The organism is Streptomyces ipomoeae 91-03 (assembly GCF_000317595.1).
GTDB lineage: Bacteria > Actinomycetota > Actinomycetes > Streptomycetales > Streptomycetaceae > Streptomyces > Streptomyces ipomoeae.
Map to the genome: position 1 here is coordinate 1 of NZ_AEJC01000360.1, position 45,653 is coordinate 45,653.

The window sequence follows — 45,653 nt, forward strand, 5'->3', positions numbered from 1 at the left end:
CCCCGCCCGGAGCCCGGATACGCAGGTGAAGGGCACTCCGAAATCTTGGTATTGTTGTCCCTGTCGCCACGGGGAACACCCCGGCAAGGCGACAGACACCTAGTCCGGGTGGCGGAATGGCAGACGCGCTAGCTTGAGGTGCTAGTGCCCTTTATCGGGCGTGGGGGTTCAAGTCCCCCCTCGGACACATAGTCACCGCACTGATCGGTTTCCGGTCGGTGCGGTTTTTTGTTTCCCCCTGATCCCTTGCGGCCCATCGGTTCGAGGACTTACGGTCGCTCCTCGGTAAACGTTTTCTGCCTCTCGCCCCCGCTGCCCCTCACCCCCGCCCCCCGCTGCCCATCCCTCCGCCCCTGTCTCTCGCCGTTTCGCCGCTCCAGGAGTCCACCACCCATGTCCACGTCCCCCCTCCGCTGGGGAACCGAGGCGCTGTCCCTGCTCATCTCCACAGACCCCACAGGACCGGCCCGGCTGCTGGCGGCAGGCGAGGCGGCCTCGCTGCCCGACCCCGCACGCGACCCCGACGTGTACGCGCGCCTCGCGCGCCGGGCCCTGCCGCTGGTCGAGGTGCAGACCACGGGTGGTGGTCGGCTGGGTACGTCCGGCAAGCGGCATGTGGACGGCGCCGCCGCCCGGGCACTGCGGTACGCCGGGCATGAGCAGGACATCGACGGCGGGGGAGCGCGGACTCTGCGAGTGCACATGGCCGACGAGGCGGGAGGGCTGCGCGTCACCGCCCACTACACCCTGCGCGGCGATGTGCCCGTCCTGCGCGCCGAGGCCGTGGTCGAGAACACCGGCGACGAACCCGTCACCCTCGAATACGTCTCGTCCTTCGCCCTGTCCAACCTCGCCCGGCGACTCCCCGACGGTGAACGCTGGGAGGACGGGCTGTCGCTGTGGCTGGCGGCCAACCCCTGGAGCGGGGAGTTCCGGTGGGCGCGGGCCACGCTGGGCGAACGGGGGCTGTACGACGTCGGGATGGTGGCGTTCGGGCAGACCGGGTCGAAGAACCGGATCGCCGTGACCAGCACCGGCTCCTGGTCCTCCTCGGAGTATCTGCCGATGGGATGCCTGGAGGAGGCCGTGACCGGCCGCGCCCTGCTGTGGCAGATCGAGCACAACGGCTCCTGGCACGCCGAACTCGGCGACCGTTTCGACGACGTGTACCTCGCCCTGTCCGGGCCGACCGACCGCGAACACCAGTGGCGCTGCCGCCTCGCACCCGGCGAGTCGTTCCGAACCGTCCCGGTAGCGATCGCCCTGGTCCCCGACGGTGGCTTCGAGAGCGCCCTCGCGGCCCTCACCGACCACCGCCGCGCCACGCGCCGCCCGCACCCCGACCACGACCGACTGCCCATCGTCTTCAACGACTTCATGAACAGTCTGATGGGCGAACCCAGCACGAAGGCACTGCTGCCCCTGGTCGACGCCGCGGCCACGGCGGGTGCCGAGGTCTTCTGTATCGACGCCGGCTGGTACGACGCCGAGCCACCCGGCACCGTGGGCCCCGGTGGGGTGCCCGGCTGGTGGGACGCGGTCGGTGAGTGGGAGGAGTCGGCGCCCCGCTTCCCCGGCGGACTCGGCGAGGTACTGGACCGGATCCGGGCGGCCGGGATGGTGCCGGGGCTGTGGCTGGAGCCGGAAGTCGTCGGCGTGCGCAGTCCGATCGCCGCCGCACTCCCCGACGAGGCGTTCTTCCGGCGGGACGGCGTACGGGTGGTGGAGTGGGGACGCCACCAGCTCGATCTGCGCCACCCGGCCGCCCGCGCCCACCTCGACGCGGTCGTGGACCGCCTGGTGGACGACTACGGCGTCGGCTATCTCAAGCTCGACTACAACATCGACATCGGCGCCGGGACGGACGGCGTGGCGGGGGAGAGCGCCGGCGACGGTCTGCTCGGGCACAACCGGGCCTACCTCGGCTGGCTCGACGGCGTCCTCGACCGCCACCCCACCCTGGTCCTGGAGAGCTGCGCGGCCGGCGGCAGCCGTACCGACCACGCCGTCCTGTCCCGGCTGCCCATCCACTCCGTCACCGACCAGCAGGACTTCCGCCTCCTCCCCGCCATCGCCGCCGCCGCGCCCACCGCCGTCACCCCGGAACAGGGCGCGATCTGGGCATACCCGCTCCCCGAACACACCGACGCCGAGCTCGGCATGGTGCTGGTGTCGGCGATGCTCGGCCGCGTCCACCTCAGCGGACGGCCGGATCTGCTGACGGAAGCCCAACTGGGCGTCGTACGGCGGGCCTTGGACACGTACAAGGGCTATCGGCAGCTGCTGCCGGGGGCGCGTGCGCGCTGGCCGTTGGGGTTGCCGGGCTGGCGTGACGGTCGGCTCGCGCTCGCGTTGACGGCGGCTGACGGCACGACGCTGCTGGCGGTGTGGCGACGGGACGGGGCGCCGGACGGGGTGAGCGTGCCGCTGCCGTGGGTCGGTGGCGGGCAGCGGCCCCGGGTGTTGTTCGAGTCGGGAGGCCGTACGACGCTGGACTGGGACGAGGGCGGGAGAGTCCTGCGGGTGGGGCTGCCGGAGGAGCGGTCGGCCGCGCTGATCTCGGTTGATCCACCTCGGTGAAAATACGGTGCCCCGTCCCCGTCGGATTCCCTAGACTCGCCGCACATCGCGCGCCGCACGAGCTTGCGGCGCGCCTTGGTGACGAGTGATCAGAGTCCATGAGCGAGGGGAGCCCGGCCGTGTGTGACCGCACCGCTGTCGTCGCTCCCCGTTCCCGCTACGAGGTGATCCTCGTGTCTCCGTCGGTCCGGTGCCCGCTGCGCGGCCGGTACCGGATGCCCGTGACGCACGTCTGAAGTCGACCGCCGACGAGCGGTGACCCGCCACAGAGTCCGTCCGGGAATCGCGCTGCCCTGAACTGCCCTGAGACAGAGCACTTGAAAGGCCATGGGCCATGCGCAACGACCTCATCGACACCGGCACCCTGACCGCCGTCCGCAACCTGGGCATCCTCGCCCATGTCGACGCCGGGAAGACCACCGTCACCGAGCGGATCCTGTATGTCACCGGGACCACGCACAAGCGCGGCGAGGTGCACGACGGCACGACCGTCACCGACTTCGACCCGCAGGAGCGCGATCGCGGGATCACGATCTTCGCGGCGGCGGTGAGCTGCGCCTGGGACGGGCATCGGATCAACCTGATCGACACGCCCGGCCATGTCGACTTCGCCGACGAGGTGGAGCGCTCGCTGAGGGTGCTCGACGGGGCGATCGCGGTGTTCGACGGGGTCGCCGGGGTCGAGCCGCAGAGCGAGTCGGTGTGGCGGCAGGCCGACCGGTACGGCGTGCCGAGGATCGCCTTCGTCAACAAGCTGGACCGCGCCGGCGCCGACCTCGACTCGGCGGTCGAGTCCATCCGGGAGCGGCTGCACCCGGCCCCGCTGGTCGTGCAGTTGCCGATCGGTACGGAGGACGGGTTCACCGGCGTGGTGGACCTGCTCCGCATGCGGGCGCTGGTCTGGGCCGACGGCGGTGACGCGGTGGTGGAGGGCCCCGTGCCGGACGCCCTTCGCGAGGAGGCGCAACGACGTCGACGGCGGCTGGAGGAAGCGGTCGCCGAACTCCATCCCGTGGCGCTGGACGAGTTCTGCGCGGAGTCCACGCTCTCCGCGGACACCCTGGCCTCGGCGCTGTGCGACCTCACCCGCACGGGTGACGGTGTGGTCGTGCTGTGCGGCTCGGCCTACCGCAACCGCGGTATCGAACCGCTGCTCGACGCGGCCGTGGCCTATCTGCCCTCGCCGCTCGACGTACCGGCCGTACGCGGTACGCACGACGGTACGGAGCAGGAGCGGGCCGCCGATCCCGAGGCGCCGGTCGCGGCACTGGCGTTCAAGGTGAGCGCGACGGCCACGGGACGACTGACCTATCTGCGGCTGTACTCGGGAACGATCCGGAAGGGGGACACCGTGCTGGACGCGGGCACGCGCCGCACCGAGCGGATCGGCCGGATCCTCAGGGTCCAGGCCGACCGGCACGCCGAGCTGGACCGGGCGGTGGCCGGGGACATCGTCGCCGTGATCGGGCTCAAGGCCGCCCGCGCGGGGACGACCCTGTGCGCACCGGCGGCCCCGTTGCTCCTCGAACCGCCGACCGTCGCCGACCCTGTCGTGTCGGTCGCGGTCGAGGCCCGCAGGAGCACCGACACCGACCGGCTGGTGTCGGCGCTGGCGCGGCTCGTCGAGGAGGACCCCTCGCTGGTCGTGCGGACCGACCCCGAGACCGGGCAGACGGTCCTGTCCGGCATGGGGGAGCTGCATCTGGAGGTGGCCGTGGAGAAGATCCGGCAGAGCCAGGGTCTGGAAGTCGCCGTCGGCCGGCCTCGGGTGGCGTATCGCGAGACGGTCGTCCGAGGGGTGTCCGGTCTGGTCTTCCGGCATGTCAAACAGGATGGCGGGGCGGGGCAGTTCGCCCATGTCATGCTCGATGTGGAGCCTCTTGAGGCGGATGCCGCGGGTGGCGCCGGTACGGGTTTCGCCTTCCGTTCGACCGTCGTCGGCGGGCGAGTGCCGCAGGAGTACGTCCGTGCGGTCGAGGCCGGTTGTCGTGACGCCCTCGCCGAGGGGCCGCTCGGCGGGCACCCGGTGACCGGGGTGAGCGTCACCCTGACCGACGGCGCCACCCACTCCAAGGACTCCTCGGAGATGGCGTTCCGCACGGCCGGGCGGCTGGGGCTGCGCGAGGCGATGCGGGGCTGCGTGATGGCGCTGCTGGAACCGGTCGCCGATGTGACCGTGACCGTGCCCGCGGATGCCGTGGGTGGGGTGCTCGGTGATCTCGCGGCGCGGCGGGGGCGGGTCTCGGACTCGGTCGCGCGGGCGGGGTCGGTGGTGATCACCGCCACCGTGCCGCTGGCGGAGCTGTTCGGGTATGCGACGCGGTTGCGTAGTCGTACGCAGGGGCGGGGTACGTTCACGGCCCGGCCTGCGGGGTATGCGGTGGCGCCGGCCGCGGTGACGAGTGACCGCTGAGTTGTGCGGCGGCCCCTGCCTGACCGGTGGGGGCCGTCCTCGTCGTTGCCGGAGGACCTCCGCAGGGTCTTGCGCCCCCGCCCGCGGGGTTGTCCGCGCCCACGCGGCGGAGCCGCACATCGATACAGCCCCGCGCCCCTTTCGGGGCGCGGGGTCTGCTGGTCCTCTCTGTCAGGCCCAGGGAGTCACCGCGGTGAAGGAGCTGTCGGATCGGAAGGTGTCTGTGTCCTGGTAGGGGTCCACGCGGAGTTCGTAGTTGTAGTGGCGGAGGTAGCGGCCCGGGTAGTTGTACGACTCCAGGCGGACGGAGCCGGAGGTCGTGCCCGGACGGGCGCAGTACGTGGCGTCCTTGTCGAACACGGTCGTGCCGTCGTCCGTGTCGAAGCGGGCCCGGAAGTTCCAGTGCCGCAGATAGCGGCCGGCGGAGTCACGGAAGGAGTAGCAGTTGGCGTCCGCGAGGCCGGGCACGATCGTGAAGGTCGCGCTCTGCTTGACGGCGGTGGTGCTGGAGGAGGTCACCGGGTCGATGTAGCCGAGGTTGTCGGAGCGGACGACGGCGTAGCGGCTCGGGTAGTTGACGGACTGGAGGGAACGGGTGGTGTTGGTCGGGAGCGTGACACCGCCGGACACCGTCTCCTTCAGCACGGTCAGGTGGCGTACGAAGCCGGTGAGGCCCGGGAGTTCGGTCGGGGTCGACCAGGTGGCGAAGTTGTCGTAGCTGTCGCTGAACCAGTACTTCCCGGCCGAATAGCCGTCGTAGAAGATGCGCCAGCCGCCGTTGTCGAGCGGTATGAGCGCCGGGCCCTCGACGTAGGAGCCGAAGCCCGCCCAGTTGCCGGTCTTCCGGAAGGTGTACGGGCCGGTGAGGCTGGAGGCGGTGGCGTACTCGATGTACTTCGTCGTCTCGTTCTTCGTGAACGCGTGGTACGTGGAGCCGATCTTGACGATGAAGGTGTCGATGTAGTTCGGGCCGATGCCGGAGAGCACGGTGGGCGTGGACCAGGCGGTGAGGGAGGAGTTCGTCGCCGTCAGCTTGTACGGCTTGAAGATCCACTCGCCGTCGGCCGCGATGGACGCCGACAGGATGATGTTGACGCTGCCGTCGGTGTCGACGAACCACTCCGGCGCCCAGGCGCGCTGCAGACCGCTGATCGGGACTGTGTAGTCGTACAGGAAGGTCCAGTTGAGGCGGTCGGTGGAGCGGGCGAAGCCGATGGTGGTGGACAGCGCCGACCAGGTGCGGGTGGTGTACGTCAGGTAGTAGTAGCCGTCCGTGTGCTTGAAGATGCTGGGGTCACGGATCAGGCCGGAGGGCGGGGTGTACGCCGGGCCCTTCCGCAGGGTGAACCCGGTCGCGTCCGGCGAGTCGTAGACGTACATGTTCGACTCGCTGCTGTTGGTGAACGCGGTCATCGTGTACCGCGTCGCCTGCCCCGCCGGCGGATGGGCGGCTCCGGCCGGGCCGGCGAGGGCGGTGGTGAGGCCCAGCAGGGCGGCCACCGAGGTGAGGAGGGCGAGGACCGCCCTGAGGGTTCTGTTCAACGCTCGTCCCATTTCTGCGTGAACTGCCCTGAGGCGTGGGGTGTTGGTCGGGTGTTGTTCGAAATTTCGTCTCTTGTGCGGAACTTCGGTCAGAAGATAAGAGGGAGGCATGTGCGCGTCAATGGATTGCGCCAGGCTTTCTGCGAGAAGAGATTCCGCTTTGAGTCGGCCATGACTTCGCTGTGCCTGCGCTCCGACCTCCTGTACGACTCCGGCGTTGCCTCCCACCTCACGTTTCCCCTGGTCACGCCTTGTTTCCCGGCCGCTTGCCCGGAGGGCAACAGGAAACCCGTCGACCCCCGTGAGCAGCAGGGCAACTCTGGAGTCGTCAGCACGCAGCAAGACCACGACCAAGCGTGAGGCTAGGGGGATTGGCCCATGAGACGTGCGTTCATGTCTCTGTGCGCGGTGGTGGCGGCCACCGCGGCCGTCACCACCGGATGCGCCGGCGGTGACGGTGGCGACGGTGGGGGCCGGGCACAGGGGGATTCGCGACCGCGGCCGAAGGCGCTGACCTGGCAGCAGGAACTGCGCGTCAGCGACGCCCAGCAGCGCCTGACGTCGCAGTGCATGAAGCGTCACGGCTTCACCTACTGGGAGGACCGCAGCCTGACTCTCGAGGAGAGCCGTCCGGTGCGCTACGTCCAGGACGACGTGGAGTGGGCCCGTAAGTACGGGTACGGCGGCCGGATCGACGCGAAGAACCAGAAGGTCCGTGAGAGCAACCCCATCGGCACCTACCGTCAGAGCCTCACCCCGTCCCGGCGCGCCGCCTTCGACGTCGCGCTCGACGGCGGCGACGACGCCAGCATGCTCACCGCGCCGCTGCCGGGCGGCGGCGAGATCCGCAAACGCCTCGGCGGCTGCACGGAGGAGGCGGAACAGAAGCTCTACGGCGACCCGGCGGAGTGGTTCCGCACGAGCAAGGTCGTCGCGGGCCTCAACTCCCTCTACGGCGAAGACCTGATGAAGGACCGGCAGCTCACCACGGCGCTACGGGCGTGGTCCCGGTGCATGAAGAAGGCCGGACAGCCCTACAAGGACCCCCAGGCGGCGCGCGACGCCGTCCGGGTCAACACCAGTCGGCTGGGCGAGGCCCGTGCCGACGAGGCGTTCGCCGCCGAGCGGAAGACCGCCGTGGCGGACGCGACCTGCGCCCGCGACACGTCCCTGCGGGCCGTGGTGTCGGCCCGGGAGACGTACTACCAGGACCGCCTGCCCGACCGGTACGGCAAGGACCTCGACACCTACCGACAACTCGGTCAGCAGGCCTATGACCGGGCGGTGCGCATCGTTCCGGAGCGCGACTGACCACGTCGTTCCCGGACGCGCATCGCTCACCGGTGGGGGCACACCGGGCCACCGCCCGGTGCGTCACCACCGGCGCACCACCACCCACGCATCACCAACGAAACGAGGGGAAAGACCATGCGCAAGTTCACTGTCACGGCGGCGCTTCTCGGGCTCACCGCCCTGGGCGTCGTCGTACCCGCCGCGACCTCGCAGGCGGCCGACAGCGCCGTCACCGGCCCCGTCTGTGACAGCAAGTGGGGTCCGCGCAACGGCAACATGTACGCCTGGGACGCCCAGGACTGCCAGGGCGACCCCATTCTCGTCACCGCGGGAGGCAGCAACAACTGGGGTGGCGCCAGCAACAGGGCCTCGTCCGTCATGAACCGCGGCTACACCGGCAACCTGGCGATCGTCAAGTTCTACTACTTCACGGAACGCCAGGGGGGCCACACCTGCCTCTACCCGGGCGAGCTGTACGCCGACAACCTGACCGACAACCGGTTCACCACCGGCCAGGTGGTGGACAACAACATCATGTCGCACGAATGGGTGAACGGCGGCTGCGGAGCCACCCTTACCTGACCCGCCAGGCCGGCACGGGCGGCCCGGGACTGACCACCCCGGGCCGTCCGGTCCGTCCGAGGGCACGTCAACACCGACGCAAGGGGGGAACACACGATGCGCAAGTTCACTGTCACGGCGGCGCTTCTCGGGCTCACCGCCCTGGGTGTCGTCGTACCCGCCGCCACCTCCCAGGCGGCCGAAAGCGTCGTCGCCGGTCCTGGCTGTGACAGCAAGTGGGGTCCGCGCGACGGCAAGGTCTACGCCTGGGATCTGCCGCACTGCCAGGGCACGCCTCTGCCCGTCCCGGGCAGCGGCACCTGGGGGCCCGACGCCAACGACAGGGCCTCGTCCGTGATGAACCGCGGCTACACCGGTGCCTTCGGCGTCGCCCAGTTCTTCGAGCACGCCAACCAGGTCGACGGCCACGCCTGCCTCCTGCCGGGCGAGTTGTACGTCGATGACCTGGCGTACAGCCGGTTCAGCAGCGGTGCCCCGGCCGACAACAACATCAGTTCGCACCGGTGGGCCAACAGCGGATCCTGCGCGGTCATCCTGACCTGATCCCACCGACACGAACATCCGGAACCGCATCGGCCCGCGGTTCCGGACGTTCGTGTTTTCGCCACTCCGAGTGAAAGGTTGGCTGCCCTTACCGTCCCGCCAGTAACCTTTGGCATCCGCCGTCTCACGGCCCGCACTGCCTTGGGGGACACCTTGGGGGACCCGCAGCTCGGAGATGAAGCAGACCGCCGGAACGAACGGAACCGGAACGCGCTGACCACGCACTCCTTCCCCGCCCAACTGCGAAGACTGCGGCAGGAACGCGGCCTCTCGCTCACCGACCTGGCACGGCAGACCCACTACAGCAAGGGCTACCTCAGCAAGATCGAGACCGGCACGAAGCGGGCGACCGTCGACGTCGCCCGGCTCTGCGACCAAGTACTGTGCGCCGATGGCGAGTTGCTGCGGTTGGTCGAGCAGGCACAGGCGCCCGACACGGACAACGCCTCGGAGGTCGACGCCTCCGAACAGCAGTCCGACGAGGCGTGTCCCTACCGGGGGCTGTCGGCGTTCACCCCGCAGGACGCGGAGTGGTTCTTCGGCCGGGAGCGGGCGACGGCCGCACTGGTCGAGCGGCTCTTCGAACGGGTCGGCGGTGGACCGCTCCTGCTGGTCGCCCCCTCCGGCGCGGGCAAGTCGTCCCTGCTCAACGCCGGTCTCGTACCCGCCCTGCGGCGCGGTGACTTCCCGATGCCGGGAGCCGACAGATGGCCGATCGTCGTGCTCACCCCGACCTCCCGACCGCTGGACGAACTGCTGGAGCGCACCGCCAAGGCCGTCGGCGGGGACCTCGGCGTCGGCGTGGAGGAGGTGCGGGAGAGGCCCTACGCGCTCCTCGACGCCGTACGCGCGATGGCGGACGAACCACCGACGGCACCCGGGGACCGAGTGCCCCCGCCCCCTCGACCGGTGCTGATCGTCGACCAGTTCGAGGAGCTGTTCACTCTCTGCTCCGACGAGGCCGAGCGGCGCGCCTTCGTCCGCGTGCTCAGCACCCTCGCGACCTCACCGGCGGCGGACGGCGCGCACGATCCGGCCATCGTGGTGCTCGGCGTACGCGCCGACTTCACCGGCAACTGTCTGGACCTGCCCGAACTGGCGCAGGCCTTCACCGACGGTGTGTTCGTCCTGCCGCCGATGTCCGTGGCGGAGCTGCGGGAATCGATCACATGTCCGGCGGAACGTGCCGGGATCACCCTCGAACCCGGCCTCGTCCCCCTGCTGTTGCGCGACGCCGGACTGCGCGACGAGCCCGGCGCGCCCCAGCAGGGCATCGCCATCGGCGCCGACGAGACACCCTCCGGCGCCCTCCCCCTGGTCTCCCACGCACTGCTCGCCACCTGGCAGCGGCGTGCGGAGTCCGCGCTGACCGTCGACGGGTACGAGCGGGCCGGTGGTATCCAGGGGGCGGTCGCGCGTACCGCGGAGAACGTGTTCGCGCGGCTGTACCCGGCCGAGCAGAAGACGATCCGCCGCATCCTGTCCCGGCTGGTGCTGGTCGTGGACGGGGCGGGGGCCACCCGGCGCCGGATGAGCAGGGCCGCCCTGATGGCCGAGCTCACCGACGCGGACGGGGCCGCCGCCGCGCTCGACGCCTTCGTACGCGCCCGGCTCATCACCCTGGACAGCGACACCGTCGAGATCACCCACGAGGCCCTGCTGCACGCCTGGCCCCGGCTGCGCGACTGGATCCACGCCGACCGCGCCGGACTGCTGCTCCACCAGCAACTGGTCGTCGCGGCCGGCGAATGGGAGCGCGAGAACCGTGACCCGTCCGCCCTCTACCGGGGCACCCGGCTGGACACCGTACGGACCTGGGCCGACGAGTCGGACGGCTGGAGCCGGCTCGGACCCGGCGAGGAAGCCTTCCTGAGGGCGAGTCTGGCCGAGGAGGACGCCCGCCGGAGGCAGGCCACACGGCAGGTCAGACTCCGGCAGTCCATGCTCGCCACGCTCGCCGTCCTGCTGGGCCTCGCCGTGACCGCCGGCGGCCTCGCCTACCAGCAGCGCGAGGGCGCCCTCGACCAGGAGCGGGTCGCCCGCTCCCAGGCACTCGCCGTACAGTCCGCCTCACTCGCCGGTGGCCAGCCGGAGGCGTCGATGCTGCTCGCGGAGGAGGCCTACCGGGCCGGAGCCACCGTCGAGGCACGCGGCGCCCTGCTCAGCACCCAGTCCCAGCCGTTCTCCGCCCGGCTCGGCGGCCACCGCGGACCCGTCAACTCGGTGGCGTTCGCACCGGACGACCGTACGCTCGCCGTGGCCAGCTCCGACGGCACGGTGACCCTGTGGAGCACGGCCGACGGCCACCGCAGGCTCGCCACGCTCACCGTCCCCGGACGCGTCCGCTCGGTCGCCTTCAGCCCCGACGGCCGTACCGTCGCGGCGACGTCGACGAACGCGCCCGTGAGCCTGTGGGGCGCCGCCGACCATCGCAGGAAGGCCGTGCTCGACGCCAGTACGAAGGGCGCCCGCGCGGTCTCCTTCGACCCGCGCGGGCGCGCACTCGCCGTCGCGACCGCCGACGGAACCGTCCAGCTGTGGGACATCGCGCCCGAGCCCCGCGTCATCGCCTCCCTCCCCGGCCACGAAGGGACCCTCAACGCGCTGGACTACGCCCCCGACGGCCGGACACTGGTGTCGGCGGGTGACGACCGGACCGTGCGGCTCTGGGACACCGACCGCGCCCGGCCGCTCGACGTGCTCAAGGGGCACACCGACAGCGTGCTGGGTGTGGCGTTCTCCCCGGACGGACGCCAAGTGGCCTCCGCGGGCGTCGACCGCACCGTACGGCTGTGGGACGCGCGAACCGGCCGGGAGACCGCGACGTTCACGGGCAGCAGCGACGACATCAACGCCGTCGCCTACACACCCGACGGCAACACGGTCGTCGGCGCGGTCGGCGACGGCACGACCCGACTGTGGGACATCCGCAGCGAACGGCAGACCGCCGTGCTCGCCGGACACACCGACTACGTCCTCGGCGTGGCCCTGACCTCCGACGGCACCCTGCTCGCCACGGCCGGCTTCGACCAGTCCGTCGTCCTGTGGGACCTCGGCGGCCCGGTGCTGACGCCCCGTCCGTTCACCGAGGTCTGGCAGACCGAGTACAGCCCCGACGGAAAACTGCTGGCCACAGCCGACGCCGATCACACGGTACGGCTGTGGGGCGTGGCCGACCACAGGCTCCTCGGCACGTTGAGGGGCCACACCGAGACCGTCTTCTCGGTGGCTTTCTCGCCCGACGGCCGCACCCTCGCCTCGGCGAGCTCCGACGGCACGATCCGCCTCTGGGACGTGGCGAAACGCGCCCCACTGACCGAACTGACCGGCCACACCGGCGAGGTCTTCTCCGTCGCCTTCTCCCCGGACGGACGCACCCTCGCCTCGGCGGGCGCCGACCGCACCGTCCGGCTGTGGGACGTGACGAAGCGCCGTGAGCTGGCGAAGCTGACCGGCCACGAGGACTACGCCAACGATGTCGCCTTCAGCCCGGACGGCCGTACCCTGGCGAGCGCCGGCGACGATCTGACCGTACGACTCTGGGACGTCGCCTCGCACCGACCGCTCACCACACTCACCGGCCACACCGGCGCGGTGCGCGGCGTGGCCTTCAGCCCCGACGGCCGCACCCTCGCCAGCAGCGGCAACGACGGCACCGTACGCCTGTGGAACGTACGCGAACGCCGCTTGGAGACCTCCCTCACCGGCCACACCGGTTCCGCCCGGGGCATCGCGTTCTCACCCGACGGCCGTACGCTCGCCAGCAGCGGCAACGACCGTACGGTGCGCCTGTGGGACGTCGCCGGGCGGCGGCCGTGGGCGACGCTCACGGGCCACACCAACGCCGTCTGGGGCGTGGCCTTCGCCCCCGACGGGCGCACGGTGGCCAGCAGCAGCACCGACGGCACCGTACGGCTGTGGGATCTCGACCCCGGGTCCCGCCTGGCGCGGATCTGCCGACTGCGCGCGGAGATGGGCCCCGACGAGCGCGAGTCGCTGCTGCCCGGGGTGGCGCTGTCGCCGGGGACGGCCTGTGACCGTGGCTGAGGCGGACGGCCGGGCGAAGGAAGCCGAGGAATCAAGTGAGGGCGGCCGACGATCGGGTGAGGGCGGCCGGCCATCGGGCGATGCCCAACCGCCCTGTTCGGAGGGGGTTTCCCAGGTGTTTCCCTGTTGCCCGTCGGGATGGGGCGACCCCGGGATCTCGACGGGAGGGGCGCACGGCCAGCAGGCTGCTCCCTGACCACTTGAGCGAACGTGCGCTTCATCCACGTCAACAGGAAACGGGGGTTTCGGCATGGTGCGCCGGACCGGTCTCATCCGCACACTGATCGCACTATTGGCCTTCCTCTTCTGGGCACCGGTGTCCACGGCCGCCGCGGTGTCGGCGGCACCTGCCGCGGCTGCCGCCGGCGAGTGCGGCGTCCTCGCGCCGGGCGCCTCGTCGGCCGCCGAGCGGGCGATCGCCGCCGCCTGCGCCGAGGTCGCGGCCGGCACCTGGTACACATGGGGCGGCGGCCACGGCGCCCAACCCGGCGCCACCTACGGGCAGGTGGACCCCAGCGACCCGGAGGACAGCAAGCACGACCCCGAGCGGCGGGGCTTCGACTGCTCCGGCCTGGTCCGCCACGCCTACGCCCAGGCCACCGGCTCGGACATCCTCAACGGCGTCGCCAGCCAGCAGTACTACACGCACCGCGCCGCCGAGCGCTTCACCGCCGCCCAGGGCCTCGCCCCGCTCCTCCCCGGCGACCTGCTGGCGTGGGGCACCTCGAGGGACCTGCACCACATCGCCATCTACCTCGGCGCCGGCAAGATGGTCGAGGCCAAGGAGTCCGGCACCAAGCTCATGGTCAGCGACGTGCGCCTGAACGGCACCTACTTCGGCGCCGTCCGCGTCAACACCGGACAGGTCACCGGCAACATCCACCAGACCTGGGGCACCGACGTCTGGACCAAGGCCGAGCCCCGCCTCGCGGCCGCCCGCGTCTACGCCTTCCCCGGTTCCACGACCATCCGCGTCGAATGCCAGAAGCACGCCGAGTGGGTGTCGTCCGACGGCTACGAGAACGACGTCTGGTCCTACCTGCCGGACTACAAGGCCTGGGTCACCAACATCTACATCAAGGGTCCCGCCTGGCTCGAAGGGGTACCTGACTGCAACAAGCCCAAGCCCTGACACCAGGGCCATGACGGCTCGCGCCGGTGCCCCCTTGGGGGAGGGGCACCGGCGCGAGTGCGTACACAGCAAGACGTTCGTGAACGACGACGCCTAGGCGGCGGCCTCCTTGCGCACCTCATCCAGGCGCACCGGTCGGCGCTCCGCCACCGACAGGGTGCAGGCCTCGGCGATCCAGCCGGCCTCGATCGCGTCGGCGACCGTGCAGGGGGACGTGCGGGTGCCCGCCACCACCTCGGTGAAGGCGGTGAGTTCGGCGCGGTAGGCCGGGGCGAAGCGGTCCATGAAGAAGTTGTGCGGGGGGCCCGGGGGGAAGGTGACGCCCGGTTCCGCGGAGCGGAGGGGGAGCTGGGCGTCGAGGCCGGCGGCGATGCTGTCCTTCATGCCGTGCACCTCGAGGCGGACGTCGTAACCGCGCGCGTTGTGGCGGGTGTTGGAGATGACGCCGATGGTGCCGTCGTCGAAGGTGAGCAGGGAGGACGCCGTGTCGACGTCACCGGCCTCCTTGATGTACTCCGCGCCCTTGTTGCCGCCCGTCGCGTACACCTCGACGACCTCCCGGCCCGTCACCCAGCGCACGATGTCGAAGTCGTGCACCGCGCAGTCCCGGAAGATGCCGCCCGACACCGCCACGTAGGCCGCCGGCGGCGGGGCGGGGTCCAGCGTCGTCGACCGTACGGTGTGCAGCGCGCCCAGCTCGCCGCTCAGGACCGCCTCCCGGGCGGCCACACAGCCCGCGTCGAAGCGGCGGTTGTAGCCGATCTGGACCTCGATACCGCTCTCCCGCACGGCACGCAGTACGGAAAGGCTCTCCTCCACCGTCTTGGCCACCGGCTTCTCGCAGAACACCGGGATACCCGCCTCGACCGCGGCGAGGATCAGCCCCGGGTGCGCGTCCGTCGCCGCCGTGATCACCACACCGTCGATCCCGGACGCGAACACCGCCTCGGGGGAGTCGGCCACCGTGGCCCCGAACTTCTCGGCGGCGGAGGTCGCGGCGGCGGCCACCGGGTCGGAGACCACCAGCTCCTCCACGACGTCGAGCCCGGCGAGAGTTCCGGCGTGGAAGGCGCCGATGCGGCCCAGCCCCAGGATGCCCATGCGCATGGCCAATGTCCCTTTCAGATGTGCAGTGAGATCTCAGATGTGCAATGAGATAAATGAGATGGATGAAAGCAGGTCAGGGCGAGCCGGTCAGTCGGACGCGCCGGGGACGTTCTGGTCCCAGTCGATGACCGAGCCGGTCACCACGCCGCTGCGGTCGGACAGCAGGAACACCACGAAGTCGGCGATCTCGTCGACCTGGCCGAGCTTGCCCATCGGCAGGCGCTCGGCCGCCCTCTCCCGCCAGTCGTCGCCCGCCCCGTGGAACTCCCGCTGGATCGCGTCCTCGCCCTCGGTCTCCGTCCAGCCGATGTTGAGGTCGTTGATCCGGATCCGGTCCCAGCGGTGGGCGTGGGCGGCGTTGCGGGTGAGGCCCGCCAGACCGGCCTTCGCGGTGGAGTACGGCGCGAGGCGCGGCGGGCCGCCGTGCGCGCAGTTGGAGCCGATGTTGACGATCGTGCCGGGCGCCTTCCGGGCCACCAGGTGTGCGACGACCGCCTGCATCGCGAAGAAGGGCGCGCGCAGGTTGATCGCGATGTGCGCGTCGAACAGTTCCGGCGAGGTGTCGAGGAGCGAGCCCCGGGAGGTCAGGCCTGCCGCGTTGACCAGGCTGTCGATACGGCCCAGGCTCGCGATCACCTGCTCCACGCTGCCGCGCACCTGCGCCGGGTCCGCCAGGTCCGCCCGTATGAACGTGGCGCCCGTGTCCGCCGCCAGCTTCTCGCCGAGCTCGGTACGACGGCCCGTGAACGCGACGGTCGCGCCCTCGCGCAGGGCCGCGCGGACGATGCCCGCGCCCAGTCCCTGACTGCCGCCGTTGACGAGGACGACCTTGTCCTCCAGGAGTGCCATGTGGGGGAATTCCTTTCGATCAGTTGCCGCGCACGCCTCGATCGGCCACTGCGCCTCGATCAACTACTGGTCTCGATCAACTACTGGGCATCGCTCGGCCGAGAAGCGTCGTTCAGCCACAGGCATCGTTCGGTCGCGGAGCCTCGTTCAGCCGCGGCGTCGCTCCGCGCCCGCCCGCAGTTCCTCGCGCAGCCGCTCCGGGCTCCAGTCCTCGGACACGGCCCGCCACATCAGGTCCGCCTGCGACGGCGGGGCCAGCCCGTCGACCGGCGGGTCCCGGTCCAGGTCGGTGGGGAAGGGGTAGCCCTCGGCGGTGGCGGCCACCACGCGGCGCAGCCAGTCCTCGGCGGCGCCCTCGGCCCGGCGGGCGAGGAGGACCGGGAAGACGGCGTTGACCATGGCCTCGCGGTCCACGGTCTCCATGGCGCGGCCGAAGGCGGAGGAGATCTGGAGCAGGTTCGCCATGCGCCTGATGTCGGCCGAGCGGTTGTGACCGGCGGCGTGGAAGAGCGCCGGATTGAAGAAGACCGCGTCGCCCTTCTCCAGGGGCAGCTGGACGTGGTGCTCGGCGAAGTACTCCACGAACCGCGGCAGACGCCAGGCCAGATAGCCGGGCTCGTACTTCTGGGAGTGGGGCAGATACAGGGTCGGGCCGGACTCGACGGGCATGTCGCAGTGGGCCACCGCGCCCTGCAGGGTCAGTACGGGGGAGAGACGGTGGACGTGCGCCGGGTACGCGGCGGCCCGCTCCTGACCGAGGAAGCCGAGGTGGTAGTCGCGGTGCACGCTCTGCGCCGCGCCACCGGGGTTGACCACGTTGATCTGGGAGGTCACCTGGTAGCCGGGGCCGAGCCAGGCCTCGCAGACCAGCGCCAGCATGTCGTTGGCGTAGTAGTCGGCGAACGCCTCCGGGGCGCGTACGGCCGCCTTCTCCAGCGCGTTCCACACGCGGTCGTTGGCGCCGGGCTTCGCGAAGTGGTCGCCGCGGGCCGTGCCGGACGCGCGCTCCTCCTCGATGAGCGCCTCGAACACGGCCGTGGCCGTGTCCACGACACCCGTATCGGTGAAGGCCCGCTTGAGGACGACGATCCCGGGGCCGTCGAGCAGGGCGTGGACGAACTCCGCCCGCATCTCCCGGCGGTCCGGCGCGGCGCGCAGCCGCTCGCTGTCGTAGACGAGGACGTTCTGTACGACGCCTTCCGCGTACGGGTGGTCACGTGGGTCGGTGGTGCGCTCGACCAGGGCGCGGAACTCGTCGAGGTCGCAGTCCCCCTCGGACAGCCAGGTCCTTGAGCCCGCAGCGGTGAGGGCCATGTCGGATCCTTTCGCAGGCCTTGTCGGTCGGCCTTTCGTAGCGTCTGCGTCTCTGCCAGTCTTGGGGCGCGGACCCCCTCATACAACCCGCAGAGGCCCCTCAAAAACCCATCAATCACCTCCGGGAAGCGCAGCCATGGGACACCCCTACACGATCCGTGAGATCGCCCGTCAGGCCGGGCTGAGCCAGGCGACGGTCGACCGGGTGCTCAACGGCCGGGGCGGGGTGCGCGAGAGCACCGCCCGTGAGGTGCACCAGGCGGTCAAGGACCTGGACCGGCAGCGCACACAGGTGCGGATCGGCGGCCGTACGTTCATGGTCGACATCGTGATGCAGTCGCCGGACCGGTTCTCGACGGCGGTCCGGGAGGCGTTGGAGGCCGAACTGCCGTCCCTGCACCCGGCGGTCGTCCGGTCCCGCTTCCACTTCCGGGAGACCGGGTCGGCCTCGGAGATGGTGCGGGTGCTCGACCGGATCGGGCGGCGCGGCTCACAGGGGGTGATCCTCAAGGCGCCCGACGTCCCGGAGGTCACCGCCGCGGTCGAGCGGCTGGTCGCGGCCGGTATCCCCGTGGTCACCTTCGTGACCGACCTGCCGAGCAGCCCGCGCGGCGCGTACGTCGGCATCGACAACCGGGCCGCCGGGACGACCGCCGCGTATCTGATCCGGCAGTGGCTCGGCGATCGGCCCGATGCCGTGCTGGTGACGATCAGCCGGAGCTTCTACCGCAACGAGGAGGAGCGCGAGATGGGGTTCCGGGCGGCGATGCGGGCCGCCGAGCCGGGGCGGGCGCTCGTCGAGGTCACCGACAGCGACGGCCTCGACACCACCCAGCGGGAACTCGTCCTCGACGCGCTGAAGCGGGAACCCGGCATCGGCGCCGTCTACTCCATCGGCGGCGGCAACACCGCGACCCTCGACGCCTTCGCCGAGCTCGGCCGGGAGCCGCATGTCTTCGTCGCGCACGACCTCGACCACGACAACACCCGGCTGCTGCGCGAACGCCGGCTCTCCGCCGTGCTCCACCACGACCTTCGCCAGGACATGCGCCGTGCCTGCCAGACCATCATGCGGGCCCACCACGCCCTCCCGGACGAGGGCCCCTTCCTGCCGTCCGCGATCCAGGTGGTGACCCCGTTCAACATGCCACCGGGGGTGGGGACCGGGAGTGTTCCGGGGGCGGGACCGGTATAGGAGGGAGAGCCGGCGTTTCATGGCTCGAGGAAGGTCAGCTGCCTTCTTCGCCGCCGCCGAGTTCGCTGCCGGGAACCCGAACGGCCCGGAACGTACGCCGGTACGCCAGCGGTGACACGCCGATCGTCGCGTGCAGGTGCTGGCGCAGGGACGTGCCGGTGGCGAAGCCGACCCGGGTGGCGATGTCGTCGACCGGGAGGTCGGTGGATTCGAGGAGGTGGCGGGCGCGGGCCACGCGCTGTTGGACGATCCAGCGGCCGGGGCTCATGCCGACCTCGTCGTTGAAGCGGCGGGCGAAGGTGCGCAGGCTCATCCGGGCGTGCCGTGCGAGGTCGGCGAGGGCGAGCGGCGCGTCGAGGTGTTCCAGGGCCCACTGCCGGGTGGCGGCGGTGCCGTTGGCCGGGTCCTGCGGCACGGGCTGCTCGATGTACTGGGCCTGGCCGCCCTCCCGCCAGGGCGGCACCACGCACCGCCGGGCCACCCGGTTGGCGACCTCGCTGCCGTGGTCCTCACGCAGCAGATGCAGACAGATGTCGATACCTGACGCGGCGCCGGCCGAGGTCAGGATGTCGCCGTCGTCGACGAACAACACATCGGGGTCCAGGTCGACCTCCGGGAAGCGGCGCCTGAACATCTCGGCGAGCGCCCAGTGCGTGGTGGCGGGGCGGCCGTCCAGCAGACCTGCGGCGGCGAGCACGAAGGCGCCGGAGCAGATGGACACCAGCCGGGTGCCGGGCCGGATCCGCGCCAGCGCCGCCGCCACCGGGCCCGGCAGCTCGGTCGACATCAACTCGGCCGCCGCGGGGGACAGGCCGAACGAGGCGACGATCACCGTGTCGGCCGTGTCCAGCACCTCGGGGCCGTGGTCCACGGTGATGGCGAAGTCCGCTGCCGTACGCACGGGGCCGCCGTCGACGGTGCAGGTCAGCACCTCGTACAGACCGTCGATGGCGCCGAGGATGCGGCTCGGCATGCCGAGTTCGAAGGGATAGACCCCGTCGAGCGCGAGGACCACGACACGGTGGGGAGAGGTCATGCCGGACAGTGTGCCACGACGCGTGGCACGATCCCATCGAATGATGGCCATCCTGCCATTGTCGTGATCGCGGGCCCGCAGCAGGCTGAACGGCATGAGTGACAACAACGACAGCAGGACCGGCGACGGCACCACCATGCGCGCGGTCAGCCAGGACGGCTTCGGCGGCCCGGAGGTGCTGAACGAGGTCGAACTGCCGCGCCCCGTCCCGCGGATGAGCGAGATCCTCGTACGGGTGCACGCGGCGGGTGTGAACCCGACCGACTGGAAGAACCGGGCCTTCGGACTGTGGCACCCCGACCCGCTGCCCGTGCTGGGCTGGGACGTCTCCGGGGTCGTCGAGGAGGTCGGCCTCGGGGTCACCCTGTTCAAGCCGGGCGACGAGGTGTTCGGGATGCTGCCCTATCCGCACGCGGCGGGCGCGTACGCCGAGTACGCCAAGGCACCCACCCGCTCCTTCGCGCTCAAGCCGGCGAACATCGACCACGCCGAGGCCGGTGCCCTGCCGCTGGCCGCGCTCACCGCGTACCAGGCGCTCGTCGACACGGCCGACGTACGGCCGGGACAACGCGTCCTGATCCACGCGGCGGCCGGGGGCGTCGGTCATCTCGCCGTACAGATCGCCAAGGCACGGGGCGCGTACGTCATCGGTACGGCCAGTGCCGGCAAGCACGAACTGCTGCGCGAGCTGGGGGCGGACGAGCTGATCGACTACCGGACCACGGACTTCACGGAGGCCGTCTCCGATGTCGACGTGGTCCTGGACACCCTCGCCGGTGACGTCCGCAGCCGTTCCCTGGACGTTCTGCGGGAGGGCGGGGTGCTCGTCACCATCCTGCCGCTCGGCTACGAGGCCGACGCCGAGCGGGCCGCCGAGCTGGGCGTTCGGCTGGAGGCCCTGCTCGTCGAGGCCGACCAGGCCGGGATGCGGGCCATCGCCGAGCTGGTGGAGAAGGGGCAGCTCCGGGCCCGTATCGAGGCGACGTTCCCGCTGGAGGAGGCGGGCAAGGCGCACGCCCTCGGGGAGACCGGCCGCACGACCGGGAAGATCGTTCTCACGGTGCGCTGACTCGGCGCTCTCACTTGCTGATTCCGGTGTGACGGGGCCCCTGAGCCGGGCCCCTCATCACATCGGCTTCCGGCGAGGTCAGCTCCTGACGAGCTCGGCCTCACGGCTCCCGGCAGCGGTCTCCACCGTCACGGCCACGGTCACCGGCTGCGCCAGGGCCATCGGCTCCGGCACGGAACCCGTGGCCGTCCGCTCCTCCCGCGTGCGGTACAGCCACCCGATGTCGCGGCCGAAGGACCAGATCAGAGAGCCCAGGGCCAGCGCGACCAGGGCGAAGCCCGCGGCGTACGGCAGCAGGCCGGAGGCGGCGACCAGCAGGAAGACACCCTGCACCGCGGCGACCGTCTTGCGGGCCATGCTGTGCGGGAGGGAACCGTTCAGCCACGGCAGGGCCTTGGCGGCGGCGACGAAGGCGTAGCGCATGACGCCGATCAGCAGGACCCACGGACCCAGCGACATGGACACGTACACGCTGAGCACGAGGATCAGGAACGCGTCGACCTCCATGTCGAAGCGGGCGCCCAGCGCGGTCGAGGTGCCGGTGCGGCGGGCCACCTTGCCGTCGACGCCGTCGAGGATGAGGGCCACGGCGGTCAGGCCGACGAAGAGCGAGACGGGCGGCGAGCTCTGGAACGAGTCGGCGACCAGGGCGGTGACGGCGCCGACCAGTATCGCCCGGCCGAGCGTGACGCGGTTGGCGGGGCCGAAGGTGCGGGTCCGGGTGCGCAGCAGGGCCCGGTTGAGCACCGCCCAGGTCGCGAGCCCGAAGGCCAGTCCGGTCAGCCAGCCCGCCGGACCCAGGCCGATCGCCGTGCCCAGGAAGGCGAGGAGCAGCACCTGGGCACCGGCGCCCACGGTCGTCTCCGAGAGCAACAGCCGGCCGTCGTAAGTGTTGATCAGGGCCACCGCAAACCTTCCAAGCGTGTGTGACAGAAACGATCATCGCCGCGTACCGTGTCCGCGACTCCCACCGCTGCGTACGTGGAGAAGCGCCCGACCGTTCACGGAGACGCACATGAAACCAACGGCTCGCTCCTTCTGGCTCCGCTCACCCGGGCAGGGGGAGATCCGTGCGGAGACCCTCACCGGACCCGCCGGGGGCGAGGTGCTGGTCCGCGCCCTGTACTCGGGTGTCAGCCGTGGCACCGAGACCCTCGTGTTCCGCGGATCGGTGCCCGAGAACCAGCACGCGGCGATGCGCGCGCCCTTCCAGGAGGGCGAGTTCCCCGCACCCGTGAAGTACGGCTATCTCAGCGTCGGACGGGTGGAGGAGGGGCCGGAGGAACTCATCGGCAGAAACGTTTTCTGTCTGTATCCGCACCAGACCCGGTACGTCGTCCCGGCGAGCGCCGTCACCGTCGTACCGGAGTCCGTGCCCGCCGCCCGCGCCGTCCTGGCCGGGACCGTCGAGACCGCCGTCAACGCGCTGTGGGACGCGGCGCCCCTCATCGGCGACCGGATCGCCGTCGTGGGCGGCGGCATGGTCGGCTGCTCGGTGGCCGCGCTGCTCGCCCGTTACCCGGGGGTGCGGGTCCAGCTCGTCGACGCCGACCCGGCGCGCGCCGACATCGCCCGCGCGCTCGGTGTCGACTTCGCGCTGCCGGGGGAGGCGCTGGGGGAGTGCGACCTGGTCGTGCACGCCAGCGCCAGCGAACCGGGACTCGTACGGTCGCTCGAACTCCTCGCCGCCGAGGGCACGGTGATCGAGCTGAGCTGGTACGGCGACCGCCGTGTCGCCCTGCCGCTCGGCGAGGCCTTCCACTCGCGCCGCCTCACCCTCCGCAGCAGCCAGGTCGGCACCGTCTCCCCGTCGGGGCGCCCCGGCCGGACGTACGCCGACCGGCTCGCCCTCGCGCTCGAACTCCTCGCCGACGACCGCTTCGACGCGCTCGTCACCGGCGAGTGCGCCTTCGAGGAGCTTCCGGAGGTCCTGCTGAAGCTCGCGAGCGGCGAGCTGCCGGGCCTCTGTTACCGAGTCCGGTACGCCACCGAGTGACCTACCGATGAGTCAGCTCAGCCGCCCCACCCGTCCCTGAACTGCCCGAACGGAACGCCGGCCGCCTGAGAAACCGCAAAAGTCGGCTGAACACCGGGTAGGGAGCAGCCGTACTACACGGCATGCCCCGGCCCGGGGGCAGACGTACCGCACTGGAGGGTCGTCCGTTGTTCAGCATCACCGTCCGCGATCACATCATGATCGCCCACAGCTTCCGCGGGGAGGTCTTCGGACCCGCGCAGCGCCTGCACGGCGCCACCTTCCTCGTGGACGCCACCTTCCGGCGCGCCGAGCTGGACGACGACAACATCGTCGTAGACATCGGGCTGGCCACGCAGGAACTCGGTGCCGTGGTGAGCGAGTTGAACTACCGCAACCTCGACAACGAGCCCGACTTCGCGAACACCAACACCTCGACGGAGTTCCTGGCCAAGGTCATCGCCGACCGGCTCGCCGAACGGATCCACAAGGGCGCCCTCGGTGAGAACGCCAAGGGCATCGCGGGCATCACGGTCACCCTGCACGAGTCCCACATCGCCTGGGCGAGTTACGAGCGTGCCCTGTGACCGACGTGACCATCGACCGGACGGCCGTCGGCACCACCGCCCCCGCGAACGGCATCGCCGCCCAGGTGAACGGGGGAGAGCAAGTGAGGCTCGGTTACGTGCCCGTGCAGAACGCGGCGCTGAAGAACGCCGCGATCGTGCCCATGTCGCTGCGCTCGGTGCACTTCGTGATGCCGGGCGGCGTCGACGACCCGGGCCGGCCCAGCGGCGGCAACGCCTACGACCGCCGGATCTGCCTCGATCTGCCCGGCTTCGGCTGGCAGGTGCACAAGCACGCCGTCGACGGCAGCTGGCCCCGCCCGGGCGCCGAGGCGCGCGCCGAACTCGCCCGTACGCTGCGGGAACTGCCCGACGGCACGGTCGTCCTGCTCGACGGACTGGTCGCCTGCGGAGTCCCCGAGATCGTCCTGCCCGAGGCCGAACGCCTGTGCCTCGCCGTGCTGGTGCACCTCCCGCTCGGCGACGAGACCGGACTGGAGCCCGAGGTCGCCGCCGAACTCGACGCCAAGGAGCGGACGACCCTGCGGGGCGTGTCCGCGGTGATCGCCACCAGCGACTGGGCCGTACGCCGGCTCGTCTCCCACCACGGCCTCGCCCCCGAGAGCGTCCATGTCGCCGCCCCCGGCGCCGACATCGCGCCCCTCGCCTCCGGCACCGACGGTGTCTCCCGGCTGCTGTGCGTCGCCGCCGTCACCCCGCGCAAGGGGCAGCACCGGCTGGTCGAGGCCCTGGCCACCGTCACGGACCTGCCGTGGAGCTGCGTCCTGGTCGGCAACCTCGACCAGGAGCCGGAGTACGTCGACCACATCCGGGCCCTCATCGCCGAGTTCGGCCTGGAGGACCGGCTGCACCTGGCCGGACCGCAGTCCGGCGCGGCACTCGACGCCAGTTACGCCGCCGCCGACCTCATGGTCCTCACCTCGTACGCCGAGACGTACGGCATGGCGGTCACCGAGGCCCTGGCGCGCGGTATCCCCGTACTGGCCACGGACGTCGGCGGTGTCCCGGAGGCCGTCGGGCGCGCCCCCGACGGCGGGGTGCCCGGCATCCTCGTACCGCCGGAGAACCCCGCGGCCATCGCGGCGGAGCTGCGCGGCTGGTTCGGGGAGGCCGACGTACGGCGTCGGCTGAAGGCCGCGGCGCGCGGGCGCCGGGCCGCGCTGGACGGGTGGGCGACCACGGCCCGCAGCCTCGCCCATGTACTGGGCCGGCTGCGGCACGAACCTCGGAGGGCGGCATGACCACTTCTCCCGATACGACCACTGGTGCCGTCGCGTCCGCTTCCGGCCCGGTGCTGAGCATGGCCGGGCGCGGCGGCGCCACACCGGCGCCCGAGGGGCACCAGTACGCCCCGCAGTGGCTGGAGTTGCGCGAGAGCGCCGACGCCGCCGCCCGCGCGGTGGATCTGCTCGACCCGCTGCGGATCCGGCTCGCGAACCTGCCGCGCCGTGCCACCGGGCTGATCGTCCACGACCTCGGCTGCGGCACCGGCTCGATGGGCCGCTGGCTCGCGCCCCGGCTCGACGGCGCCCAGCAGTGGGTGCTGCACGACCAGGACCCCGGCCTGCTGCGCCTGGCCATGGCGCGGGCGCCGCGTGCCGCCGCCGACGGCAGCCCCGTCACGGTCACCACACGACGCGGCGACATCGGGCGGCTGACGGCGGACGACCTGGCCGGTGCCTCGCTGGTCACCGCCTCCGCGCTGCTCGACGTCCTCACCCGCGAGGAGATCGAGACGCTCGCCGCGGCCTGCGCCGGTGCCGGGGTCCCCGCCCTGCTGACCCTCTCGGTCGTGGGCCGCGTCGACCTCGTCCCGGCCCACCCGATGGACGCCGAGATGGCCGAGGCCTTCAACGCCCACCAGCGCGCCTCCGAGTTGCTCGGCCCGGACGCGATCACGGTGGCCTGCGAGGCCTTCGCCCAGCGGGGCGCCACGGTCCGGGTCCACCCGAGCCCCTGGCAGCTCGACGAACGGCACGCCGCCCTCACCGAGGAGTGGCTGCGCGGCTGGGTCGGCGCGGCCTGCGAACAACGCCCCGAGCTCACCGACCGCGCCGCCGCGTACCTCCGCGAACGCCTGGAGGCCAACGCCGCCGGCACCCTCCGAGTCGTCCTCCACCACAGCGACCTGCTGGCGCTGCCCCGGCCGACGGGCGGGGTCTCATGACGGCGCCGGTGGAGGAGGCGATCGCGGCGCCTTCCTCGGCCGTCGAGAGCTGGTCGCGCCCCCGCGCGGTGCCGGTGCGGGCGGCCGGATCGGCGTCGCCCGTCGCGGACCCGTACCCCACTGCGGCGGAAACGCCGGCGGAAGCGTCGGCCGAGGCCCCGGTGGCGCCCCGTCCCCGCCGCAGCGTCAAGCTCACCCGTGCCCTTCGCGCCCACTTCGGCTCGATTGCCGGAACGGTCATCCTCGCTGTCGTCGTATGGCGGCTCGGGACCGGGGTGTTCATCGACGGGCTGCGGCGGATCGACGCCGGGACGCTGGTCGCGGCTGTCGGGATCGGCGTGGTGACGACGGTGTTCAGCGCCTGGCGGTGGTGTGCCGTGACGCGGGCGCTCGGGATCACCCTGCCGCTCGGGCCGGCCGTCGCGGACTACTACCGGGCGCTGTTCCTGAACGCGGCGCTGCCCGGCGGGGTCCTCGGCGACGTCCACCGGGCCGTGCGGCACGGGCAGAGCTCCGGGGACATGGGGCGCGGGGTGCGGGCGGTGGTGATCGAGCGCACCGCGGGCCAGTTGGCGCTGGCCGTCGTGGGCGTAACGGTCCTGCTGATCCTGCCGTCCCCGGTGCTGGACGAGACCCGTCACACGGTGGGCCTTCTGGCCCTCGCCGCACTGGGCGCGCTCGCGATCCGGGCGGCGGTACGGATGGGCCGCGCCTCCGGCCGGTCGAGCGGTCGGGGCGGCCGGGTCCGGGCCGCGTTCGGCGAGGCGCGCGATGTGCTGCTGGCCCGTCGCAGCGGATCCGCGGTGGTGGTCTCGTCGGTGGTGGTGCTCGCCGGATATGTGGCGATGTTCCTGCTCTCCGCACGTGTCGCCGGATCCGCCGCGACCCCGCTGGAGTTGCTGCCGCTGGCACTGCTGGCCCTGATCGCCATGAGCCTGCCGCTGAACGTCGGCGGCTGGGGCCCCCGGGAAGGCGTCACCGCGTGGTCCTTCGGCGCCGCCGGTCTCGGCGCCTCCCAGGGGCTGACCGTGGCCGTCGTCTACGGCGTGCTCAGCTTCGCGGCCGGCCTGCCCGGGGCCGCCGTACTCGTCGGACGCTGGTACGGCTCCCTGCGGGCGCGCCGTCAGTCCTCCGAGGAGGCTGTCGCCGAAGGAAGTTCCGGCGGAACCGCTCCCTTGTCCCAGGCGTCCGAGGTGACCACGGAGAAATACGCGCCGAAGGACTGGACCAGTGCTGCCAGCAACTCCTGCCCCTTCACTGCGGACGCCAGGGACGGACGGCCGATGACACCGGAATCGGTGTAGGCCGACATACCGAGGGAGAGGAGATGACGGCGGTCGTCGGCAAGGAAATCGGTGGTCTCGTGACCGGGCCGGACCAATTCGGGATGGCAATGCAGAAGTATGGAGGTCTCTATTTCTCCCGCATGCATATCACTGAGCAACGAGGTCTCTACACCCGCCCGTTCGCGTGCGGTGTCCCAGTCCTCCATGGCTGGGAAAAGCGCCATTCGATGTCCCTCCGCGGTGGATTCCTGGACGACATTTCCCAGGACGTAATTCCCACCGTGTCCGTTGACCACGACCAGCGCCTCGACGCCCGATCGGCGCAGGGAGGCGGCGATGTCGCGGACCACGGCGTGCAGGGTCGTCGCGGAGATGCTCACCGTGCCCGGCCAGGCCGCGTGCTCGTGCGAGCAGGCGATGGTCACCGGCGGCAGCAGGTGCACCGGGTACGCGGCGGCTATCTCCCGGGCTATGGCACAGGCCACGAGCGTGTCGGTGGCCAGCGGCAGATACGGGCCGTGCTGCTCGAAACTGCCGACCGGAAGCACGGCCACCTGCCGGCCGGCGCCCGCGCCGCGCGCCCGTACGTCCGCGGTGGTGTCGGCGGGAAGCAGCCCGGACACCGTCGACTTCGACCCGCCTCCCTGGGACTGCGTATCGGACCTCGATCCCGAACTGCTCATCTTTTCACGGCCTTTCGTCTCTGCTGATGCTCCGTCATTTTCGCATGACGTCAGGGCTTACCAGATAGGAACCAGATCATGACAGAAAATGTTGGCGTACTCGGCGCGAATGCCCAGTCCTCCGGTGCCGTACGCGTGGTGAATGCTCCGCTGCCCACCTCCTACGGCGACTTCGAGGCCGTAGGCTATCTCGACCAGGACCGCGGCGAGGAACAAGTGGCGCTGGTGTACGGCGACATCAGCGGCGGCGAGGGAATTCTGATCCGGCTGCACTCCGAGTGCCTGACCGGTGACGCGTTCGGCTCCCAGCACTGCGAATGCGGCGAGCAACTCGACAGCGCGCTCAGGGCGATAGTCGCCGAGGGGCGGGGCATCCTCGTCTACCTCCGGGGCCACGAGGGCCGGGGCATCGGTCTGCTCGCCAAGCTCCAGGCGATGAAGCTCCAGGCGGAGGGCCTGGACACGGTCGAGGCGAACATCGCCCTCGGTCTGCCGGTGGACGCCCGCGACTACCGGGTGGCCGCCGAGATGCTGCACGACCTCGGCGTACGGTCGGTGCGGCTGATGTCGAACAACCCGCGCAAGCGGGAGGCGCTGCTGCGGCACGGCATCGACGTCGCCGAGCAGGTGCCGCTGCTGATCACGCCGTGCGAGGACAACATCACGTATCTGCGTACCAAGCGTGAGCGGCTCGACCACTATCTGCCGCACCTGGACGCGGTGGTCCACTCCTCCTGAGTCGCCGCTCCTGAACGCCGGGGTTCGCGCGGCGGCCGTCATCGGGTGCCCCACCCGACATCGGCCGCCGCGCCCGCCGGACGACCCCTCGGAACACATCAGCACCCGCCGGACGACTCCTCGGAACACATCGACACCCGCCGGACGACCCGCCGGACCATGTCCGCGCGTGCCGTCGCTTCGGCCGAGTCCGCGGGCGAGCCGCATGAACGTTCGCCTGCGGTGGAAGATCTGACTCCGTCGGGCAGACCGACCACGGTCGGACGAAGGGAGCCGCGTTCGTGATCCGCAGCGCACGGGTCGTCGTCATCGGCGGCGGTGTCATCGGCACGAGCATCGCCTATCACCTGGCCGCCACCGGCGTGGACGACGTCGTCCTCGTCGAACGCGACGAACTCGCCTCCGGCTCCACCGCACGGGCGGCCGGCGGCGTACGCGCACAGTTCTCCGACGAACTCAACATCCAGCTCGGCGCCCGCAGCCTGGAGGCGTTCGACCGGTTCGGACAGGAACTCGGCCACGACATCGGCCTCCACCGCGTCGGCTATCTCTTCCTGCTGTCCACCCCCGACGACGTCGCCCGCTTCGAGGCGAGCGTCGAGGCGCAGAACGACCTGGGCGTACCGAGCCGCATGATCGACCCCGCCGAGGCCCAGCGGCTCTCCCCGCTGATCAGCACCGAGGGGCTGCTCGCCGCCGCGTTCTCACCCGACGACGGGCACTGCACCCCCGAGTCGGTGGTCCACGGCTACGCGGCCGGTGCCCGCCGCCATGGCGCGACCATTCTGCGCAAGTGCGAGGTGCTGGGCATCGAGACCTGGCGGGACACCATCACGGCGGTGGTCACCAGCAAGGGCCGTATCGTCACCGACACCGTCGTGTGCGCGGCCGGCGCCTGGTCCCGGTCCATCGGCGCCATGGTCGGCGTGGACCTCCCGGTGGAGCCGCTGCGCCGCCAGATCGCCGTCACGGAGCCGGTCGCGGACCTCCCGCCGGAGCTGCCCATGACGATCGACTTCACCAGCAGCCTCTACTTCCACACCGAGGGCCCCGGCCTGCTCGTCGGCATGTCCGACCCCGATGAACGGCCCGGCTTCGCCACCGAGACCCATGACCGCTGGATCCCCCGCCTGTACGAGGCCATGCAACACCGCGCCCCCGCCCTGCTCGACCTCCGTCGCACGGGAGGCTGGGCCGGCCTGTACGAGATCACACCGGACCACAACGCCCTGATCGGCGAGGCCACCTCCTGCTCCCGCTTCCTCTACGCGACCGGTTTCTCCGGCCACGGGTTCCTCCAGGGCCCGGCGGTCGGCGAGGTGGTCCGCGACCTGTACCTCGGGCGCGTACCCTTCGTCGACATCAGCCCCCTGAGCGTCGACCGCTTCTCGGCCGACGCACTCCGTCCGGAGGTCAACCTCGTATGACCGAGCTCTACTTGTGGCTCCGCCATGAGACCCGCTCCACCGAACGCCGCACCCCGATCGTGCCGGCCGACGCACGCCGGCTCATCGAGAGCGGAGCGAGGATCACGGTCGAGGACTCCCCCCAACGGGCCTTCCCCATCGAGGCCTACGAAGAGGCCGGGTGCCAGATCGCCGACCCGGGATGGTGGGTGTCGGCGCCGCCCCATGCGGTGATCATCGGACTCAAGGAACTGCCGGACGAGCCGACGGAGTTGACCCACCGGCACATCTTCTTCGGCCATGCCTACAAGGGGCAGCCCGGCGCCGAGACCCTGCTGCGCAGGTTCGCGGCCGGTGGCGGTTCGCTGCTCGACCTGGAGTACCTGGTGGACGACCAGGGCCGCAGGCTCGCCGCCTTCGGCTTCTGGGCCGGTTATCTGGGCGCGGCCCTGGCCGTGCTGCACCACCGGGACGCTCTGAGTGCCCCGCTGGTGCCGACGACCAAGGAGGAGTTGGAGGCCCGACTCCGCTCCTCGCGGGGCGAGTTGAGCGCTCTGGTGATCGGTGCCCTGGGCCGCAGCGGACGCGGTGCGTCCGCCGCGCTCGGCGAGGCCGGTGTCGAGCCGACCCGCTGGGATCTGGCCGAGACCCGTGACCTGGACCGAGGGGCCCTGCTGGCCCATGAGCTGATGGTCAACACCGTCCTGACGACGAGCCCGGTCCCGCCCTTCCTGACCGACAAGGACCTCGACGGCCCGGACCGCCGGCTGCGGACCCTCGCGGACGTCACCGTCGACGTCGGCTCGCCCATGAACGTCCTGCCGATCTACGACACGACCACCGACTGGGAGCACCCCGTACGCCGGTTGCGCGAGCAGCCCCCGCTCGACCTCATCGCCATCGACAACCTGCCCTCGCTGCTGCCGAGGGAGGCGAGCATGGACTTCTCGGCGGCGCTGCTGCCGCAGTTGCTGGAATTCGAGGCGCCGGAGGCGGGCGGACCATGGGGGCGCTGTCTGGACCGGTTCCGTCAGGCGTCCCGCGAGGTGGGCAGCACACCATGACCGCTGCTTGAAAATGACATCGACGAAGGGGAGTTGCCCGATGGCTGACGTCGTTCCCGCGAGCGGTACCGTCCACTGGGTCGGTGCCGGTCTGTCCACGGGCAGCGGCCTCGCGTCGTTGTGCGAGACCGCCGCGTCCGTACGGCTGTGGCACCGCACCGAGGAGCGCGCCGAACAGGCCCTGGCGGCACTGGGCTTGACGGGACGCGCCGAGCCGCGTGCGTACACGCTGTCGGCGCTGGCGGCCGAGCTGGCTCCCGGGGACGTGGTGGTCTCGATGCTGCCGGCCCCGGAGCACGCGCCGCTGCTCGGGGTGTGCGTGAAGGCGCGGGCCCACTTCGCGTGCTCCAGCTATGTCTCGGACGCGGTGCTCGAACTGGTGCCGGCGGCCGAGGCGGCGGGTGTCACCGTCCTCACCGAGGCGGGCCTCGACCCGGGCATCGACCATCTCTTCGCGCACAGCCTGATCGCCCGGGCGAGCGAGGCGATCGGCGCCGAGACGGTCGCCTCGTACACCCTCACCTCGTACTGCGGCGGCGTCCCGGCCGTGCCGAACGACTTCCGGTACCGCTTCAGCTGGGCACCGGCCGGGGTGCTGAGTGCCCTGCGCTCACCGGCGCGTTACATCGAGGACGGCGCGGAGACTACGGCCCCGCGCCCCTGGGCGGCCACCCGCCCGCATGTCGTCGACGGTGAGACCTTCGAGGCGTACCCCAACCGGGACAGCGTGCCGTTCATCGACCAGTACGGGTTCCCGGCGGCCTGGAAGCCGCGGACCTTCGTCCGCGGCACCCTCCGCCTCGACGGCTGGCTGACGGCCTGGGCCCCGGTCTTCGAGGAACTCGACCGGGGGGACGACGAGCGCATCGCCGCCCTCGCCCAGGAGCTGGCGGCCCGTTACCCGACAACGGACACCGACCGGGACCGAGTGGTCCTGGCCGTCTCCCTGGACGTTCAGGCGGGTTCGGGCACCGCCTGGACCGGCCGCTACCTCCTCGATCTGACCGGCACGGCCGAGGAGAGCGCCATGGCCCGCTGCGTCTCCCGCCCCCTCGCCCTGGGCGTCGGACACATCCTCGACGGTTCGCTGCCGGCGGGGCTGAGCCGGGCGGCGGAGACGGGGGAGCGGTCGGAAGAGTGGCTGGCAGAACTGCGGCGGGACGGGGTCGCGTTCGCGCTGCGGGTGGGGCGGTAAGGGGGTTGGGGGCGGTTTGCGGGCCGCCCCCGGTAGGTGTGTCAGGCGGACTTCGCCGTGGCGGCGGCGTACATCGCGATGAGGGTCGGGATGCACGTAAAGATTGCAATCTTCACTGCAGCAAGCCTTTGCTGCGCACGACGAGTCGCCTCGTGGGTGTGCTTCAAGGGGGGCCTTTCGGGGCAGATTTCGATTACCAGTACGTAGCCAGAGCGGCTGTTCGTATAGGTCTGGATCTTATCGAATCGGGCGTCGAATGCATTCCCCTGAGCGGAAAGTCGTCGATCTTGTGTGCAGTCAGACGCGCAATCGGTCAGACTTGATCATTTGCGTGCGGATACGTTTCAGCTCCTCCTCGGCCCGCGCCTCCTCCTCGGGCGAGTGAATGCGCCGGGCCGCCTCAAGCGCCGACATGAGGTGGCCCACGGCGGTCACCGCCCGACCGCGAGCGAACTCGCAGCTGCCCAGGGCACGTTGCGCCTGGATCTCCTCCAGGGCCGCACCGATGTCCCTGGCGAGGGTGAGCGCGCGCTGAAGGTGGTCCACGGCCCGATCGACGTCGGACAAGTCCTGGTGGGCGCGCCCCAGCCGAGTGAGTGCGATCGCCTCGTTCTTCCGCGCGCCCATCCGGCGGAAGACCGGTAGCGCCTCCTGGCACAAATCGATCGCCGTGGTCGCGTCGCCCGTCGCCAGGTGGGCCTCGGCGATGTTGATCTGCAAAATCGCTCTGTCCGAAGGGTTTCCGGTGCTCTTCACGATCCGCAGCGAGCGCTCCAACGTCCGTCGGGCGCCCACCGGGTCACCGGTCTCGATCAGCAAATGGCCGAGGTTGTTGAGGGTCTTCGCGAGCATGCGCTGGTCGTCCGCGTACTCGAAACCGGCGATCGCGGCCTGGAACCATGTCCGTGCCTGCTCATGCTCACCGAGGTACAGCAGGCAGATGGCGATGTTGTTCTGGCAGCGCGTCTGCCGCCAGCGATCTCCTGTCGCGGCGCACAGCGTCAAGGACTCCCTCTGGAAGGCCAGAGCCTGCTGGAACCGGCCCAAGTGCCAGTACAAAATGCCCAGTTCTCGCAGTGCGTCGGCCTCGGCATCCCGGTCGCCGATGGTCCGCGCACACGCCAGAGCCTCCTTGGCGACCCGGTCCGCCTCCTCGAAACTCCCGGTCGCCGTGTACACCGGGCTCAGATCCAGCAGCGCCCGGCACAGGGCGTCGTGACGACCGATGCCGCGCCAGTGGGCGACGGCCGCCTCGTGCAGTCGTACGGAATCCGTCCAGTAGCACTCGCCGTCGAGGAACCCCGCCAGGACGTGGCTCAGCTGGGCGGCCCGCGTCCGCGCCCCGTGCTGCCGCAGATGCCGCTCGGTGCTGAGCAGGTTCTGCCGCTCGGTGGTGAACCAGGTCAGGGCGTCGGCGCTGGTCCGGGGCGTGGGCCAGGGCGGTGACGGTGCGGCGGTGTCCGTGTCGTGCACGCGCGGACGTATCCGGCGTGGATACAGCAACCGGTCGCAGTGGTCCGCGGTACGGACGTAGTGGTCGACGAGCCGAGCACGTGCCGCCTCGCGGTGTTCATCGGTGTCCTGGGCCGTGGACAGCAGGTGGGCGTACTCGCCGAGCAGGTCGTGGAAGCGGAAGCGGTTGGGGACCGGTTCCTGGAGGACATGGCATTGGAGGAGTGATTCGAGCAGCCGTTCCGTTTCATCGAGAGGGCGGCCGAGGAGGGCGGCTGCCGCCTGGGGACCGAACTCGGGGCCCAGGTGGAGGCTCAGCAGACGGAAGCAGGACCGCTCGGCGGGGGAGAGGGTCTGGTAGGAGACCTCGAAGGCGCGGGCTATCTCCGAGTAGCCGTCGCGGATCTGGGCGAGGCGGTCCGTGGTGCGGGAGAGCAGTTCACGCAGGACGGTGAGATTCCAGGAGGGATGCGCGCTCAGCCGGTTGGCGGCGATCTCGATCGCGAGAGGCAGGTACCCGCAGAGGCGGACGATCTCCTTCAGTTCCTCCAGCTCCGCGGACGCCTCGGCGCTCGTGGTGTCCGTCGGTGCTTCAAGTCCCGCGAACTCCCGGAACAGGGCCACCGCGTCCGCCGCCGGCAGCACGTCGAGCGCCAGCGAACGCCCGCTCGGCAGACCGACCAGCCGGCGACGACTGGTGATGATCACGAAGCACTCGGTGTTGCCGGGCAGCAGGGGCCGTACCTGCTCGGGGCCCGCCGCGTCGTCGAGGATGATCAGGGCGCGCCGGTGGCCCAGGGCCTGGCGCCAGAGCGCGGCTCGTTCCTCGACATCGGTCGGGATGGAGTCCGGGGGCACTTCGAGGAGACGGAGGAGGGTCGCGAGGGCGGCTTGGGGGGAGAGGGGTTCCTGGCCCTGGGCATGAGCGCGCAGGTTGACGTAGATCGAGCCGTCCGGGAAGCGGTCTCCGAACTCGTGGGCCGCGCGAATCGCCAGCGCCGACTTGCCGACTCCGGCCATTCCCGAGATGGACTCCAGGGTGACGATCGCGCCGTCGCGCGAGGCCGTGTCGATGGCGGTGCGGATCCGCTCCATCTCACCGTGACGGCCCACGAGCGGTGCCTGGCGGGGAAGACGGTCGGGCACGGGACGCGGCCGTCGGGTGTCGGCGGAAGGCGGGACACGGACCTCCGCGGGTCCTCGGATGAGCTCGTGGAGCGGGCCCCGGCCGAGGATGTGCCGGTGGATGCGGACCAGCTCCTCGCCGGGATCCGTGCCGAACTCGGACCTGAGGATCCTGCGCACGCGCTGATAGAGGTGCAGCGCCTCCGCGTGGCGCCCGCTGCCGTAGTAGACGATCATCAACTGGCCGGCGAGGGCCTCGTCGCCGCGGTACTCGTCGACCAGAGCCGACAACTCGCCCGCCATCTCGGCGAACCGGCCGAGCCGCATCTCCACGGTGATGCGCGCGGTGACGACGCCACGTCTCTTCTCCGCCATCGTGCCGCGGATTCGCTGCGCCCACAGACCGGGCAACCCGGCCAGCGGCTCCTCCCAGAGACGCTCCGCGTCCCGTAACAGCGCGGCTGCCCGGGCGTCGTCGCCCTCGGCCGCGACCGTTCCGGCCCGCTCGGCGAGCCGGACGAAGCGGTGCCAGTCGACGGTGTCCGGGGCGGCGACCAGGGTGTACGTGTGGGTGCGTTGGGTGATGGCCGGGGTCGTCGAGCCGGGCTCGGCGGTCCGGATCGCCCGCCGGATGCGCGAGACATAGGTGTGGACGTTCTCCCGGGCGCGTGCCGGGGGATCGTCCCAGAGCCGGTCGACGAGGGTGTCCAGCGGCACGGGGCGACCGATGTCGACGGCCAGGGCGGCCATGAGCAGTTGTTGCTTGACGGAACCGAGACCGAGCCGGCGCTCCGGAGTGCCGAGGCCGACGGGGCCGAGAACATGGATCTCCACCAGCGTTCCTCTCGCCGGCACCCGTTCCTGGACTGCGCAGACTGCACAGAATGACACCTCGGCATCTGGGAAACCAGACATCGCTCGAACTGTCGGCCGAATCTTTGTCCTTTATCCGGGAGCGGTGGCGGGTAGGGCACCTTCGATGCGTGTATGCGGCACCTGTCGGTGCCCGTCGCGGGCTCGGATTCGACCACGGGGGCGGAGGGCATGGGCGGCGGCACAGCGGGGATCGGCGGCATCGAGGAGCCCGGGGGGAGCGCGAGCTCCCTCGGGGGCGGCGACGGTGGCCAGGTGAACAGCCTTGGTGGGGCCGCGCGGGTGACCGGCACCGTCGTCCAGGCACGCGACGTGCACGGCGGGGTCCACACGCACCTGCCACCTGTCGTGCCCCCGATGCCGGTGCCACGTCAACTGCCGCCACCGGTACGGCACTTCACCGACCGAGAGGGCGACCTCGCCGCGCTCGGCCGGCTGCTGCCGCGTCGCACGGGGCTCGTCGTGGTGACGGGACCCGCCGGTGTCGGGAAGACCTCCCTGGTCACCCGGTGGCTGCGCCGGATCGGCGACGACTTCCCCGACGGGCAGCTCTACGCCGATCTGCGCGGTCACGACATCGCGGACGCGGCGGGGCCGGGCGAGATCCTCGGGCGGTTCCTCCGCTCCCTGTACCGAGGTCCGATACCGGCGGACACGGCCGAACAGAGCGCGCTGTGGCGCTCTCTCACCACCGGGCTGCGACTCGCCGTCCTGCTCGACAACGCCTGCACGGCGGCCCAGACCCGTCCGCTGCTGCCGGGCTCCGACGACAGCCTCGTGGTCGTCACGGGCCGCCGCCGGCTGACCGGGCTCGGCATCGACGGGGCGGCCTTCCACACCCTGGATGTCATGCCGCCCGACGCGGCGGAGGAACTGCTGATCAGAGGAGTCGGCCGGGAACGGGTGGCCGACGACCCGGCGGCGGCGCGCGAGGTGGTCGACCTGTGTGGGGGCCTGCCCCTGGCGCTGTGTGTGGCATCGGCCCGGCTGGCGGCACGCCCCCGGCAACCACTTCGCGCCCTGGCCGAGGCGCTGGCCCGGCCCGCCGACCGACTGGCCGTCCTGGCCGTGGAAGGAGAGACGGCGGTGCGTGGCGCACTCGACGAGTCCTACCGGGCCCTGCCCGCCCCGGCGGCTCGGCTCTACCGTCTGCTGGGCCAGTTGCCCACCCCCGAGTTGGACAGCCGGCTCGCCGCGGCGGCCGGTGCCCTGACCCTCGACGAAGCGGACGGACTGCTCGACGTGCTCGTCGAGTCCCACCTCCTGCAGGACCTCGGCGAGGACCGTTACCGGTTCCACGACCTCATCCGCCTCCATGCCCGTCAGCACGGAGCCGACCACGAGCGTGCCGAGGCACTGCGCAGGGCGGGCGACTGGTACCTCGCCACCGCCACCGCCGCCGAACAGCTCATCACTCCCGCGCAGTTCACCCTGGAACGCGCCGACCACCTCCGACCCGACCTGGAACCGCCGTTCACCGACGAACCCGGCGCCCTGGCCTGGCTCGACCACCACCGGGTGAACCTGATGGCCGTACTGCGCGCCGCGGCCGAACGACACTGGTCCATGCTGACCTGGCAGCTCGTCGACGCCATGTGGCCGCTCTTCCTGCGTCTGCGCCACTACGACCTGTGGATCGAGGCCCATGAACTGGGGCTCGCCGCGGCCCGGCGCGCCGGGCACGCCGAGGCGGAGCGCCAGATGCTCAACTCCGGTGCCATCGGTCTGAGCGCGGCTCGCCGTTTCGACGAGGCGATCACCTGGTACGCCGCCTCACGGGACGCGGCACGTGTCGCGGGCGACCGCCGTGACGAGGGTCAGGCGCTGCTCGGCCTCGGGGCCGCCCACTTCGAGGCGGGACGGCGGGCCGAGGCCGTACCGCTGTTGGAGCAGGCCATCTCCCTCTGGGAGGAAGCGGGTTACCCCCGGGGCACCGGGCTCGCCCGGATCGTCCTCGGCGAGATCGCGCTGGCCGCGGATGATCCGCTGTCCGCCGTCGCGTATTTCGAGGGCGCACACGGCATTCTCACGGAGGTGCGCGATCCGCACGACGCCGCGCGCGCGTTGGCCTTCCTGGGGCGGGCGCGGGCCCGCACCGGGGAGCACGAGGCCGGCGTGGACCGACTCCGGGCCGCCCTGGAGATGTTCGAGCGATCGGGCGCGCTGCACTGGCAGGCCCGTACGCTGGAGATGTTGGGCCAGTCCGCCGAGGACGCGGGCGACGTGGCCGCCGCCCGCGACTACTACCGCAGGGCGTTGCCGCTGTCCATGACGGTCAGCGCGGAGGACACGCGTCGGGTGGAAGCGCGGCTCGAAGGCCTGGCCGGGGCGTGATGTGCTGGGGTTCGGCTTGCGGCCAGCCAGTCGCCGTCCGGTAGCGGCAGCAGGACGAGGAGGCAGCCGGGATGGGTGGCGAGGAGCCCCGTCGCCTCCTGGGCCGCCGTATGGGCGTTCGGCCTCGGCCGGTGTCCGACGAGGATGTCCGCGAGGTCGTGGCGGACCGCCGGGCCGTCGATGTCGATCCACAGCCAGTCGGAAGAGTGGTCCGGTGCCAGGGGGACCCCCATGAGCGGGAGGGAGCCCCATCGCGGCGGAGCCGCACAGTGACACGGCCCCGCGCCCTTGAGGGGCGCGCTGGTGGCCGGGAGGTCGGAGTCCGCTGTGTTCACGCCGGCACTTCCAGGTCGCTGCCGGGCCAGATCAGTGTCGCGTCCGGTGGCGGAAGGGGACGGGCCAGCGGATCGTGGGCCGGCTGGCCCAGGCCCAGCAGCCGGTACAGCAGCGCCCGCATCCCGCGGTTGAACCGGCCCGGTTCCGAGGTGATACGGGCTGCCACCGCCTCGTACGCGGGCCTGTGGTACTCGGCCGCCGCGTACGCGAACTGGCCGGTCAGGGGGTGGAAGGGGGAGAGGGCCGGAGCCAGCAACGCCAGTTCGGCGGCCGGGGACACCGGGTTGGTCTCGCTCTCCGACCCGCCGGCCAGGATGATCGGGGCTTCGGTGAGCGTGGCGTACAGGGTCACCGAGCCGTGGTCGCCGATGACGAGGTCGGCGGCGCACAGGACGGGACGCCAGTCCATGTCCGGGGGCACGACGCCGAGTCCCCGTTCCGTCCAGGAGGCGAGCCAGGCGCGTACCTGGCGGGAGCCGTGGCCCGACCACACATTGGGGTGGACGAGGACGACGAGACGGTGGATGTCGGCGCGGAGTTCGTCGATCAGCCGGGGCAGAAGGGTCTCGAAGCGGGCGAAGGACGACTCGGGGCCCCAGGTCGAGGTCACCGCGATCAGACGTTGTCCCTCGCGCAGTCCCAACGCCCGGCGGTAGGAGTCCCGTTCGGGAAGGCTCGCGGTGATCCGGTCGTGGGCCGGGTCGCCGACCACATGGGCGACGGGCAGGGCCTCGGGGCAGGAGCGGGCGAGGGCGTCGCGGTCGGCCTCATGGGCCAGGACGACCGCGGCCGGGAGCTTCCCGCCGGGCACGAGGTCCTCCCGGCGCAGGCCGAAGACAGGTGAGCCCGCCGCCCCGGCGAAGCGCTTGAGGAAGCAGGCCCCGTGCGGCAGCAGCACCACCCGGGCCCGCACCCGGTCCATGGCCCGCGGGCCGGCCGCGATCGCCAGGTCGAAGTCGGTGCGTGCCGCCTCCTTCCAGGGCAACACCACGCCGCCCGAGCGGCGCAGGTACTGCTCCGTGCCGTCGCTCAGTTCGTGCGGCGGCACGGTGAACACCACCTGGATACGGAAGTCCGACTCCAGCAGCGAGACCACGTCGAGCAGACGCTTGACGTAGGTGACGGTGTGGGCGACCACCAGAACGGTTCTGCGTCCGGTCAGCGTGAGCCACTGCCGGGCCGGAGTGTCCGTGGACTCCGACAGGCGCGCGGACCGGGCGGGTGCGCTGAATGCCGACATGACATCCCCCGTGTCGTACAGCCGATTGGGTACGGTGCGCTCATCCCCACGCGACTGGACGGTGCCCTTGCCCGTTCCTTGCAGAATCCTTGCTCGTTCCCTGCTCGGGCCGCCTGCTCGGATTGTCGCTACGGCTACGGGGGCTTTGGGCCGTGGTTCATCCCACCACGGCCTCGTGCACCAGCCGTTTCAGCTCCGGGTAGACGGAGGAGGACGAGCGGCGTCGTACCTGCGTCAGGAACTGGACTGTCAGATCCCGGAGCGGGTCGACCCAGAAGGTCGTGGTGGCGGCGCCGGTCCAGCCGAAGGTGCCCTGGGAGGACGGGCTTTCGGTGGCGGCGGGGTCGATGACCACGGAGACGCCGAGGCCGAAGCCGACGCCCACGTTGCCGGGCTGGCGGTGGAAGGGGCTGCCGTAGGAGTGGATGTCGGCGCCGCCCGGCAGCTGGTTGGTGGTCATCGCGGTGACGGACTCGGGGGAGAGGAGACGGACGCCGTCGAGTTCGCCGCGGCGGCGCAGGAACTCGGCGAAGCGGTGGTAGTCGCGGGCGGTGGCGACCATGCCGCCACTGCCGGACAGGAAGCGCGGACGGCTGCGCAGGGGCAGACCGGGGACCGGTTCGATGGAGCCGTCCTCCTGCTCGCCGTACAACTCGGCCAGTCGGCCCGTCTGTTCGGGGGTGACCTGGAAGCCGGCGTCCGTCATCCCCAGGGGACCGAGGATCCGCTCGGCGAAGAACTCGTCGAGGGCCTGCCCCGACACCACCTCGATGATCCGGCCGAGGACGTTGGTGGAGACGGAGTAGTTCCACTGCGTGCCCGGCTCGAACTGCAGCGGCAGGCTCGCGTACTCCCGGCAGGTCTCGGCCAGGTTGGCGCCGGGCCGTACGGAGGTCTCCAGGCCCGCGTCGCGGTAGAGCGCGTCCACGGGATGGTTGTAGTAGAAGCCGAAGGTCAGGCCCGAGGTGTGGGTCATCAGATGGCGGACGAGGATCGGCTGTCCGGCAGGGCGGGTCCGGGTGTCGGGGCCCTCGCCGGACTCGTACACCTGTGGCTCGGCGAACTCCGGGAGATAGCGGGCGATCGGGTCCGTGAGGGACAGCTTCCCCTCCTCGACCAGTATCAGCGCCGCCACCGACGTGACCGGCTTGGTCATGGAGTAGATCCGCCACAGGGTGTCGCTCTCGACGGGGAGCTGGGCCTTCCGGTCGCGCCGGCCGTAGGCCGTGAGATGGGCGACGCGGCCGTGGCGGGCGATGGACAGCAGGTACCCGGGGAGTCGGCCCTCGTCCACCTGACGGGCGAGGTACTCGTCCAGGCGGGCGAGGATCTTCGGGTCGAGGCCGACCTCGTGCGGCTCGACCTCTTGGCGCAGTCGTTCCATGGTGGTTCTCCTCCGGTTGGCCCGGGTTACGGCTCCCATACGTGCTTGACTTCATCGTTCCGTACGGACCGCGTTCCACCCCTCTCGGGACCGGCGGGTCGAGGCATTCGTCCGGCAAGTGGCGCACCCAGCGCCGACACGGCGGCCAGCAGCAAGAACGCGGGCCCGCTGCCGACGGGCACGAGGGTCGCCGCGGCGGCCACACCCAGCGTCGGGCCGACGTTCATCGCGGTCTGCTGGAGCCCGCCCACCACGCCCGCCGACTCGGGCGGCGCATGCCGTACGACGACCGCGGTGGCCGTCACCATCACCGTGACGAATCCCGCGCCCAGCAGCAGAAAGCCGACGCCGATCACGACCGTCGACGAGCCCGGGCCCAGCCGCGACAGCGCCAGCACCCCGGCGGTGAGCAGCACCGTCCCGGTCAGCGTCGTCGGGCGGGCACCCCACCGCCGCAGCAGCACGGCCGCGACCGGCGCGCCCAGCACCATCATCACTCCGCCGGGCAGCGCGACGAGGCTCGTGCGCAGCGGGCTCATGCCGAGGACGTCCTGAAGGACATGACTGCCGACGAACAACGCGCCCAGCATCGCCGCCGACGCGCTCACCAGCACTCCGAGCGCCGCCCCGACCGTCGCCGACCCCAGCACGGCGGGCGGCAACAGCGGGTCGGGGGCACGCCGCTCATGCCGTACGAGGGCGTAGGCCGTGGCGGCGGTCGTCAGCAGGCCGAGCACGCCGGTCATGGTCCAGCCGTGCTCCGGTATCCCGACGAGCGTGTGCACGAGCGCCGCCAGGGCGACGGCGAGCAGGGCGGCGCCGGGGAGGTCGAGGGAGGTGGTGGCCGGGAGTCCGAGGGGGCCGGAGGCGGGGAGGCCGAGGGCAGTGGAGGCGGGGTTCCGTCGTGCCGCAGGCTGCCGTACCACCAGCGCCGGCACGCCCATGACCAGCGCCGGTGCGACGTTCAGGAAGAACACCGCGCGCCAGCCCAGCTCGGTGACCAGTACGCCGCCCACCAGTGGACCGGCCGCGGCGGCGACCCCGATGGCGCTGGTCCGGAGCGCGACGGGCATCCCGAGCCGGTCGGGCGGGAACGAGGCCCGCAGCATCCCGAGCGTGGCGGGCTGGAGCAGCGCCCCGAAGACCCCCTGGACGACCCGCAGCCCGATCACCCAGCCGACCCCCGGCGCGAAACCGATGCCCGCGGAGGCCGCGCCGAAGCCCAGCACGCCCCAGGCGAAGACCCGTTGATGGCCGTACCGGTCACCGAGCCGCCCGGCGAACACCAGCAGACTCGCCACCGCGATCAGGTAGGCGGTGCTGGTCCACTGCACGGCGGCGAAGGAGGCGCCGAGGTCGTGCCGCAGGGCCGGCTGGGCGATGGTCAGCACCGTTCCGTCGAGGGCGACGATCACGGCGCCGAGCACGCTGTTGGCGAGGGCGAGACGGCGGTGCGCTGCCGGTGTCGCAGGCTCCTGGGCGGCGTCGTCCACCGCGACGGCCCGCTTCACCGCCGCTCCTCGCTGCCGAGGTGCGCGTCGAGCGCGGAGCGCAGCAGCGGCGTGAAGTCATCTGCCCCCGTGGTGAGTTGGAGACTTCCCCAGGCCCACAGCTGGGCGATGCCGTACAGGTTCGCCAGCAGCGCGCCCGCGACGAGCCGGGCGTCGACGTCGGGGCGGGCGCGGCCCACCAGATCCACGAGCAGCCCGAAGACCGGCAGACTGGCCTCGCGCAGCCCCAACGTGTTGCTCTCCAGCAGGTCATGACGGAACATCAGCTCGTGCATGCCCCGGTTGGTGAGCGCGAAGTCGAGATACACGCGCCCCAACGTCGCCACCTGCTCCCGCGGGCTCGCCGTACCGTCCCCGATCGCCGCGGCCCCTCTCGCCGCCAACTCCTCGAAGCCCCGGCGCGCGATCGCCGACAGCAACTCCAGATGAGTCGGGAAGTACCGACGCGGCGCGCCGTGCGACACCTCCGCCCGCCGCGCGATCTCCCGCAGCGACAACGCCTGCACACCCTCCGACGCCACCAACTCGACCCCGACGTCGATCAGCCGGGCCCGCAGCCCGGTGCTTCGCTCGTTCATGGACACTGTCTACCAAGATCGAGTAGACAGTGTCTACTCGAATGCCGCGACGATGGTGGCGCTGGTGTCGTGGATCGCGTGGGTCAGGTCGGCAGCGCGTGAAGTCGTGCCGTCAGCCCTGCGGGTGCAGGGGGCACGGCTTGAGCCGTGGCGGGGAGAGCACGGGTGTCACGACCGGGGAGAGCGCGGACGTCATGACCGGGGTGAGTCCCCAGGCCAGGCGGACATCGCTGATGAGTGAGCGGGCGCTGTGCGGTGAGACGCCGAGTTCGAGCCGGGCCTCGGCGAGGAAGCGGGGATGGCCTTCCGGCGCTCGGTCCATGGCATCCGTGCTGCGCTGGTCGAAGGAACCATCGCCGAAGATCTGGAGAAGCGTCAGACCGAAGTACGCGTAGGCAGACGCCTCTTGGATCAGCGGGGTGGCCTCCTCCGGCAGGTCGACCGCGCTGGACCCGGCTGACGCGGGCTCGGCGGCGAACGCCTCCAGGGCTTGTCGCACGGTGTCGGTGCGGCAGTCACAGGCGGACCGCAGCAGATCCATGAGATCGCGGTACCGACTGAGCACGGCCATGTTCGCGGGCGTCCACTGATGTCCGCTCAGGAGGGTGCGGAATCCCGCGAGGGTCTCGGCGACCTCCTCGAGGACGAGGTGGCGCGAGATGTCGGTGAGTTCGACGGAGCCGATCTCCTTCTGCATTTCCACGATGCGGCGTCCGTACCTGATCAGATCGCGTGGAATGCCTCCCGACAGGCCGTGGGCGAGCAGGACATAGGGGCGGGGCTTGTCGTCGCCGTCGGGTGCCAGTCCCGGAGCCCGTTTGCGGATGATGTCCCACGACTCTTCGAGGGTGCACGGCTGGACGTGGACGACGTCGTCCAGCGAACTGTCGGTGGAGTCCCGGTGCGGCAGGCCGCGACGGACGAAGGCGGCGCCCACGTCCTCGGCCACCGAGACGACGTAGAAGACGTGGGGAACACCGAATATGGCCTTGACCTCGCTGAGGAAGGCCAGTGCCTGCTCGGCCGAGCCGAGACGGTCGAGCTCGTCGATGGTGATGATCGTGCGACGGCCCCGCACGGAGAGGTGCCGGGCGATCTCGGCCAGCAGGGTGCGGAAGGTCGCGACGAGTTCGGGGAAGTTCACCGGCACCGAGGACAGCGACGAGGTGTGGGCACTTCCCAGACTGGCCAAGGGGGAGACGGTGGAGGTGACTCCGGCCGAGGTGGTCTGGACGGTCCTGAGCCGGTACAACTGGTCGCGGCACCGGGTCACGAGTGGCGGCTCCGGCGGCCTGGGCCGCCACAATCCCAGGAACAGCAACAGCGAGCCCGCGACGATCCCCACCAGACGAGCGTGATTCTGGGGGTCCAGGACGATCGCGACCGCGTCGTCATTCCTGCGGACCAGCCAGACGAAGCAGGCCAGACAGCCCAGGGCCGCGGGGGTGAACAGGCGCGGAGCCGGAATGAGCCGTCCTTTGACGTGAATGGTCTCCAGCCCATGGCCGAGGAGCCAAAGGATCAAGGGGGAGAGGAGCAGAAGGATCAGCAGAGCGGTGTACCGGTCTGTCAGCGCTCCCGTGTGTTCGCGTATCTCACCGTCCGCCAGGAGCGACCCGGGTACGACGATGAACAGGGCCAAGGCCGTGACGAAGGAGAGGGCCCTGGGCGTGGCACGCAGCCGCCGACGCCAGCGCGTGGAATGACGGAGAATCCAGACGGCCAGCCCGATCAGGGTCAGGAACATCCCGACACCGACGTTGTCGCCTCGCCAGACCTCTCGGGCCAGGTCGGCACACCAATGACCCGCCGAGGTGACCCATGAGCGCACGGTGGTGACGTGTTCCCGCCACAGGGAGCGCACCGTCGAGAAGGAGCCCAGAGCGACGAGCACGGCTGCGGGGATGCCGAAGAAGGCCGTGCGCCGTAGCCTCCGCAGGGCGGACTGCGCTCGGCGCAGCGCCCGTACGAAACCGGAGAGTCTGATCAGGGGCGGCACGGCGTACTTCTCGTGCCCGATGTACTGCTCGCAGACGTCGACGCACAGCGAGAGAAGGAAATCGTGCGGCGTGTACGTGGCCGGCACGTGCGCCTGGATCGCGAAGTCGCCCTCTTTCAGAGCGCTGTCCAGCAGGGTGCTCTTGCCGACACCGCGCGGACCGCACACCGCGACAGTGCCGCCGTCCAGGATCGCCAGTTTGCCCTCCAACTGGAGGGCCGCGCGGCTGGGCACCACATATTCGAGATCTCGCGCCGCCCGCAGTCCGTCGTAACGGTCCGGCAGGAAGACGGAATCGGGGTCGGGGCCCAGGAGCGTGTCGATGACCCGGTGGACCACGGGTGTGACGCCGTTGTGCTGAAGGTCGCGTTCCCATGTCCGCGACGCGGCCCTGATGTCCCTGGCGCGGAAGGGCAGTGACACCAGCTGCTGGATGATGACGGCCTGAGTCCTCAGGTTCCGCCGGGAACGGTCCCGGCGGTCGATCCACCACAGAAGCGTTCCCCAGAGAAACATCAACGGTGCGACGGTGAGGCCGAAGTGGAGGAAGCTCGGGTCGGGCTCGAGCCGTATGGCGAACCAGACGACGGAGGCGACCAGGGTGAGCCAACCGATGGCGGTGCGGACGTCGATTCCGACTTCGGCTCTCGCCTGCGCCAGCCGGGTCCTGACGGTGTGCGCCTGCTCGACCGCTCTTCGGTAGCGGGCGTAGGAGTCCGCGCAGGGCTGCATGGCCCCAGCGATGTTCGGCTGAGTGTGCATCGCCGTGCGTACCGCCTCGGCCGTCACCCCGTCGCGGGTGCCCAGGCGTCGCTTCACCCGGAAGTCGTTGAGGCATGCGTCGACCGTTCTCTCGTAGACGGCCCCCTCCGCGGGATCCGCCCAGCCGGTGAACGATATGCCGGATGGATCCTGCGCCCCCGAACCCGTCACCGGCCACTCCCCTCGCGACATCGACGCCGCGTGAGTGTATCGGGACTCTGCGGACACGCCAGGGTGTCGGAGGCCGGATATGTGG

At 71.2% G+C, this 45,653-nt stretch carries 32 protein-coding genes, 1 tRNA gene and 1 pseudogene; 20 read left to right on the plus strand and 14 right to left on the minus strand.

Translation table 11 applies throughout. The features are described from left to right. Positions 1-102: 102 nt before the first annotated feature. The 3 genes from STRIP9103_RS22960 (at position 103) to fusA (ending at position 4,993) form a co-directional block, all read left to right on the plus strand. Positions 103-187 (plus strand) — tRNA-Leu (locus STRIP9103_RS22960). 206 nt (positions 188-393) lie between these two features. Continuing rightward, positions 394-2,580, plus strand: a complete 2,187-nt coding sequence (locus STRIP9103_RS22965) for an alpha-galactosidase (protein WP_009320060.1) — start codon at positions 394-396, stop codon at positions 2,578-2,580. A 334-nt stretch (positions 2,581-2,914) separates the two neighbouring features. Continuing rightward, positions 2,915-4,993 (plus strand): elongation factor G, encoded by a 2,079-nt coding sequence (gene fusA / locus STRIP9103_RS22970; protein ID WP_009320074.1) that lies wholly within the window; start codon positions 2,915-2,917, stop codon positions 4,991-4,993. A gap of 171 nt (positions 4,994-5,164) precedes the next feature. Here fusA and STRIP9103_RS22975 read toward each other — a convergent pair whose 3' ends face one another. After that, positions 5,165-6,535, minus strand: coding sequence for a glycoside hydrolase family 43 protein (locus STRIP9103_RS22975; protein ID WP_009320088.1), 1,371 nt, complete (start codon positions 6,533-6,535; stop codon positions 5,165-5,167). Positions 6,536-6,913: 378 nt separating this feature from the next. Between STRIP9103_RS22975 and STRIP9103_RS22985 the strand changes: the two genes are divergently transcribed. The 5 genes from STRIP9103_RS22985 (at position 6,914) to STRIP9103_RS23005 (ending at position 14,132) form a co-directional block, all read left to right on the plus strand. Further along, positions 6,914-7,846 (plus strand): hypothetical protein, encoded by a 933-nt coding sequence (locus STRIP9103_RS22985; protein WP_234022269.1) that lies wholly within the window; start codon positions 6,914-6,916, stop codon positions 7,844-7,846. A 117-nt stretch (positions 7,847-7,963) separates the two neighbouring features. Beyond that, complete coding sequence (locus tag STRIP9103_RS22990) at positions 7,964-8,410, plus strand: hypothetical protein (protein WP_009320043.1); 447 nt, start codon at positions 7,964-7,966, stop codon at positions 8,408-8,410. Between the two features lie 96 nt (positions 8,411-8,506). Next, positions 8,507-8,953, plus strand: coding sequence for a hypothetical protein (locus tag STRIP9103_RS22995; RefSeq protein ID WP_009320095.1), 447 nt, complete (start codon positions 8,507-8,509; stop codon positions 8,951-8,953). Positions 8,954-9,106: 153 nt separating this feature from the next. Further along, positions 9,107-13,000, plus strand: a complete 3,894-nt coding sequence (locus STRIP9103_RS23000) for an nSTAND1 domain-containing NTPase (protein WP_009320066.1) — start codon at positions 9,107-9,109, stop codon at positions 12,998-13,000. A 250-nt stretch (positions 13,001-13,250) separates the two neighbouring features. Further along, positions 13,251-14,132: an NlpC/P60 family protein gene (locus STRIP9103_RS23005; protein WP_009320089.1), complete on the plus strand. Its 882-nt coding sequence runs from the start codon at positions 13,251-13,253 to the stop codon at positions 14,130-14,132. 93 nt (positions 14,133-14,225) lie between these two features. Here STRIP9103_RS23005 and STRIP9103_RS23010 read toward each other — a convergent pair whose 3' ends face one another. The 3 genes from STRIP9103_RS23010 to STRIP9103_RS23020 form a co-directional block, all read right to left on the minus strand. Beyond that, the gene (locus tag STRIP9103_RS23010) at positions 14,226-15,239 is read right to left on the minus strand and encodes a Gfo/Idh/MocA family protein (protein ID WP_009320073.1); all 1,014 of its coding nucleotides are present in this window, start codon (positions 15,237-15,239) and stop codon (positions 14,226-14,228) included. Between the two features lie 87 nt (positions 15,240-15,326). Further along, the gene (locus STRIP9103_RS23015; RefSeq protein ID WP_009320075.1) at positions 15,327-16,088 is read right to left on the minus strand and encodes an SDR family oxidoreductase; all 762 of its coding nucleotides are present in this window, start codon (positions 16,086-16,088) and stop codon (positions 15,327-15,329) included. 147 nt (positions 16,089-16,235) lie between these two features. Next, positions 16,236-17,402, minus strand: coding sequence for a phytanoyl-CoA dioxygenase family protein (locus tag STRIP9103_RS23020; protein ID WP_009320091.1), 1,167 nt, complete (start codon positions 17,400-17,402; stop codon positions 16,236-16,238). A gap of 136 nt (positions 17,403-17,538) precedes the next feature. On the opposite strand from STRIP9103_RS23020, the gene STRIP9103_RS23025 reads away from it, so the two are divergent. After that, positions 17,539-18,597 (plus strand): LacI family DNA-binding transcriptional regulator, encoded by a 1,059-nt coding sequence (locus STRIP9103_RS23025; protein ID WP_009320047.1) that lies wholly within the window; start codon positions 17,539-17,541, stop codon positions 18,595-18,597. A gap of 34 nt (positions 18,598-18,631) precedes the next feature. On the opposite strand, the gene STRIP9103_RS52835 is transcribed toward STRIP9103_RS23025, so the two are convergent. Then, positions 18,632-19,633, minus strand: coding sequence for a GlxA family transcriptional regulator (locus STRIP9103_RS52835; RefSeq protein ID WP_181800443.1), 1,002 nt, complete (start codon positions 19,631-19,633; stop codon positions 18,632-18,634). Between the two features lie 94 nt (positions 19,634-19,727). On the opposite strand from STRIP9103_RS52835, the gene STRIP9103_RS23035 reads away from it, so the two are divergent. Continuing rightward, positions 19,728-20,702: an NADP-dependent oxidoreductase gene (locus tag STRIP9103_RS23035; RefSeq protein WP_009320045.1), complete on the plus strand. Its 975-nt coding sequence runs from the start codon at positions 19,728-19,730 to the stop codon at positions 20,700-20,702. 78 nt (positions 20,703-20,780) lie between these two features. Here the strand turns inward: STRIP9103_RS23035 and STRIP9103_RS23040 are convergent, their stop codons facing one another. Further along, positions 20,781-21,608 (minus strand): CDP-alcohol phosphatidyltransferase family protein, encoded by an 828-nt coding sequence (locus tag STRIP9103_RS23040; protein ID WP_009320078.1) that lies wholly within the window; start codon positions 21,606-21,608, stop codon positions 20,781-20,783. 109 nt (positions 21,609-21,717) lie between these two features. On the opposite strand from STRIP9103_RS23040, the gene STRIP9103_RS23045 reads away from it, so the two are divergent. The 5 genes and pseudogenes from STRIP9103_RS23045 to STRIP9103_RS51780 all read left to right on the plus strand — a co-directional run. Further along, positions 21,718-22,698, plus strand: coding sequence for a zinc-dependent alcohol dehydrogenase (locus STRIP9103_RS23045; protein WP_009320064.1), 981 nt, complete (start codon positions 21,718-21,720; stop codon positions 22,696-22,698). A gap of 167 nt (positions 22,699-22,865) precedes the next feature. After that, positions 22,866-23,264 (plus strand): 6-pyruvoyl trahydropterin synthase family protein, encoded by a 399-nt coding sequence (locus STRIP9103_RS23050; protein WP_009320081.1) that lies wholly within the window; start codon positions 22,866-22,868, stop codon positions 23,262-23,264. Further along, complete coding sequence (locus tag STRIP9103_RS23055; RefSeq protein WP_009320072.1) at positions 23,261-24,505, plus strand: glycosyltransferase family 4 protein; 1,245 nt, start codon at positions 23,261-23,263, stop codon at positions 24,503-24,505. Before STRIP9103_RS23050 ends, STRIP9103_RS23055 begins: the two co-directional genes overlap by 4 nt. After that, positions 24,502-25,431: a class I SAM-dependent methyltransferase gene (locus tag STRIP9103_RS48470; RefSeq protein WP_048820805.1), complete on the plus strand. Its 930-nt coding sequence runs from the start codon at positions 24,502-24,504 to the stop codon at positions 25,429-25,431. The genes STRIP9103_RS23055 and STRIP9103_RS48470 overlap by 4 nt, the downstream gene beginning before the upstream one ends. Continuing rightward, positions 25,428-26,432 (plus strand): annotated as a pseudogene (locus STRIP9103_RS51780) (lysylphosphatidylglycerol synthase transmembrane domain-containing protein); the annotation flags it as partial. The gene STRIP9103_RS48470 and the pseudogene STRIP9103_RS51780, both read left to right, overlap by 4 nt. Positions 26,433-26,554: 122 nt before the next feature. Here STRIP9103_RS51780 and STRIP9103_RS46930 read toward each other — a convergent pair. After that, complete coding sequence (locus tag STRIP9103_RS46930; protein WP_086019296.1) at positions 26,555-27,400, minus strand: creatininase family protein; 846 nt, start codon at positions 27,398-27,400, stop codon at positions 26,555-26,557. A gap of 78 nt (positions 27,401-27,478) precedes the next feature. On the opposite strand from STRIP9103_RS46930, the gene ribA reads away from it, so the two are divergent. The 4 genes from ribA (at position 27,479) to STRIP9103_RS23090 (ending at position 31,803) form a co-directional block, all read left to right on the plus strand. Continuing rightward, a complete protein-coding gene (ribA, locus tag STRIP9103_RS23075) occupies positions 27,479-28,138 on the plus strand; it encodes a GTP cyclohydrolase II (RefSeq protein ID WP_009320053.1) in 660 nt (219 codons plus the stop codon). Between the two features lie 281 nt (positions 28,139-28,419). Next, positions 28,420-29,565, plus strand: coding sequence for an NAD(P)/FAD-dependent oxidoreductase (locus STRIP9103_RS23080; protein WP_009320086.1), 1,146 nt, complete (start codon positions 28,420-28,422; stop codon positions 29,563-29,565). Further along, positions 29,562-30,608, plus strand: coding sequence for a saccharopine dehydrogenase (locus STRIP9103_RS23085; protein ID WP_009320049.1), 1,047 nt, complete (start codon positions 29,562-29,564; stop codon positions 30,606-30,608). The genes STRIP9103_RS23080 and STRIP9103_RS23085 overlap by 4 nt, the downstream gene beginning before the upstream one ends. Positions 30,609-30,648: 40 nt before the next feature. After that, positions 30,649-31,803, plus strand: a complete 1,155-nt coding sequence (locus STRIP9103_RS23090) for a saccharopine dehydrogenase family protein (RefSeq protein WP_009320084.1) — start codon at positions 30,649-30,651, stop codon at positions 31,801-31,803. A 297-nt stretch (positions 31,804-32,100) separates the two neighbouring features. Here the strand turns inward: STRIP9103_RS23090 and STRIP9103_RS23095 are convergent, their stop codons facing one another. Then, positions 32,101-35,214 carry an AfsR/SARP family transcriptional regulator gene (locus STRIP9103_RS23095; RefSeq protein ID WP_009320051.1) on the minus strand — a complete coding sequence of 1,038 codons (3,114 nt, stop codon included), beginning with the start codon at positions 35,212-35,214 and terminating at the stop codon, positions 32,101-32,103. Between the two features lie 153 nt (positions 35,215-35,367). On the opposite strand from STRIP9103_RS23095, the gene STRIP9103_RS23100 reads away from it, so the two are divergent. Further along, on the plus strand, positions 35,368-37,587 hold the full coding sequence (locus STRIP9103_RS23100; RefSeq protein WP_009320076.1) for an ATP-binding protein: 2,220 nt from the start codon (positions 35,368-35,370) through the stop codon (positions 37,585-37,587). On the opposite strand, the gene STRIP9103_RS23105 is transcribed toward STRIP9103_RS23100, so the two are convergent. From STRIP9103_RS23105 to STRIP9103_RS23130, 6 genes are all read right to left on the minus strand, one after another. After that, on the minus strand, positions 37,497-37,922 hold the full coding sequence (locus tag STRIP9103_RS23105; RefSeq protein ID WP_048820807.1) for a hypothetical protein: 426 nt from the start codon (positions 37,920-37,922) through the stop codon (positions 37,497-37,499). The two genes, STRIP9103_RS23100 and STRIP9103_RS23105, sit on opposite strands and share 91 nt — an antisense overlap. Continuing rightward, entirely contained in the window at positions 37,919-39,163 is a 1,245-nt protein-coding gene (locus tag STRIP9103_RS23110; protein ID WP_009320082.1) for a glycosyltransferase family protein, read from the minus strand. Before STRIP9103_RS23110 ends, STRIP9103_RS23105 begins: the two co-directional genes overlap by 4 nt. A 157-nt stretch (positions 39,164-39,320) precedes the next feature. Then, positions 39,321-40,547: a serine hydrolase domain-containing protein gene (locus STRIP9103_RS23115; protein WP_009320092.1), complete on the minus strand. Its 1,227-nt coding sequence runs from the start codon at positions 40,545-40,547 to the stop codon at positions 39,321-39,323. A 26-nt stretch (positions 40,548-40,573) separates the two neighbouring features. Then, the gene (locus STRIP9103_RS23120; protein WP_009320042.1) at positions 40,574-42,058 is read right to left on the minus strand and encodes an MFS transporter; all 1,485 of its coding nucleotides are present in this window, start codon (positions 42,056-42,058) and stop codon (positions 40,574-40,576) included. After that, the gene (locus tag STRIP9103_RS23125) at positions 42,055-42,636 is read right to left on the minus strand and encodes a TetR/AcrR family transcriptional regulator (protein WP_048820808.1); all 582 of its coding nucleotides are present in this window, start codon (positions 42,634-42,636) and stop codon (positions 42,055-42,057) included. The genes STRIP9103_RS23120 and STRIP9103_RS23125 overlap by 4 nt, the downstream gene beginning before the upstream one ends. A 112-nt stretch (positions 42,637-42,748) precedes the next feature. Then, positions 42,749-45,568: a P-loop NTPase fold protein gene (locus STRIP9103_RS23130; RefSeq protein WP_009320062.1), complete on the minus strand. Its 2,820-nt coding sequence runs from the start codon at positions 45,566-45,568 to the stop codon at positions 42,749-42,751. Between the last annotated feature and the right edge of the window lie 85 nt (positions 45,569-45,653).

Excerpts from the sequence above, each read along its gene's own strand:
- STRIP9103_RS22965 (WP_009320060.1), top strand. The coding sequence starts at position 394 with ATGTCCACGTCCCCCCTCCGCTGGGGAACCGAGGCGCTGTCCCTGCTC.
- fusA (WP_009320074.1), top strand. The coding sequence starts at position 2,915 with ATGCGCAACGACCTCATCGACACCGGCACCCTGACCGCCGTCCGCAAC.
- STRIP9103_RS22985 (WP_234022269.1), top strand. The coding sequence starts at position 6,914 with ATGAGACGTGCGTTCATGTCTCTGTGCGCGGTGGTGGCGGCCACCGCG.
- STRIP9103_RS22990 (WP_009320043.1), top strand. The coding sequence starts at position 7,964 with ATGCGCAAGTTCACTGTCACGGCGGCGCTTCTCGGGCTCACCGCCCTG.
- STRIP9103_RS22995 (WP_009320095.1), top strand. The coding sequence starts at position 8,507 with ATGCGCAAGTTCACTGTCACGGCGGCGCTTCTCGGGCTCACCGCCCTG.
- STRIP9103_RS23005 (WP_009320089.1), top strand. The coding sequence starts at position 13,251 with ATGGTGCGCCGGACCGGTCTCATCCGCACACTGATCGCACTATTGGCC.
- STRIP9103_RS23010 (WP_009320073.1), bottom strand. The coding sequence starts at position 15,239 with ATGCGCATGGGCATCCTGGGGCTGGGCCGCATCGGCGCCTTCCACGCC.
- STRIP9103_RS23015 (WP_009320075.1), bottom strand. The coding sequence starts at position 16,088 with ATGGCACTCCTGGAGGACAAGGTCGTCCTCGTCAACGGCGGCAGTCAG.
- STRIP9103_RS23020 (WP_009320091.1), bottom strand. The coding sequence starts at position 17,402 with ATGGCCCTCACCGCTGCGGGCTCAAGGACCTGGCTGTCCGAGGGGGAC.
- STRIP9103_RS23025 (WP_009320047.1), top strand. The coding sequence starts at position 17,539 with ATGGGACACCCCTACACGATCCGTGAGATCGCCCGTCAGGCCGGGCTG.
- STRIP9103_RS52835 (WP_181800443.1), bottom strand. The coding sequence starts at position 19,633 with ATGACCTCTCCCCACCGTGTCGTGGTCCTCGCGCTCGACGGGGTCTAT.
- STRIP9103_RS23035 (WP_009320045.1), top strand. The coding sequence starts at position 19,728 with ATGAGTGACAACAACGACAGCAGGACCGGCGACGGCACCACCATGCGC.
- STRIP9103_RS23045 (WP_009320064.1), top strand. The coding sequence starts at position 21,718 with ATGAAACCAACGGCTCGCTCCTTCTGGCTCCGCTCACCCGGGCAGGGG.
- STRIP9103_RS48470 (WP_048820805.1), top strand. The coding sequence starts at position 24,502 with ATGACCACTTCTCCCGATACGACCACTGGTGCCGTCGCGTCCGCTTCC.
- STRIP9103_RS46930 (WP_086019296.1), bottom strand. The coding sequence starts at position 27,400 with ATGAGCAGTTCGGGATCGAGGTCCGATACGCAGTCCCAGGGAGGCGGG.
- ribA (WP_009320053.1), top strand. The coding sequence starts at position 27,479 with ATGACAGAAAATGTTGGCGTACTCGGCGCGAATGCCCAGTCCTCCGGT.
- STRIP9103_RS23085 (WP_009320049.1), top strand. The coding sequence starts at position 29,562 with ATGACCGAGCTCTACTTGTGGCTCCGCCATGAGACCCGCTCCACCGAA.
- STRIP9103_RS23090 (WP_009320084.1), top strand. The coding sequence starts at position 30,649 with ATGGCTGACGTCGTTCCCGCGAGCGGTACCGTCCACTGGGTCGGTGCC.
- STRIP9103_RS23100 (WP_009320076.1), top strand. The coding sequence starts at position 35,368 with ATGCGGCACCTGTCGGTGCCCGTCGCGGGCTCGGATTCGACCACGGGG.
- STRIP9103_RS23110 (WP_009320082.1), bottom strand. The coding sequence starts at position 39,163 with ATGTCGGCATTCAGCGCACCCGCCCGGTCCGCGCGCCTGTCGGAGTCC.
- STRIP9103_RS23115 (WP_009320092.1), bottom strand. The coding sequence starts at position 40,547 with ATGGAACGACTGCGCCAAGAGGTCGAGCCGCACGAGGTCGGCCTCGAC.
- STRIP9103_RS23125 (WP_048820808.1), bottom strand. The coding sequence starts at position 42,636 with ATGAACGAGCGAAGCACCGGGCTGCGGGCCCGGCTGATCGACGTCGGG.